Origin of the sequence: Streptomyces sp. DSM 41931, from assembly GCF_050271085.1 — a bacterium.
GTDB classification, from domain to species: Bacteria; Actinomycetota; Actinomycetes; order Streptomycetales; family Streptomycetaceae; genus Streptomyces; species Streptomyces albogriseolus.
On record NZ_CP189902.1, the window covers coordinates 2,962,481 to 3,017,478 of the forward strand.

The 54,998-nt window shown below is 73.2% G+C and carries 51 protein-coding genes and 1 pseudogene (2 of these 52 running past the window's edge); 24 read left to right on the top strand and 28 right to left on the bottom strand.

What is annotated here, in order from left to right:
- Positions 1–94, top strand: the 3' end of a protein-coding gene (locus ACP7TJ_RS13615) for a hypothetical protein (protein WP_093769268.1). It extends 371 nt beyond the left edge of the window; the window shows 94 of its 465 coding nt (coding positions 372–465); its start codon lies off the left edge, out of view; it ends in the stop codon at positions 92–94.
- Positions 95–409: 315 nt separating this feature from the next.
- Here ACP7TJ_RS13615 and ACP7TJ_RS13620 read toward each other — a convergent pair.
- Together ACP7TJ_RS13620 and ACP7TJ_RS13625 are read right to left on the bottom strand one after the other, a co-directional pair.
- A pseudogene (locus tag ACP7TJ_RS13620) lies at positions 410–544 on the bottom strand (YciI family protein); the annotation flags it as partial.
- Positions 545–568: 24 nt separating this feature from the next.
- Positions 569–946 carry a hypothetical protein gene (locus ACP7TJ_RS13625; protein WP_228920706.1) on the bottom strand — a complete coding sequence of 126 codons (378 nt, stop codon included), beginning with the start codon at positions 944–946 and terminating at the stop codon, positions 569–571.
- 139 nt (positions 947–1,085) lie between these two features.
- Here ACP7TJ_RS13625 and ACP7TJ_RS13630 point away from each other — a divergent pair, with 139 nt between their 5' ends.
- From ACP7TJ_RS13630 to ACP7TJ_RS13645, 4 genes are all read left to right on the top strand, one after another.
- The gene (locus ACP7TJ_RS13630; RefSeq protein ID WP_387791574.1) at positions 1,086–1,481 is read left to right on the top strand and encodes a MerR family transcriptional regulator; all 396 of its coding nucleotides are present in this window, start codon (positions 1,086–1,088) and stop codon (positions 1,479–1,481) included.
- Positions 1,482–1,587: 106 nt separating this feature from the next.
- Complete coding sequence (locus ACP7TJ_RS13635; protein WP_425949478.1) at positions 1,588–2,511, top strand: NADP-dependent oxidoreductase; 924 nt, start codon at positions 1,588–1,590, stop codon at positions 2,509–2,511.
- A 133-nt stretch (positions 2,512–2,644) separates the two neighbouring features.
- Complete coding sequence (locus ACP7TJ_RS13640) at positions 2,645–2,917, top strand: hypothetical protein (protein ID WP_427763306.1); 273 nt, start codon at positions 2,645–2,647, stop codon at positions 2,915–2,917.
- Positions 2,914–3,102: a hypothetical protein gene (locus ACP7TJ_RS13645; RefSeq protein WP_427763308.1), complete on the top strand. Its 189-nt coding sequence runs from the start codon at positions 2,914–2,916 to the stop codon at positions 3,100–3,102. Before ACP7TJ_RS13640 ends, ACP7TJ_RS13645 begins: the two co-directional genes overlap by 4 nt.
- A 189-nt stretch (positions 3,103–3,291) precedes the next feature.
- Here ACP7TJ_RS13645 and ACP7TJ_RS13650 read toward each other — a convergent pair whose 3' ends face one another.
- The 7 genes from ACP7TJ_RS13650 to ACP7TJ_RS13680 all read right to left on the bottom strand — a co-directional run bounded on the left by ACP7TJ_RS13650 (position 3,292) and on the right by ACP7TJ_RS13680 (position 8,189).
- Positions 3,292–3,900, bottom strand: coding sequence for a superoxide dismutase (locus tag ACP7TJ_RS13650; RefSeq protein WP_093768908.1), 609 nt, complete (start codon positions 3,898–3,900; stop codon positions 3,292–3,294).
- Positions 3,901–4,136: 236 nt separating this feature from the next.
- Positions 4,137–4,970: a cytochrome c oxidase assembly protein gene (locus ACP7TJ_RS13655; protein WP_427763310.1), complete on the bottom strand. Its 834-nt coding sequence runs from the start codon at positions 4,968–4,970 to the stop codon at positions 4,137–4,139.
- Positions 4,970–5,530: a DUF2243 domain-containing protein gene (locus tag ACP7TJ_RS13660; protein ID WP_266546888.1), complete on the bottom strand. Its 561-nt coding sequence runs from the start codon at positions 5,528–5,530 to the stop codon at positions 4,970–4,972. Before ACP7TJ_RS13660 ends, ACP7TJ_RS13655 begins: the two co-directional genes overlap by 1 nt.
- A gap of 182 nt (positions 5,531–5,712) precedes the next feature.
- Positions 5,713–6,159, bottom strand: coding sequence for an SRPBCC family protein (locus ACP7TJ_RS13665; protein WP_093768911.1), 447 nt, complete (start codon positions 6,157–6,159; stop codon positions 5,713–5,715).
- A gap of 176 nt (positions 6,160–6,335) precedes the next feature.
- The gene (locus ACP7TJ_RS13670; RefSeq protein ID WP_427763312.1) at positions 6,336–7,007 is read right to left on the bottom strand and encodes an enoyl-CoA hydratase-related protein; all 672 of its coding nucleotides are present in this window, start codon (positions 7,005–7,007) and stop codon (positions 6,336–6,338) included.
- Positions 7,008–7,090: 83 nt separating this feature from the next.
- Complete coding sequence (locus ACP7TJ_RS13675) at positions 7,091–7,450, bottom strand: hypothetical protein (protein WP_093768913.1); 360 nt, start codon at positions 7,448–7,450, stop codon at positions 7,091–7,093.
- Between the two features lie 124 nt (positions 7,451–7,574).
- Positions 7,575–8,189, bottom strand: a complete 615-nt coding sequence (locus ACP7TJ_RS13680; RefSeq protein ID WP_427763314.1) for a DUF4352 domain-containing protein — start codon at positions 8,187–8,189, stop codon at positions 7,575–7,577.
- 136 nt (positions 8,190–8,325) lie between these two features.
- On the opposite strand from ACP7TJ_RS13680, the gene ACP7TJ_RS13685 reads away from it, so the two are divergent.
- The 3 genes from ACP7TJ_RS13685 to ACP7TJ_RS13695 all read left to right on the top strand — a co-directional run bounded on the left by ACP7TJ_RS13685 (position 8,326) and on the right by ACP7TJ_RS13695 (position 10,582).
- The gene (locus tag ACP7TJ_RS13685; protein ID WP_093768915.1) at positions 8,326–9,012 is read left to right on the top strand and encodes a nucleotidyl transferase AbiEii/AbiGii toxin family protein; all 687 of its coding nucleotides are present in this window, start codon (positions 8,326–8,328) and stop codon (positions 9,010–9,012) included.
- A gap of 83 nt (positions 9,013–9,095) precedes the next feature.
- Entirely contained in the window at positions 9,096–9,605 is a 510-nt protein-coding gene (locus ACP7TJ_RS13690) for a glutathione peroxidase (RefSeq protein ID WP_093768916.1), read from the top strand.
- An 86-nt stretch (positions 9,606–9,691) separates the two neighbouring features.
- Positions 9,692–10,582 carry a MerR family transcriptional regulator gene (locus ACP7TJ_RS13695; RefSeq protein ID WP_427763316.1) on the top strand — a complete coding sequence of 297 codons (891 nt, stop codon included), beginning with the start codon at positions 9,692–9,694 and terminating at the stop codon, positions 10,580–10,582.
- 282 nt (positions 10,583–10,864) lie between these two features.
- Here the strand turns inward: ACP7TJ_RS13695 and ACP7TJ_RS13700 are convergent, their stop codons facing one another.
- From ACP7TJ_RS13700 to ACP7TJ_RS13710, 3 genes are all read right to left on the bottom strand, one after another.
- Positions 10,865–11,056, bottom strand: coding sequence for a DUF397 domain-containing protein (locus ACP7TJ_RS13700; protein ID WP_167743395.1), 192 nt, complete (start codon positions 11,054–11,056; stop codon positions 10,865–10,867).
- A gap of 225 nt (positions 11,057–11,281) precedes the next feature.
- A complete protein-coding gene (locus tag ACP7TJ_RS13705) occupies positions 11,282–12,139 on the bottom strand; it encodes a helix-turn-helix domain-containing protein (protein WP_093768919.1) in 858 nt (285 codons plus the stop codon).
- Between the two features lie 284 nt (positions 12,140–12,423).
- Complete coding sequence (locus ACP7TJ_RS13710; RefSeq protein ID WP_193459163.1) at positions 12,424–13,173, bottom strand: GOLPH3/VPS74 family protein; 750 nt, start codon at positions 13,171–13,173, stop codon at positions 12,424–12,426.
- Between the two features lie 231 nt (positions 13,174–13,404).
- Between ACP7TJ_RS13710 and ACP7TJ_RS13715 the strand changes: the two genes are divergently transcribed.
- The 3 genes from ACP7TJ_RS13715 to ACP7TJ_RS13725 all read left to right on the top strand — a co-directional run bounded on the left by ACP7TJ_RS13715 (position 13,405) and on the right by ACP7TJ_RS13725 (position 19,752).
- Entirely contained in the window at positions 13,405–15,933 is a 2,529-nt protein-coding gene (locus tag ACP7TJ_RS13715) for a D-alanyl-D-alanine carboxypeptidase (protein ID WP_427763319.1), read from the top strand.
- A 134-nt stretch (positions 15,934–16,067) separates the two neighbouring features.
- Positions 16,068–17,951: an MFS transporter gene (locus tag ACP7TJ_RS13720; RefSeq protein ID WP_176710917.1), complete on the top strand. Its 1,884-nt coding sequence runs from the start codon at positions 16,068–16,070 to the stop codon at positions 17,949–17,951.
- Between the two features lie 241 nt (positions 17,952–18,192).
- Positions 18,193–19,752: a sodium:solute symporter family protein gene (locus ACP7TJ_RS13725; protein WP_427763321.1), complete on the top strand. Its 1,560-nt coding sequence runs from the start codon at positions 18,193–18,195 to the stop codon at positions 19,750–19,752.
- Between the two features lie 101 nt (positions 19,753–19,853).
- On the opposite strand, the gene ACP7TJ_RS13730 is transcribed toward ACP7TJ_RS13725, so the two are convergent.
- The 5 genes from ACP7TJ_RS13730 to ACP7TJ_RS13750 form a co-directional block, all read right to left on the bottom strand.
- Positions 19,854–20,972, bottom strand: coding sequence for an ADP-ribosylglycohydrolase family protein (locus ACP7TJ_RS13730; RefSeq protein WP_167743400.1), 1,119 nt, complete (start codon positions 20,970–20,972; stop codon positions 19,854–19,856).
- Positions 20,973–21,106: 134 nt separating this feature from the next.
- The gene (locus ACP7TJ_RS13735; protein WP_427763323.1) at positions 21,107–23,626 is read right to left on the bottom strand and encodes a tetratricopeptide repeat protein; all 2,520 of its coding nucleotides are present in this window, start codon (positions 23,624–23,626) and stop codon (positions 21,107–21,109) included.
- Between the two features lie 17 nt (positions 23,627–23,643).
- Positions 23,644–24,213 carry a L,D-transpeptidase gene (locus tag ACP7TJ_RS13740; RefSeq protein WP_167743401.1) on the bottom strand — a complete coding sequence of 190 codons (570 nt, stop codon included), beginning with the start codon at positions 24,211–24,213 and terminating at the stop codon, positions 23,644–23,646.
- A gap of 69 nt (positions 24,214–24,282) precedes the next feature.
- On the bottom strand, positions 24,283–26,871 hold the full coding sequence (locus tag ACP7TJ_RS13745) for a bifunctional FO biosynthesis protein CofGH (RefSeq protein ID WP_401407967.1): 2,589 nt from the start codon (positions 26,869–26,871) through the stop codon (positions 24,283–24,285).
- 24 nt (positions 26,872–26,895) lie between these two features.
- Positions 26,896–27,756: an LLM class F420-dependent oxidoreductase gene (locus ACP7TJ_RS13750; protein WP_266398115.1), complete on the bottom strand. Its 861-nt coding sequence runs from the start codon at positions 27,754–27,756 to the stop codon at positions 26,896–26,898.
- 220 nt (positions 27,757–27,976) lie between these two features.
- Between ACP7TJ_RS13750 and ACP7TJ_RS13755 the strand changes: the two genes are divergently transcribed.
- The 4 genes from ACP7TJ_RS13755 (at position 27,977) to ACP7TJ_RS13770 (ending at position 33,374) form a co-directional block, all read left to right on the top strand.
- Positions 27,977–29,485, top strand: coding sequence for a CehA/McbA family metallohydrolase (locus tag ACP7TJ_RS13755; RefSeq protein WP_427763326.1), 1,509 nt, complete (start codon positions 27,977–27,979; stop codon positions 29,483–29,485).
- A 13-nt stretch (positions 29,486–29,498) separates the two neighbouring features.
- A complete protein-coding gene (locus ACP7TJ_RS13760) occupies positions 29,499–29,894 on the top strand; it encodes a nitroreductase/quinone reductase family protein (RefSeq protein ID WP_093768929.1) in 396 nt (131 codons plus the stop codon).
- 125 nt (positions 29,895–30,019) lie between these two features.
- Complete coding sequence (locus ACP7TJ_RS13765) at positions 30,020–32,977, top strand: AfsR/SARP family transcriptional regulator (RefSeq protein WP_427763329.1); 2,958 nt, start codon at positions 30,020–30,022, stop codon at positions 32,975–32,977.
- A 208-nt stretch (positions 32,978–33,185) separates the two neighbouring features.
- Positions 33,186–33,374: a sigma-like protein gene (locus tag ACP7TJ_RS13770; RefSeq protein ID WP_086701378.1), complete on the top strand. Its 189-nt coding sequence runs from the start codon at positions 33,186–33,188 to the stop codon at positions 33,372–33,374.
- A gap of 127 nt (positions 33,375–33,501) precedes the next feature.
- Here ACP7TJ_RS13770 and ACP7TJ_RS13775 read toward each other — a convergent pair whose 3' ends face one another.
- The 3 genes from ACP7TJ_RS13775 to ACP7TJ_RS13785 all read right to left on the bottom strand — a co-directional run bounded on the left by ACP7TJ_RS13775 (position 33,502) and on the right by ACP7TJ_RS13785 (position 37,530).
- The gene (locus ACP7TJ_RS13775; RefSeq protein ID WP_427763331.1) at positions 33,502–34,026 is read right to left on the bottom strand and encodes a hypothetical protein; all 525 of its coding nucleotides are present in this window, start codon (positions 34,024–34,026) and stop codon (positions 33,502–33,504) included.
- Positions 34,027–34,218: 192 nt separating this feature from the next.
- Positions 34,219–36,585: a PQQ-binding-like beta-propeller repeat protein gene (locus ACP7TJ_RS13780; protein WP_367471525.1), complete on the bottom strand. Its 2,367-nt coding sequence runs from the start codon at positions 36,583–36,585 to the stop codon at positions 34,219–34,221.
- Between the two features lie 222 nt (positions 36,586–36,807).
- The gene (locus ACP7TJ_RS13785; RefSeq protein WP_427763333.1) at positions 36,808–37,530 is read right to left on the bottom strand and encodes a VOC family protein; all 723 of its coding nucleotides are present in this window, start codon (positions 37,528–37,530) and stop codon (positions 36,808–36,810) included.
- A 134-nt stretch (positions 37,531–37,664) separates the two neighbouring features.
- On the opposite strand from ACP7TJ_RS13785, the gene ACP7TJ_RS13790 reads away from it, so the two are divergent.
- The 4 genes from ACP7TJ_RS13790 to ACP7TJ_RS13805 all read left to right on the top strand — a co-directional run bounded on the left by ACP7TJ_RS13790 (position 37,665) and on the right by ACP7TJ_RS13805 (position 40,953).
- Positions 37,665–38,300, top strand: coding sequence for a TetR family transcriptional regulator (locus ACP7TJ_RS13790; RefSeq protein WP_193459214.1), 636 nt, complete (start codon positions 37,665–37,667; stop codon positions 38,298–38,300).
- Positions 38,301–38,515: 215 nt separating this feature from the next.
- Positions 38,516–38,941, top strand: coding sequence for a pyridoxamine 5'-phosphate oxidase family protein (locus tag ACP7TJ_RS13795; protein ID WP_167743407.1), 426 nt, complete (start codon positions 38,516–38,518; stop codon positions 38,939–38,941).
- Positions 38,942–38,977: 36 nt separating this feature from the next.
- Positions 38,978–39,643 carry a pyridoxine/pyridoxamine 5'-phosphate oxidase gene (locus ACP7TJ_RS13800; protein WP_193459155.1) on the top strand — a complete coding sequence of 222 codons (666 nt, stop codon included), beginning with the start codon at positions 38,978–38,980 and terminating at the stop codon, positions 39,641–39,643.
- 110 nt (positions 39,644–39,753) lie between these two features.
- Positions 39,754–40,953: a flavin-containing monooxygenase gene (locus ACP7TJ_RS13805; RefSeq protein WP_427763336.1), complete on the top strand. Its 1,200-nt coding sequence runs from the start codon at positions 39,754–39,756 to the stop codon at positions 40,951–40,953.
- Between the two features lie 26 nt (positions 40,954–40,979).
- Here the strand turns inward: ACP7TJ_RS13805 and ACP7TJ_RS13810 are convergent, their stop codons facing one another.
- Positions 40,980–42,287, bottom strand: coding sequence for an MFS transporter (locus ACP7TJ_RS13810; protein ID WP_193459154.1), 1,308 nt, complete (start codon positions 42,285–42,287; stop codon positions 40,980–40,982).
- 72 nt (positions 42,288–42,359) lie between these two features.
- Between ACP7TJ_RS13810 and ACP7TJ_RS13815 the strand changes: the two genes are divergently transcribed.
- Positions 42,360–43,403 (top strand): GlxA family transcriptional regulator, encoded by a 1,044-nt coding sequence (locus ACP7TJ_RS13815; protein ID WP_367548149.1) that lies wholly within the window; start codon positions 42,360–42,362, stop codon positions 43,401–43,403.
- Between the two features lie 421 nt (positions 43,404–43,824).
- Here ACP7TJ_RS13815 and ACP7TJ_RS13820 read toward each other — a convergent pair whose 3' ends face one another.
- The 3 genes from ACP7TJ_RS13820 to ACP7TJ_RS13830 all read right to left on the bottom strand — a co-directional run bounded on the left by ACP7TJ_RS13820 (position 43,825) and on the right by ACP7TJ_RS13830 (position 45,845).
- A complete protein-coding gene (locus ACP7TJ_RS13820) occupies positions 43,825–44,292 on the bottom strand; it encodes an ATP-binding protein (protein ID WP_176710922.1) in 468 nt (155 codons plus the stop codon).
- A gap of 483 nt (positions 44,293–44,775) precedes the next feature.
- On the bottom strand, positions 44,776–45,288 hold the full coding sequence (locus ACP7TJ_RS13825; protein ID WP_093768941.1) for an EF-hand domain-containing protein: 513 nt from the start codon (positions 45,286–45,288) through the stop codon (positions 44,776–44,778).
- Positions 45,289–45,464: 176 nt separating this feature from the next.
- The gene (locus ACP7TJ_RS13830; protein ID WP_093768942.1) at positions 45,465–45,845 is read right to left on the bottom strand and encodes an STAS domain-containing protein; all 381 of its coding nucleotides are present in this window, start codon (positions 45,843–45,845) and stop codon (positions 45,465–45,467) included.
- 361 nt (positions 45,846–46,206) lie between these two features.
- Here ACP7TJ_RS13830 and ACP7TJ_RS13835 point away from each other — a divergent pair, with 361 nt between their 5' ends.
- Together ACP7TJ_RS13835 and ACP7TJ_RS13840 are read left to right on the top strand one after the other, a co-directional pair.
- Positions 46,207–46,788 carry a sigma-70 family RNA polymerase sigma factor gene (locus ACP7TJ_RS13835; RefSeq protein ID WP_427763341.1) on the top strand — a complete coding sequence of 194 codons (582 nt, stop codon included), beginning with the start codon at positions 46,207–46,209 and terminating at the stop codon, positions 46,786–46,788.
- A complete protein-coding gene (locus ACP7TJ_RS13840) occupies positions 46,785–47,963 on the top strand; it encodes a maleylpyruvate isomerase N-terminal domain-containing protein (protein ID WP_387584510.1) in 1,179 nt (392 codons plus the stop codon). The genes ACP7TJ_RS13835 and ACP7TJ_RS13840 overlap by 4 nt, the downstream gene beginning before the upstream one ends.
- A gap of 164 nt (positions 47,964–48,127) precedes the next feature.
- Here the strand turns inward: ACP7TJ_RS13840 and purU are convergent, their stop codons facing one another.
- The gene (purU, locus tag ACP7TJ_RS13845) at positions 48,128–49,009 is read right to left on the bottom strand and encodes a formyltetrahydrofolate deformylase (RefSeq protein ID WP_093768945.1); all 882 of its coding nucleotides are present in this window, start codon (positions 49,007–49,009) and stop codon (positions 48,128–48,130) included.
- A 47-nt stretch (positions 49,010–49,056) separates the two neighbouring features.
- Positions 49,057–49,503, bottom strand: a complete 447-nt coding sequence (locus ACP7TJ_RS13850; protein WP_093768946.1) for an SCO4402 family protein — start codon at positions 49,501–49,503, stop codon at positions 49,057–49,059.
- Positions 49,504–49,675: 172 nt separating this feature from the next.
- Here ACP7TJ_RS13850 and ACP7TJ_RS13855 point away from each other — a divergent pair, with 172 nt between their 5' ends.
- Positions 49,676–50,983 (top strand): ABC transporter substrate-binding protein, encoded by a 1,308-nt coding sequence (locus ACP7TJ_RS13855; RefSeq protein WP_093768947.1) that lies wholly within the window; start codon positions 49,676–49,678, stop codon positions 50,981–50,983.
- Between the two features lie 6 nt (positions 50,984–50,989).
- Here the strand turns inward: ACP7TJ_RS13855 and ACP7TJ_RS13860 are convergent, their stop codons facing one another.
- Positions 50,990–52,705, bottom strand: a complete 1,716-nt coding sequence (locus ACP7TJ_RS13860) for a hypothetical protein (RefSeq protein WP_427763344.1) — start codon at positions 52,703–52,705, stop codon at positions 50,990–50,992.
- Between the two features lie 197 nt (positions 52,706–52,902).
- Positions 52,903–54,288, bottom strand: a complete 1,386-nt coding sequence (locus tag ACP7TJ_RS13865) for a transcriptional regulator (protein WP_093768949.1) — start codon at positions 54,286–54,288, stop codon at positions 52,903–52,905.
- Positions 54,289–54,595: 307 nt separating this feature from the next.
- On the opposite strand from ACP7TJ_RS13865, the gene ACP7TJ_RS13870 reads away from it, so the two are divergent.
- Positions 54,596–54,998, top strand: the 5' portion of a protein-coding gene (locus ACP7TJ_RS13870) for a bifunctional DNA primase/polymerase (RefSeq protein ID WP_189911041.1). Its footprint extends 260 nt past the window's final position; 403 of the gene's 663 nt are visible here — the first part of the coding sequence; the start codon lies at positions 54,596–54,598; its stop codon lies beyond the right edge, outside the window.

Consider the following 54,998-nt stretch of genomic DNA (forward strand, 5'->3'; position numbering starts at 1 on the left):
CAAGACAGACAGCAGAACGGAACTTGACGATGCCAGGGTACGGACCCGTGACGACATCAGCCGACTCGTCGGAGTAGCCAGGCAGCACCTGTGAAGTACTTGCATTCGCGCCGGTTCGTTGATCCCCACACCGACAGTGACCGCACCACAAGCGCACCAGATCGAGCGGGGAACAGCGGGGAATCACGGTGAAAGCAGTTGAGCCCCCCCGGGACCACGAACCGGACGTTCAAGCAGGTCGGCGCCCACAACAGGTCCTCGATGCACGCAGCTTCCCAAGCTGAGGGCTCGGGCTTTGGTCACGGGCCGGCCGTTCGACGGCAACGGCAGCGTGGCTGAGGCCGGTGGGGGTGCAGCGAGGTATACGCGCGCCTGGTCGGTCAGCTGACTCGTGGTCGTAGCTGACTGTCGTCGGCTGAGGTTCAGACGGAAGCGGCCCGTACGCGATCAGCTCGTCCCGGTCGGCCGGCACGGTGAGGTCGACGGCCTGCCCGGAGCCGAGGCCGAGCACCAGGTAGCAGTTGCCGCCGGTCCGGCCGCCGGGGGGCGAGATAACCCCTCACCCTGATCAGGGTCGTCCGGTGCCGGTATCAGCCTTGTGGAGCATCTGGGCCAACAGCAGGGCGCCTCCGGTCGCTGCCCCTACCGCTCCCGCCGCCAGGAAACCGCGAGAGGAACGCCAGGACAGCACCGACCACCGCGACTGCGCGGAAAACAACGATCCTGTACTCAGCCACGACCCGGTTGAGATCAGCGACAGGGCGGAACCGATCGAGCCGACCGACAGGGCGCTTCCGATCGAGCCCACGGACAAGGCCGAACCGACGGACCCCACGGACAGCACAGATCCCACTGAACCGATCGACAACACGGAGTCCTGTGACCACAAGGACAGCACTGAACCAGAGGAGGCGCGTCGGACTGACCGTACGGACGGTTTTGTCATGGGGCCATCCTGCCCGCTAATCGCTCTGTCGTGGGCGGTTGTGGGCACGTCGGCGGAGCAGCCGCTCCTGGCCTCGCGGCCGATGGGCGTCTTGCAGGACGACGCAGACGAACGTGCTCAGTTGCGTAGGCTCTCAAGGATGCGGATAGGCGAGTTGTCCAAGCGCACGGGCGTGAGTCCGCGCTCACTCCGGTACTACGAAGAGCAGGGCCTGCTGACCAGCTCACGCTCCGACGCGGGGCAGCGTCACTATCCCGATACCGCGGTCCAGCGCGTGTTCCTCATCCGACAGTTGTTCGACGCGGGTATGTCCAGCAGGGTGATCGCGACCGTGCTGCCGTGTGTGGACGTCCCGGGTGACCTGGGCGTCGCCGAGGAGACGTTCACGGCGATGATGCGCGAGCGCGACCGGATCGACGCCGACATCGCGCACCTGATCGAGGCCCGGGATGCGCTCGACGTGCTGATCAGGGCCAACAGCCGCCACCGGGCGGAGCTGTCCACGGCCCCGGAACCGGTGGCACCGTCGACCTGATGCTGTGATCTACGTCTCAGCCGGTTGCCCCTCACATCAATGTCAGAGGTGAGGATGGCGACAAGGACCGGAATCACCGGGTCGGTCATACGAGAGGCGGCGGACGATGGGGCAGGCGTGGGGTTTCGGCAGGTATGGCGGGCCCGAGGTGCAGGAGTTCTTCGATCGTCCCGATCCTGTCCCCGGTCGCGGTGAGGTGCTGATCCGGGTCGACGTCGCCGGGGTGAATCCCCTCGACCACCTTCTGCGCTCGGGTCTGGTCGACGGGCTCGACGGCGGACGTCCGTTTCCCCGCGTGCTGGGCATGGAGGCAGCCGGAACCGTTCTCGCCCGAGGCGAGGACGTCAACGGGCTGGAGGTGGGTGACGCGGTCTTCGGCTTCGCACTCACCGGTGGCGGCACCTACGCCGAGACGACGGTGCTGTCCGCGCCGAACACCGCGCGCATCCCGGAGGGTCTGTCCGCCACCGTCGCGGCAACGCTGCCAGTGGCCGGGACGACCGCGGTGGACGTGCTCGACCAGCTCAGCCTCCCGGCAGGTGCCACGGTCCTGGTCAACGGAGTCGGGGGCGGGGTCGGCCTCGCCGTCGCCCGGCTGGCTGTCGGGCGCGAGCTGCGTGTGATCGGCACCGGCAGTACCGCCAAACGCGAGCACGCCGAGGCCATCGGGGTGCGGTTCATCGACTACACCGCCGAGGACGTCGCCGCCGCGGCACGCGAGCTGGTTCCGGACGGCTTCGACGGGATCGTCGACCTGGCCGGAGGCGCCTCGCTGCGGACGGTCGCTCCGCTGGCCCAGGATCCCCGCAACGTCATCGCCGTGGGTGATATGTCCGTGACCGATCTCGGCGGGCGTTTCGTCGAGCGTCGCGTCGACCGCGAGAACCTGGAGCGGTCGGCCCGGCTGGCCCTCGACGGACTCCTCGCACCCGTCATCACCGCGACCCATCCGCTCTCCGACGCCCCGGCCGCCCTCGCCACCGTCGAGAACGGTCACGCCTCGGGCAAGGTCGTCATCAAGGTGGCATGAGAAGTGCCCGGCCGTCCGACGCTGTCGACCGCCACTGCGGACTGATAGGAACACCCGCCCCATGAGTGACCATTCGCTCTCGCCTGCTTGGCTGACCTCGTGGGCGAGCAGGGTCTCGGAGACTCTGAAGACAATGACAGACGAGTTCGAGCGCCGGCACGGCTTCCCCCCAGGAGCCAATGAGGTCCGGCCGGCCGACCACGACGACCAGGCCGCGGCTCGCACGCTTGCCCAAGTCGGCATCGTCCCTGCCGACCTGGTCACCTTCTACGGCACCATCGGCGACGTCACGTGGGCGGACGTCGGCAACGGCTACTTCGTCGACCCGGCGGGTGATGTCCTTCTACGGTTCAACAGTACGGCACTGTCGATCTCGGCGCGGACAGGAAGGTCGGCGGCCTGGTGATCGGCTCGAACGGCGGCGGCCTGTCCTATGTCGCCGGCCCTGGCGGAGTGATCCACCGGACGCGAACGGCGTCGCTGGACGAACCGGAGCTCGACCGGGTGGCTGATGATCTGCGGCAGTTTCTCGAGCTGCTGGAGCGGTCCCTGAATCGGTTCGTGGCCAACGGCGAGCCGGGATGCCTGTAGGGCCAGAAGCCGAGCTGCGGGCCGGCCCTTCGTCGCATCCTCCTCGTGGGCCACGGCTAACATGCGGGTCGCGGCGGGCGGGATGAGCAGTAAGGCTCGCGGCAAGGGCGGGGTGGAGTGTCGGTGATGCCTCAACACCCCACCCCGGCCTCAGACTCCCGCAGACCTGATCAGGGCTGATGACGCCCGTCAGGCGCCGGCGACCGCGGCGTAGCGGGCCGCGACGTCTTCCCAGTTGACCAGGTCCCAGAGCTTGGTGACGTAGTCCGGTCGGACGTTCTTGTACTGCAGGTAGTAGGCGTGCTCCCAGGCGTCGAAGACGAGCAGCGGGGTGCTGCCCTGGCCGACGTTGCCGTGGTGGTCGTAGACCTGCTCCACGATCAGGCGCTTGCCCAGGGGTTCCCACGCGAGCACGCCCCAGCCCGAGCCCTGCACGGACGTGGTGGCCACGGTGAGCTGCTTCTTGAAGGCCTCGAAGCCGCCCAGGTGCTCGTCGATGGCGGTCGCCAGCGCTCCGTCGGGGCGGTCGCCGCCGTCTGGGGAGAGGTTCTGCCAGAAGATCGAGTGCAGGACGTGCCCGGAGAGATTGAAGGCGTAGGTCTTCTCCAGGCCGACGAGGCTGGTGGGCGTGACCTGGTCCTTGTCGCGGAGCTCCGCGATCTGCTCCAGCGTGTCGTTGGCTCCCTTGACGTAGGCGGCGTGGTGCTTGGCGTGGTGCAGCTCCAGGATCTCCGGTGTGATGGCCGGCGCGAGCGCTGAGTAGTCGTAGGGCAGATCGGGAAGCGCGTAGGTGCCCATCTGGCACGTCTCCTTCCATGGGTTGATCGTCCAGGCACAGCCTACGGCGTTATTGCGACTTACTTGCAACAGCGTAACTGTTGCATCAGCATGGGTCGTGGCGGGGTCGGCCCGTCAGCTTCCGGTGGTTCGACACCCGCTGCGGGTGCGGTCCATCCGGGAAGGTGATCGTCTTCTCAACCGGCGTCCGCCGGATCTGGCCGGCCCCGCTCGCCTCCCTTCAGCGGGCGGCGCGCTCAGGCGGGGGCGGCGCCTCGGGCAGGTGAGGCGTCCGGTGACGGGCGGGTGCGGGGCTGCGGGCGCCAGGTCGCGACGAGGGCGGCGGCGAGGAGCAGTTCGGCGATGTCACCGCCGTAGTACATGATCTCCGCACCGCCCTGGACCTCGGGGATGGGGGCGTGGATGTGGGTCCAGAAGCCGCCGTACATCAACTGCGAGACCACCGCGTGGGCGGCGATGGCCAGGCCGAGCCAGACCAGGCGGGCGCGGACGCCGGGCCGGGCCGGCGCGGGGTCGACCCCGGCGATCACGTAGGCGAAGAGGCACCCCGACAGCAGGAAGTGCAGGTGCAGCAGCCAGTGCCCGGCCGGGTGGGCACTGGCGGCGTTGTAGAGCGGGGTGAAGTAGAGGACCGCGAGGCTGCCGGTGGACAGCAGCAGGGCGACGGCGGGGTGGGCCACCAGCCTCGCGGGGGTGCTGTGGACGACGGCGGTGAGGCGGCGGGCGCGGGCGGCGGGCAGGGTGCGCAGCAGCAGGGTGACGGGGGCGCCGAGCACCAGGGCGAGCGGGGCGTACATGCCGATCAGCAGGTGCTGCACCATGTGCCCGCGGAAATCGGCGTGCGCGAAGGGTGCGACCGGCGGCAGGAGTGCTGCCGCCAGCAGGGTCAGACCGGTGAGGAAACTCGCGGTGCGCCAGTGGGTCCAGCCTCGTACCGGATTCCGGTGCCGTGCCCGCTGGGCGAGGCGCAGATATGTGAGCGCGCACACCAGCGCGGCGAGCGCGGGCACCAGTGTCTCCAGCACACTGCTGCCGAATTCCTGGCCGGGAACGGGATGCTCGTGCCCCATCAGGCGGTCCGCCGCGCCTGCCGGCCGGCGGGTGCCTCGGGGTCGAAGGGCTGCCCGCCGCGCTGGAGCAGCCAGCCGCCGGCCACCAGCAGCGCGCCGAGCAGCAGGAAGCCCAGGTCCCACCAGATCTGACCGTCACCGGCGTAGACGTGGTGGATACCCAGGATGTGGTGGTCCAGGACGCCCTCGACGAGGTTGAACAGCCCCCAGCCGACCAGGACCCAGCCCCACAGCGCCCGGGAGGTCCACACGCGGCGCCGGTGATGGGTGACCCGGGAGTACAGGATCGCGAGCCCGGTCAGGACGGCGAGCCAGCACACCACGTGGAAGACGCCGTCCCACACGGTGTTCATCTCCAGACCCGAGACCGTGTCGGGGTTGTAGTACTTCAGTCCGATACGGTCGTCGTTGGTGCTGGTGAGCATGTGGTGCCACTGGAGGAGCTGGTGCAGGAGAATCCCGTCGGCGAATCCGCCGAGCCCCACCCCCAGCACGATCCCCGGCAACTGGAGTCCCGCCGGAGCCGCGTCCGCCCTGGCCTCGCTTGCGGTGGTCGCCATCGCCCTGCCCCTGTCCCGTCGGCATCGGTGTCCGCGTCCTTCGGCTGTGCGGGTCTCCCGCCGGGGAGGCCTTACTCAGGTGCGGCACAGCCCGTTCCTCGTCACGGTCTACCAGCCCACCGGCCGCGCTGCGGCCCCACTTTCGGCCGTTCGGCGACCCGTCCCGGTGTCCGCATGGCGCCTCAAACGGCCGCGGTGTGCTCGCGGACCGCGATCCGGGCGAGCTTCGTCAGCATCATGCCGTTGCGGACCCTGACGACGTAGTCGACGGGGAGCCCGTGCATCCGTGTGCCGGGGCCCCGGAGGGGGTGCCAGTCGAGGGTGAAGAGGGTGTGCTCGCCCCAGGGAAGCAACGTCATGGCGATGCGAGCCGCGCCGAACGGCCCCGCCTTCGCTTCCAGTTGCAGGCGGCGTCGCGGTTCGGAGATACGGACGACGCAGGTGTCGTCGAGGGTCAGCCGACCGGCGCCGACGCGGACATTCAGCCGGGCGCCGACCTCGGGCCACTGCGGGTCCACGGCGAGGACCTGCTGCGTTCCTGTCACCCACTCCCCGTACCGGTGGCCGTCGGACAGCAGGCTCCAGACCTCGGACGGCGAGCTCTGGATCAGGCAGCGGTTCCGGGCCATCATCACGCTCCTGGGAGAGGGGCAGCACGGAGGCGGCCCCGGTCATGGCGTCTCGGTCCAGCTTCCGGCGGATCGCACCGCGTGCCCAGTCCGGGAGATCCAGGCGGGTGAGTCGGCGGCATGGGTCGGCGCCCGCATCTCGCGGGGAGCAGAGGACAGGGGGGAAGGGGACGGCGTCAGCCCAGCGGGTTCGTCGTGTCCCTCAGGGTCGTCAGGACCTCCGTGTACAGACGGGACTTGATGGTGCCCAGGGTGTTGCCGGCCTTGCCGGCCAAGGACGCGGCCAGGTCCAGAGCCGTGGAGCGGACCGCGTCCTCCGGGACCGCTCGGTCGACGATCGACGCGGCGGCCGCGTCCGTGCCCCCGTAGCGGCGGGCCGTCGTCATCGCCTCGTGGGCCGTCTGCGGGGTCAGGCGGGCGCGGATGAGCGCCGACATGCCCGGGGTGAACGGGATGTCGATGTCCGCCTCCGGGAGGCACCAGAAGCCGCGGTCCGCGCGCATCACGCGGAAGTCGTGGGCCAGGGAGAGCATCGCCCCGGCCGCGAACGTGTGGCCCTGGAGCGCGGCCACCGTCATCACCGGCAGCGACAGCATCCGCGCGAACAGCTCGTGCACGGAGACCACGTAGTCGTGGTAGTGGTCCGCGTTGGCGAACAGCCACTCCAGGTCGAGGCCGTTGGACCAGAACTTGCCCGTCGCCGCCGTCACCAGGGCGCGCGGGCCCTCCGCCTTCTCCACCTCGTCGAGCGCGGCCCCGACCGCGGCGATCCAGTCGGGGTGGAAGCGGTTCTCGCCGTCTCCCAGGTCGAGGACGAAGACGTTCTCGTGGCGGTCCAGCGTGGGCATGGCGGCGCTCCGTTCACCTGTGGCCTACTGGTCGGTAACTTAAGGCCATCAGATGAACGGCGCAAGAGCCGCGGGACGCGCGCTCACTGGTCGGAGTAGCTGAAGTCCCCCACGGTCCAGGCGCTGACGTCCTCGATCGCCACCCGGTACATCCCGCCCGTCTCCGGGACCCCGACCGTGCCCTGGATGATCCGGGCGACGTGGAAGTGCAGGTGGGTGGGCGGGCCGTCGTTCTTCACGGGGGCGTCGAAGACGGGGGCGAACTCACCGAGCCGCTCGGAGGCGTTCAGCACCTCCGCGACCCTCTTCCGCCACACCGCTTCGGGAGCCAGCCGGCCGGTGATGACGGCACCACCGGTGACCACGGTCAGAGACATCTGACTGCTCTGCCCCGATTCGACGCGGGCGGCGATGTCTACGATCAGCTCGTCGGGCTTCACCATGGGCCGGATTCTATGCGGGGCGCTCCCCGGCGCGCCGCCCGCTGTCCGGGACACGACCACGGCACGCCTCTGACCTGCGGACTCACCGGACCGGCACGTCTCCGTACGCCCGGAACGTGACGCCTCAGGACACGTTCACCCGGACCGGGTCGCCCAGGAGGCCGTCGGTGTAGGTCACGTACTTCGGTGTGAAGGTGCCCTTGCCGGTGACGGTGCCGGAGATGTTCTCTCCCGGGGCGAGGTCCACGGTGTCGATCTGCTGCTCGTCCGCGCCGAGTTCGACCGTGTGCTTGGTGCCGTCGGTGTCGGTGATCGTGAAGTAGAGGGGGTTGACGCTCACGTCGTCGTCGCCGTCGTTGACGACGGTGACCCGCACACTGGTGTAGTCGCTGCCGTCGGCCAGGATGCTCTTGCTGAACTCCGCGCGTTCCGCGGTGAGCTTCACCGGGCCGCCGCCCTGCTCGGGCTCCTTCTTCTTCGGACCGTCCTCCTCCGCCCCGGCGGACGCGGAGGCGGTGGCGGAGGAGTCGGCCGCCGTGTTCCCGCCGTCGTCGGAGTCGCCGCCGCTCGCCGACAGCGCGGCGATCACGACGACGAGGCCGAGGATGCCCGCGCAGCCGAAGCCCGCGAACTTGGCGAAGCGGCCGCGCTTCGAGGGCGGCGGGGGCGGGGTGCCGGGGAAGCCGTACCCCGGCGGCTGCGGATACGGCTGCTGGTTCGGGTCGTTCGGCTGGGTCATGGTGCGGGGCCTCCCTTGAGCGGTCCGGTCGTTCCTGTCGTGCGCGTAGGTGACCCGCGAGGTATGCGACTCGTTGCCCCGTACCGGACGGATTCACCCGATCGTGGTGGAGCGTCCCCACCGCGATAATCGAGGCATGACCTCACCTCCCCTCGGCGTGGACGCCGTGCACGAGCGGCTGGCGGGCGATCTGCTCGCCGTCGGGGCGCCGTACGGCCTGGTGCTGGCCGGCGGCGAGGCCGTGCGGGCGCACGGGCTGGTGGACGGCCGGGTGAGCGAGGGCGTGGATCTGGCCACCGAGCACCCCGCGGGCATGGCCGAGATCGCCGGGGCGGTGCGGGCGGGGCTGGAGGAGCGCGGGTGGCCCGTGGAGGCGCCGGCGGTCGATCCGCTGGCGGCGCGGCTGGTCGTCGGGGACGAGGCGTCCGGGGGCCGGTGGCGCGTCGATCTCCGCAAGGAGGTGCTGTGGCGGCCGCCGGTGACCACCGGGGCCGGTCCGGCGCTGTCGCTGGAGGACCTGGTCGGTACGCGGGTGCGGGCGCTGGCGGACCGGGGGCTGCCGCGTGACCTGGTGGACGTGCACGCGGCCGCGGACCGGTGGAGTCCGGCCGAGCTGGAGGAGCTGGGGCGCCGGCACGCGCCCGACACCTTCGACCTGGCCGAGCTGCAGTCCCGGCTGACCGGCACGGAGTGGCTCGACGACCGTGAGTTCCGCGCGCAGGGGCTGGACGCGCCCGCGGTCGAGGAGCTGCGGCGGTGGGCGCTGGCCTGGGCGGACGACATCGCGGAGCGGCTGGCGGAGGGCGAGGACCCCGACGAATAGGGCGCAGGGGGGCCTCGGATCGGCGGCGGGTTCTCGTCAGGGCGGTCAGGAGGGTGTCAGGGGGCGGGGCTAGGGTCGGCACCATGACGACTACCGAGAACACCAGCGCCTCGCCGCTCGACGTCGAGATCGGCGCCCTCACCGGCGGTCCGGCCGACCTGTCCCAGTACGCGGGCCGTGCCGTGCTCGTCGTGAACGTGGCCTCCAAGTGCGGGCTGACCCCGCAGTACGAGGGTCTGGAGCGGCTGCACGAGCGGTACGCGGAGCGCGGGTTCACCGTGCTGGGCGTGCCCTGCAACCAGTTCCTCGGGCAGGAGCCGGGATCCGCGGAGGAGATCGCCGAGTTCTGCTCGGCGACGTACGGGGTGACGTTCCCGATGACCGAGAAGGTCGAGGTGAACGGGGACGGCCGGCACCCGCTGTACGAGCGGCTGGTGGGCTTCGCCGACGCCGAGGGGCACAGCGGGGACATCCGCTGGAACTTCGAGAAGTTCCTCGTCGGCCGGGACGGCGCCGTCGTGGCCCGCTTCTCGCCGCAGACCGAGCCGGAGTCGGCGGAGGTCGTGACGGCCGTGGAGAAGGCCCTCGGCTGACCTCCGGCCCACCCGCGGGCCGTGCCGTTGACCTTGCCCTTGGGGCAAGGGCGAGGGTCTGCGTCACCGGGCGGAGGGACCGCCCGGTGACGGAGAATGTCGACGTGGACGAGGAGCTGCTCTCCATCGGGGCGTTCGCGGCCCGGAGCCGCCTGTCGGCGAAGGCCCTGCGGTTGTACGACCGGCTGGGGCTGCTGGCGCCGGCGCGGGTCGACGCGGACACCGGCTACCGGTACTACCGGACAGGCCAGGTCGAACAGGCCCGGCTGGTGGCGCTGTTGCGGCAGCTGGACATGCCGCTGGCGCGGATCGCCGAGGTGGTGGACGCGGGCGACGGGGCGGCGCAGGCGCGCCGGCTGGACGCGTACTGGGCCGACGTCGAGGCGCGGCACGCCTCGCAGCGGACGCTCGCCGACTATCTCCGTGGACGGTTGTCGGGGAGGAGCCTCGAGATGTACGGGAAGTTCACGGTGGAGACGGTGGACCTGCCGGAGCAGGTGGTGATCACCGAGTCGCGGCACATCCTGGCGGACGAGCTGCCGGCGTGGATCGGCGCGTCGCTGGGACGGCTGGAGGCGGGCGCCCGCGCCTGCGGTGGGGTAGCCGGGTCGCCGTTCGTCGTGTACCACTCCGAGGTGTCGGTGGAGAGCGACGGGCCCGCGGAGGCGTGCGTGCCGGTCGCCGACGGGGCGGCGGCCCGCGCCTGGGCCGCGGAGCGGGGCCGGGCGCGGGGGACGGTGGTGCGGGTGGAGCCGGCGATGCGGCTGGCCCGGACCAGGATCACCAAGGCGCAGGTCGCGCACCCGCAGATCCTGGCCGCCTTCGAGGCGGTGGAGGCGTGGATGCGGGAGCAGGGGCTGACGTACGCGGGGCCCTGCCGTGAGATCTACTTCGCGGACTGGGACGCGGCGGGCCCGCAGGACCCGGTGTGCGACGTCGCTTTCCCCGTCGCGGAGGTGAGGGCGACCGCGGGCTGAGCGGCGGACTCGGTGGTGTGCGGCCGGTCGCGGGGGGTTCCTGCGGCCGGCCGTGCCCTCGTCCGGCGGGAGGCGGGCGGTTCCGGCGGGTCGTGCCGGTGAGGGGGCGGTGCGTGCCGTCCTGAGCGGGTGCGCCGGGCCGCCTCCGGCCGGGGGACGTGAGAGCCGGGGACGTGAGAGCCGGGCCGTGAGAGCCCGCGGGCGCGAGCCGGCCCTCTCGGCAAGGACGGCGGACTCGTCGAGAGGGCCTGTCGGTGGTGCTGCCGCCTGCGCCGGAGGGCGCTAGGACGTGACCGAGGCCACGAAGGCATTCCACGCGTCGGCCGGGAACGCCAGCTTCGGACCCTCGGGGATCTTGGTGTCCCCGAGCTCCAGCGCCTCCTCGGTGGTCGACCTGACCATCACGCACGCGCCGTTGTTGTTGGTGTAGGAGGACGTCGTCCACGTGTCCGTGGCGCCCAGACGAATTGCCATGTTCGCTCCGTAGCCAGATGCTGAGTTGCTGTCACCGGCCTGCGCATTCCGGCGTGGACCGCAGAACGGATTGCGCCAACCGTCGGTGCTGGTTGGCGTGATCGACGCTACTCGTCACCCTCGGCGTCCGGAGGTGTCGTTCACTCGACCGGATGGCTTATTCCGGCCGGGGCTTCCAGTCGTCCGGGTCGCCGGTGTATCATCCCCCGCTTCTGTAAGGGGAGTTCAGCGTGCGTAGTCCTTCGCGAGCCGCTCCACCAGCCGCCGCGACTGCTCCACGTTCAGCGACTGCGCCCTCAGGTGCTCGTACATCACCGTGTACTTCTGCACGTCGTGCGGCTTCTCCAGGTACAGGTCGCTGGTGACGCCCTCGATGTAGACCACGCTGGAGTCGGCCGCGTCGGCGAACTCCAGGATGGAGTACTGGCCGTTGATGCCCGCGTGCGCGCCGACCTCGAACGGCAGCACCTGCACGGTGATGTGCGGCAGCTGGCTCAGCTCCAGGACGTGCTCGAGCTGTTCGCGCATCACCTGCCGGCTGCCGACGACCCGGTGCAGCGCGGCCTCGTCGAGCACCACCCACAGCCGCAGCGGGTCCTGTTCGGCGGTGATCCGGCTCTGCCGGCGCAGCCGCACCTCCACCCGCTTGTCGTTCTCCTGCTCGCTGGACTCCGGCGAACCGCCCTGCACGATCGCCTCGGCGTACGCGCGGGTCTGCAGCAGGCCGGTGATGATCTGCGGCTCGTACACCCGCAGCGACTCCGCGTCCGTCTCCAGACCGATGTAGACGCTGTACGGGATGTCGCCGAACGCGTGCCACCAGCCCTGCTGGCGGGAGTCCTTGGCCATCTGCATCAGCGAGTCGACGATCCGCTGGTCCTCGACCTCGTACACCCCGCACAGGTCGCGCACGTCGCGCTGGCTGATGCTGCGGCGGCCGTTCTCCAGCCGGCTGATCTTCGACTGCGACACCAGCAGGCGCTCCGCGACCTCCTCGGCCGTCATGCCCTTCAGCTCACGGAGCCGGCGCAGCTCCTGGCCGAGCCGGCGCCGCCGGACGGTGGGATTGACATTGGACGCCACGGGACGTGCACCTCCGGCTGCGTGCCTCGTACTCGCACTGTGTACGGGGACCTCGTACGTGTCACTTCATGTGTCTGCTCGATGAGCAGACTGCCACCACCGTGCGTACTACCGCTGGGAAATGGTGGATATACGACCGGCGCGCCCGCGGGCATGCCGAGCGGGGCGGAGAGAGCCCGTGTGTTCTCTCCGCCCCGCTCGGACAGCGGCTCCCGTGACCGGGTCTGCGGTGCCGTGGATCCGGTGGTGGTGCCGTGCCCTGCCGAGCCTGGGGGACGTACGGCTCAGTGGACGGCGGCGCGCGCCATGGAACCGCGGCGTGGCTGCGCCGGAACGCCGCGGGCGGGCTCCGGTGCGCCCCTGCCGGGGGCCTGCCGGCCCGCCGGTGCGGAGCTGCGGCGCGGCTGGGCCGCGGCGCCGTTCTGGACGTCCATCACCGCGTGCGCGACGAGTCCGCCCATCGGGTCGTGCCGGATCAGGTCCCGCAACCGGGAGCGCGAGGAGCGACCCTCGTTCCCCGGGTACAGGTGCTTGCCGAGGCCGACCGCGTGCGCCAGCGCGGCGAGCGCCGCGGTCCGCGGGTCCGGCGGGACGCCGGTGCGGATCGCGGAGTCCAGCCGGGCCCTGATCTCCCGGCTGATCTCGGTGTCCGTCGCCTGGTACCGGGTCGTCGGCAAGACCCCGCACATCTGGCCGGCCACGGCGTGCACCATGCCGCACCGCTCCAGATGCGAGAGGTAGGTCTGGCGGAGCCCGAGTCGGGGCCCGCCGATCCAGTGGACGGCCCGCACGGGAGCGCCACGCCTTCGCAGCAACTCCAGTGCGCAGTCCAGTGTTGGGTCTCCAGTCGGCCGTGGCACCACCACGGCGATACGATCCCCGTCTGGGGCTATCCGTCCGGCCAGCGCCAGCTCCACTAGCTGTGCTCCGGCCAGACCGAGGTCGAGCGACTGCGGCTGTGCAGTGGTACCCGTGGCCGGGTCCAGTGCCAGCAGCAGAAGCTCCTCCGGAAGTGTTCTGCGGCTCCTGCCCATCCATGCCTCCCCGCGTGGATGAATGACAGGGTGACCCCTCTCACATTGGTCTGTCGAGGGTGCGTGACCGGTTCGTAGTGGAACCAGTAGGTATGTCGTTCTCGTCTACCGCGTGGGGCGAGCCCGCACACAGGACACTGGTACATGGTTCGGACAGCGCTTCGGAGCGCTGTCACGGGCGGGCGGTTCACGGTTCGGTTGGTCGGTTGGCGCACGCGGGGCGTGCGGCACATGGAGGAGGCATCGGTGGCGGGCGAGTCCCCCGACAGGTCGAAGCAGCGCGAGTCGTCGGCAGAACAGACGTCGGGGAGCGCCGGGCCGGTTCCCGAGAGGCAGGATCCCCGCCTCGCGGTGGCCCGTGAGACGGGCGGCTCGGAGAGCCGGAAGACCGACACGGCCACGCGTGTGCTGTCGGTACGGGAGGCTTCGGCCTCCGCACCGGAGGAGACGCCGGCCTCGGATGACGCCGACGCCGACGTCGATGCCGAGAGCCGTGACGACGGCGCGGAGGGCGGTGAGGGGCGCCTGCGGGAGGCCGTCGCGGCCTGGGTGCGCACGGCGGAGCCGAAGGACGAGGAGAAGTCCTCGCAGGGCGAGGACGCCTCCGGCGCCGACGCGGACGTCAAGCCCGCCGCGAGCGACGAGAACGAGGGCGAGAGCCCTCGTGAGGCCGATGCCGACGCCGACGACGGCGAGGACGACGGCCCGTCAGGCGACGCGGCCGAGGACGCCGCGCCGTCCGCCGATGCCGCCTCGGACGAGAACCAGGGCGACGCCCCGAAGGGCGAGACCCCCAGCGGCAAGGACGCCGCCGACGAAGCCGGCGAGGCCGAGGCCACCGACGGCGAGGCGACCGCGCTCAAGGACGACGACGAAGCGAGCGACGGCAAGGCGGCCGCGGCCAAGGCCGACGACGGCAAGGGCGACGGCAAGACCGGCGACGACGAGGGCAGCGACAAGGCCGCTGACGGCAAGGCAGCCACGCCCCAGGACGACGACGCCGCCGCCGACAGCAACGCAGCCGCAGCCAAGGACCACGGCGAAGCGAGCGACGGCAAGGACGACGGCAAGACCGGCGACGACAAGGCCGCTGACGGCAAGGCAGCCACGACCGAGGACGAAGGCGAAGCCGACGACGGCAAGGGCACCGGCAAGGCTGACGGCAAGGCCGCCGACCCCGAGGGCGGCCAAGACCGTGGCGGCGACGACGCCCCCGTCGATCAGCCCACCGCCGTGTTCCGGACGCCGCGGCCCGCCGAGCCGGGCGTCGACCAGCCGACCACCATGCTGAAGCTGGGCGACGCGGCCGCCCGCGAGCGCGGCGGTGCCGCCGAGGCCGAGCGGACCAGCAAGTTCGTCGCGCTGAAGGACGACCCCGCCATAAGGAGGACCCCCCGTCAGGGCGGCCCCGCCGCGGCGGAGTCGACGACGTTCCTTCCGCAGGTCGGCCCGGAGCGGACGACGCAGCAGCCGTTGCCGCCGAAGCCGCCGCTGGACCTGCTGGCCGAGCTGACCAACACCCCGCCGCCCCCGCAGACCCCGCTGCGGACGGCCGTGCGGCGGATCAAGATCTGGACGCCGCTGGTCCTCCTGCTGGTGATCGTCTTCGCGGTCGTGCAGAACGTCCGGCCGCTGCCGACGCCCACGCTGGTGCTGACCGCCCAGGACAGCTACACCTTCGAGGGCGGCAAGCCGCAGATCCCGTGGCCGGACAGCGGCCAGGCCGCGCTGGACGTCGACGGCATCGGCACCTTCGGCTCCTCCGGCGAGCAGAAGCCCGTGCCGATCGCCAGTGTCGCCAAGGTGATGACCGCGTACGTGATCCTGCGCGACCACCCGCTGAAGAGCGGCGCCGAGGGTCCGAAGATCCCGGTCGACGCGCTCGCCGAGCAGCAGTCCGACGCCGGGCAGGAGTCGACCGTCAACGTCACCGAGGGCGACGCGATCAGCGAGCGGGAGGCGATCGAGGCGATTCTCATCGCGTCCGCGAACAACGTGGCGCGGCTGCTGGCCCGCTGGGACGCGGGGTCGGAGGAGGCGTTCGTCGACAAGATGAACAAGGCCGCCGAGGACCTCGGGATGTCGGACACGACGTACACCGACCCGTCGGGTCTGAACGACACCACCGTGAGCACCGCCGTGGACCAGGTGAAGCTGGCCCGGGCCGCGATGGAACAGCCCGTGTTCCGCGAGGTCGCCGCGATGATGGAGTACGTCGACTACAAGGGCGAGAAGCACGGCAACTGGAACCGTCTGGTCGGCCGGGACGACGTGGTCGGCATCAAGACCGGCACCACCACCTCCGCGCTCGGCAACCTGTCCTTCGCGGCGAAGAAGGACGTCGACGGCGAGGTGTACCGGATCGTCGGCGCGGTGCTGCGCCAGCCCGAGGGCGGCGAGGACAACACCATCCTGTCGGGCGCCCTGGACGCCGGGCACCAGCTCATCCTGGCCGGCCAGGACGCGCTGCGGGCGGAGACCATCCTGAAGAAGGGCGCCGTCGTCGGGTACGCGGACGACGGTCTCGGCGGTCACACCCCGGTCGTCGTCACCGAGGACGTCAAGGCCGTCGGCTGGGCGGGGCTCGAGGTGAAGCTGACGTTCGCCGGGACGGAGCTGCCGCACACCGCGAAGGCCGGGACCGAGGTCGGCACGCTCACCGTGGGTGACGGCAAGAACGGCGCCGTCAAGGTGCCGGTCGCGCTGAAGGACGACCTCGTGGAGCCCGGCTTCACGGACAAGCTGACCCGCGTCGCCTGATCCGGCGGCGGATCGACGACGGCCGCGCCCCGCGGACCGCCGCCCACCCGGGCGGACGGTCCGCGGGGTGCGTGCTAGCGTCACGAAACGGGCAGGAAACGGGCGAGGAACGGGATCACGGGGAGTGCCGACAGGTGGCGACAGCGGAGCCGACACACGCCGACGACGCGAACCCGGGCCCGGGATCCGGCCCGCGAATACCCGCATCCGGAGCGGAGCGCGCCGCCAAGGCGCCGGACGGGGGCGCCCCTCAGGGTGACACCCCTCGGGGTGACCGCCCGGGCCGGACGAGAACCGCCGTCCTCGCCGTGCGCGCCCGCATGCTGCGCCACCCGGTGCTGTCCGTCACCGCGCTGTCCGGGCTGCTGCACGTCGTCTGGTTCTTCACCTTCGCGAACAGCGGCGGCGACCTCGCCGCGCAGGACGCGTGGGCGGAGTTCGTGGGCCGGCACCCCGACTCCGCGTACAACCTCGCCTGGTACGGCGGGATGCACCCGGTGTCGTACAGCGTGGTGTCGCCGTACCTGATGTCGCTGCTCGGCGTGCGGACCACGATGATGATCGCCGGCACGGTGTCGGCGGGTCTGCTCACACTGGTGCTGATGCGCAGCCGGTCCGTGCGCAACCCCCTGTGGGCGGCGCTCGCGGGTGTGTTCGCGCTGCTGTGCAACGCCGCCTCCGGCCGGGTGACGTACGGGCTGGGCACGATGTTCGGGCTCGGCGCCGTCGCGGTCGTCTTCTGCTGGCCGTACCGGTGGCGGTACAAGCGCTGGGCGAAGGCGCTGTGCGCGGCCCCGCTGGCGGCGCTCGCGACGATGGCCTCGCCGGTCGCCGGCCTGTTCGTGGGCCTGGTGGCGGTGGCGCTGTTCCTGCAGAAGCGCCGGCCGGGCGCGTGGGCGCTGGGGCTCGCGCCCAGCGCGGTGGTCGCGGTGTCGGCGTGGCTGTTCCCGTTCTCCGGCACGCAGCCGATGGGCTTCGGCTCGGTGGTGCTGCCGCTGGCGTACTCGGTGCTGGTGTACGTCCTGGTGCCGAAGGACTGGAAGACGGTCCGGATCACGGCGGCGGTGTACGGGCTCGGGGTGGTGCTGGTCTGGCTGATCAGCTCGCAGATCGGGTCCAACATGACCCGGCTGGCGATGCTGTTCGGCGGTGTGGTGCTGGTGGCGGCGCTGCCGTTCGCCGCGCCCCGGACCCTCAAGTGGTACGCGCTGGTCGTCGCCGTGGTCGGCTTCACCTGCTGGATCGGCGTGAAGTCGGTGAACGACGTGGTGAACACGACGCCCGCCGCGTCCTGGGCGCGCGAGCTGGCGCCGCTGGTGAACGAGCTCCAGGAGGTCGGCGCCGAGCAGGGCCGGGTGGAGGTCGTCCCGGCCCGCTCGCACCGCGAGGCGTCGGCGCTGGCGCCGTACGTGAACCTGGCGCGCGGCTGGAACCGGCAGGCGGACATGGAGCGCAACCCGCTCTTCTACGACGACACCCTCAACGCGGCGAACTACCGCGAGTGGCTGAAGCGCTGGGGCGTGCACTACGTGGTGCTGCCGAAGGACGAGCCGGACGGCGACGGCGGGCAGCGGGAGCGGGAGCTGGTGCAGGGCGGGCTGCCGTATCTGAAGCAGGTCTGGGGCGACGCCAACTGGCAGCTGTTCGAGGTGCAGGCGCCGACCCCGCTCGCGGAGCCGAATACGGTCGTGGAGCGCGCCGAGCAGGGCGAGTGGACGCTGCGGGTGGAGAAGCCGGGCCGGATCCTGATCCGGGTGCCGTACTCGCCGTGGCTGGGCCTGGTCGACGCCGAGGGCAAGGCGCTGGACCCGCCGCAGGAGACGGAGGAGTCCGAGAACCGCCCGGAGGGCGAGCCGAAGACGTACGAGAACGTGCACGGCTGTCTGATGGAGACGGAGGAGGACGCCAACGGCGACCAGTGGACGGTGCTGCTGGCGCCCGAGGCGGGGACGTACCGGCTGGCGGCCCCGTACAAGTGGGGTGAGCGGGGCACGCCCTGCCCCGAAGAGCTGCGCTGAGACAGGCCCCGGGGAGAGGTTCCCCGGGGCTTCTTCATGTCCCCATTGCGTTCAGTGTGCTGAACGCCGGTCAGCCTGACGAACATTTTTACCTGGTCTTGGCCTGTAGTTTTCTTGTCGTGCTCCCGCCACAGCGCCCACGATGAGCGGGCACTTCGCACCCTTCCCTGCTTCTGCCCCGCTCAGGCGAAGTGCCAACCAGCTGAGCGGTGTTCACAAGGCGGACCCTGGAAGGGGGGACATGAACGGTCTCGACTGGGCGGTGCTCATCGGCTACTTCGCCGTGATGGTCGCCATCGGTGTCTGGTCGCACAAGCGGGTGGACAACGTCAGCGACTTCTTCACGGCCGGCGGCAAGATGCCCTGGTGGCTCTCCGGGATCTCCCACCACATGTCGGGCTACAGCGCGGTGATGTTCACCGGGTACGCCGGCATCGCCTACACCTACGGCGTCACCTCGTTCGTCACCTGGTCCTTCCCCATCGCCCTCGGCATCGCCATCGGCTCCAGGCTGTTCGCCCCGCGGATCAACCGGCTGCGCTCCCGGCTCCACGTGGCCTCGCCGCTGGAGTACCTCAAGAACCGCTACGACCTGCGCACCCAGCAGGCGCTGGCCTGGTCAGGGATGCTGCTCAAGATCGTGGACGTCGGCGCGAAGTGGGCGGCCATCGCCACCCTGCTGTCGGTGTTCACCGGGGTCTCCCTGAACCAGGGCATCCTCATCACCGGCGCGGTCACCGCCGTCTACTGCACCATCGGCGGGCTGTGGGCGGACGCGCTGACGGAACTCGGACAGTTCGTCATCCAGCTGCTGGCCGGCATCACGATGTTCGTCGCGGTGGTGCTGGAGCTCGGCGACCACGGCGGCTTCCTCGGCGCATGGGACCAGCCGGAGCTCCAAGGGCACGGGAAGCCGCTGGTCGGGCCGTACGGCACGGTGTTCCTGCTGGCGTTCCTCTTCATCAAGCTGTTCGAGTACAACGGCGGGATGCTCAACCAGGCCCAGCGGTACATGGCCACCTCCGACGCGCGTGAGGCGGCACGGTCCGCGCGGCTGTCGGCGGTGCTGTGGCTCGTCTGGCCGCTGGTGCTGTTCTTCCCGATGTGGATGTCGCCGCTGCTCGTGGAGTCGCAGAAGGCCGACGGGTCCGACTCCTACGCCCTGATGACCGAGCAGCTGCTGCCGCACGGACTGCTGGGGCTGGTCATCGTCGGCTTCTTCTCCCACACGATGGCCATGTGCTCCTCGGACGCCAACGCGATCGCGGCGGTGTTCACCCGGGACGTGGCGCCGGTGCTGTCCGCCCGGGCGCGCGCCTGGGGCGAACGGTCCGGGCTGGTCGCGGCGCGGGTCACGACCGTGGTGTTCCTGGGGCTGTCCATGGCCGTGGCCACGCAGGTCGACTCGCCGACGTTCAAGGACATCATCACCGTGGTGATCAAGTGGGTGGCCGGGCTGATGGGGCCGATCGCCATTCCGATGATGCTGGGGCTGCTGCGGCCGTTCCGGCGCTCCGGGCCCACCGCCGCGCTGGTCAGCTGGGGGACGGGGCTGGTGGCGTTCTGGCTGGTGAACTACCCGGTCCACTGGTCGGTGGAGGGTGGGGTGCCGCTGGAGTACCAGGTGTCCATTCCGCTGGCCGTGTCGCTGGTGCTGTATGTCGTGGTCGGGTGGGTGAAGCCGGAGGACACGGAGGAGAGGGTCGCGATCATCGAGCGGGTGAACTCCGACGGGGACGGGGAGGCGGTGGCTGTTCCCGCGCCTGCGGGGGAGGTTGCCGGGGCTCCGGTGAAGGACTAGGGGTTCTTTCGCCCCCTCCGCCCCTTCCCGTCCCGTCCCTCGGGGGCTTCGCCCCCGGACCCCCTTTGCGCAGTTCCCCGCGCCCCTGAGGGGCGTGATCCCTAGGCGCCTCTTGGGTAGCGGGTCAGCCAGGCCGGGGACGCGGAGGCGGGGGTGTGGAGGGCGGGGCCCTGGGTCATTTCCATCGCGAAGTCGTCGGCCAGTTCCAGGACCGTGGGACGGCCCTCCAGTTCGGCCAGCCAGGCCGGCGGGAGGGCCGTCTCGCCGTGCAGGGCGCCCAGCAGGCCGCCGGTCAGCGCGCCGGCCGCGGCGCTGGGGCCGCTGTGGTTCACGGCGAGGCACAGCCCGTGCCGTACGTCCTCCCCCACCAGCGCGCAGTACACGGCGGCGGACAGCAGGCCCTCGGCGGTGGCGGCGCCGACCAGTTCCGTGACGCGCTCCGCGCCGGGCATCCCCTGCCGTACCGCGCCCAGGGCGCGCTGGAGGGCGTCCGTCACCGGCTGGTGGCCGGGCCGGGCGGCCAGCAGGGCGAGGGTGCGCTGCACCGCCGTGTCCAGGCTGTCGCCCCGGGCCAGCGCGTGCACCAGCACCGCGTACGCGCCCGCCGCGAGGAAGGCGACCGGGTGGCCGTGGGTCTGCGCCGCGCACTCCACGGCGAGCTGCGCCACCAGCTGCGGGTCCCAGCCGACCAGCAGCCCGAACGGCGCCGACCGGGCCGCCGCCTCCGGGCCGGCCTCGCCGGGGTTCTTGGGCGCGTCCAGCGTGCCCATCGTCGCGTCCCCCAGGCCGAGGAGCAGAGGGCGGGCCGGGTCGCGGCGGGCGTACAGCCACTCCTCCCGGGCCAGCCAGCCGTCCTCCTTGCGCCGCTCGTCCGGGCCCCAGTCGCGCTGCGTGGTGGCCCAGCGCAGATACGCCCGGTGCAGGTCGGTCGGCGGGTGCCACGCGCCGGTGTCGCGCCGCACCTGGGCGCGGATCAGGCCGTCCACGGTGAAGAGGGTGAGCTGGGTGTGGTGGGTGACGGCGCCGCGCCGGCCGTAGGCGGGGGCGAGGTCGGTCAGGCCCTCCGCGCCGTGGGTCCGGCGGATGGCGTCGACGTCCAGGCCGTCCACGGGCGCGCCCAGCGCGTCGCCCACGGCCACCCCGAGCAGCGTTCCGCGCACCCGGCTGCGGAAATCCTGCTGCTCACGGCGCCCCCACACGGGCCCGGCAGTACCAGCCACCAAGACCTCCCCGGGACCGTCCGCATGTACGACGCCCTGCACTGTAATCGAACGGGGACGGTCGGCTGCGAGGCCGGATCGCCCTCCGGTTCGCTGTGCGGAGTGCGACCCGAACGGTCGGGAGTCGCCCGGTTTCAGCCGTCGCGGTGCTGTACGACCGCATCGCGCCGCTCGCGCGCCCAGGCGTACGACGGGTTCAGCTCCAGGGCGCGGTCCAGGTCGGCGAGGGCCTCGTCGAGATGGCCCAGGCGGTGATGGGCCACGCCCCGGCTCGCGTACGCCGACGCGTACCCGGGGTCGAGGGCGAGGGCCCGGTCGTAGGCGGCCAGGGCCTCCCGGTCGCGGTCGGCGGCGCGGAGGGCGTCCCCGCGTTCGCAGTGCGCCCACGCGGAGTCGGGTTCGGCGGCGACGGCGCGGTCGAGGGCGGCGAGGCGGCCCTCCGGGTCGCCCAGCTCCCGGGCCACCCGGGCGCGGCGGACCAGCGCCCAGGTGTAGTCGGGCCTCAGGGCGAGGGCGTGGTCCAGGGCGGTACGGGCTCCCTCCGGGTGGCCGAGGGTGAGGCGGGCGGCGCCGAGGGAGGCCCAGGCGTAGGCGTCGGCGGGGTCGAGGGCGGTGGCCTGCTCCAGGTCGGCGACGGCCTCCGCGTGGAGTCCGAGGGCCCGCAGGTACTCGCCGCGCAGGGCGAGCGTGCGGGCGTCGTCGGGGGTGAGGGCGAGGGCCCCGCTCAGTTCGGTGACGGCAAAGGCGTGGTCCCCCCGCGCGGCGTGCGCGAGGGCGCGGTCGCGGTGGATGCGGGCGAGGAGGGGGGCGGGGAGGGTGACGTCCGCGGGAGTCGTCAGGCGGGCCTGCTCCTGTGACATCCAGTCGACGTCCGCCGGCGCCCCGGCCAGGTCGAGGTCCCACAGCATGGGGTCGGCCCCCACGGGGTCGCCGGGGAAGTCGGGGGGGCCGGCCGGCACGCCGCCGCCGGGTGTGGTCGACGGCTCGTCGCCGCCGCGCCGGACGGGCAGCCGGCCCGGGACGGGAAGCGGGGTGTGCCCCGCCCAGTCCAGCAGGGTGTCGAGAACCGCCCGCGTCCCGCCGGAGGCGAGCGCGGCCGACAGCCGGTCGCCCCAGGCGCTCACGCCCGGCGCGCCCGCGTCCCGCCCCGCGTCCTCCAGCACCCGGACCCAGCGGGCGGCGAGCGCCTCCCCCTGGTCGCACGCATCCACCAGGTCCCGCAGGGTGTCGGAGACCGCCGTGGGGCCGGCGGCGCACAGACGGTGGTACAGCTCCCCGAGGCGCAGCTCGCACCAGGTCTCGTCGAGCCACAGCGTGCCGGTGTCCCGGCCGCTCTCCGTCTGTTCGCGCCACCGGCGGAAGGCCTGCGCGAGCCTGCCGTGGCCGTCGGCCCAGCCGCGCGGGGAGCGGCCGCGCTGGAGCCGCAGCATGGGGGCGCGCACGATGTCGTGGTAGCGGATCCGGCCGCCGAGCCGGTCGGCGAACGGCAGGGTCTCCACCCAGGCGTAGAGCTCCTCGGCGCGGTCGCGGTCGCAGTCGGCGGCGACCGCGAAGACGTCCGCGTCCAGCAGCCGGGGCAGCGCGCCCGCGAGGGCGGCGAACCGGCGGCCGGGGTCCTGCTCCCACTTCAGGAAACGTTCGACGGCGGTGGCGCTGGGGTCGGTGACGTCCTCGGGTCCTGCGGGGCGGGTGCCGGCGATCGTGGAGAGCAGCACCGGGAGGCCGCCGGTGAGGCGGAGCGCCTCGGCGACGACGGGTTCGGCGGTGACGCCCCGCTCGGCGAGCAGTCCGCGTGCTTCCGCCTCGGTGAACGGCTGGAGCGGCAGGGAGGTCATGAAGTCGGCGAACGTGCCCCAGCGGGCCGGGTCGGCGGGGTGCTGTCCCGCGGTGACGACGACGACCGTGTCGGGCAGGGCTCCGTAACGGTCGGTGGTGAGCAGGTCGTGCAGCCAGGCGTCGAGGAAGGGGCCGGTGCGCTCGTAGGTGTCGAGGAGGAGGACGATCCAGGGGACGTCGGAGGCGACCGCGTCCAGTTCGTCGGTGAGGACGGGGGTGAGGACGCTCGCCGGATCGAGGACCAGGCGGACGTCCTCGTGGCTGCGGAAGCGGGCGGCGAGGACCGAGCGCAGCCGGTCGGCTCCGTGGGCGAGCTGCGCGGGGTCGAGGACGGCCGTGAACGGGGCGACGCCGGGGACGAGTCCGAGTCCGGCGAGTCCGGCGCGGGCGAGCGCCATGCCGCCCGTGGAGGGGGCGCCGTCCGGGGCGGGGTCGAGGGCGGCGAGGGCGGCGGTCTCCGCCTCGTGGCGGCGCTCGCGGTGCGTCGCGAGCATCCGCTCCAGGTCCTTCAACCGGTGGCCCCGTAAGGCGAACTGACGGCACACCGATTCCAGCACCTCGGGGACGGAGCCGGAGGTCTCGTTGACGTACGCCGTCAACGCGCCCTGTTCACGCGCCAGATGCTCGAACTCCTTGACCAGGCGCGTCTTTCCGACGCCCGCGGTGCCGTGCACATGGAACAGGAAGCGGTGCCGTCCGTCCTCGGGTGCGGTGTCGAAGTTGCCCCGGAACAGCTCCCGTTCGGCACTGCGCGCGACGAGCCCGGCCCGCGTCCGCCGCCGCACCAGCTCCTGGAGCGAAACCCGCCCGCGCGCCATGTGTATGCCTTTCCCGGCTACTTCACCACGTGGACCGTGGTGCCCGCCGTGCCGAAGGTCCAGAGGGCCTTGCCGTCCTGTTTGGCGACGCGGATGCCGCCGGTCTGGGCGCCGGGGTCGGCGGGCGGGGGTGAGGAGCCGTCGACCGCGTTGGAGAAGGCGACGAAGACGCCGGACTTCTGGGCGAAGTACATGATGTGCTCCACCGGTACGCCGTCGCTGCCGGTGGTGGCCTCGTTGCGGGCGCCGATCGCGTAGGAGCCGGGGTCCGGGGAGACCGTGCCGGGCCACACCGGGAAGGAGCGGCGGGCGGCGTCGCTGGCGTCGACCAGCCAGACGCGCTTCTGGCCGAGGGAGTAGACGATGCGGCGGCCGGTGCCGGAGTCGGCGGGGACGGCCGGCGTCGACGGCTTCTCCGGCGGGGCGGCGGACGGCTTCGGGTCCGCCGTCGCCGTGGCCTTCGGCGGCGTGGTGGCGGCGACGGGCTTGGTGCCCTGGTCCGCCTGGACGCCCAGGACCGCCACCACGGCTATCGCCCCCGTGGTCAGCCCGGTCACCCAGGCCCACGAAGGAAGACGGGCAGACACCGGTACGCACTCCTCAGCTACCGAAAGCGGGTCGGATCATCCTACTGCCAGCAGGGGGCGGGCCCTGAGTCAGTCGAGGACCGGCAGCAGCTCCGGCAGATGGCCGTCCGAGGCCTCCGCCGCGCGGCGGCGCTCCTCGGGGACCTCGCCGTACAGGGTCGTGCGCGGCTTCGCCGGGCGGCCGGCCGCCTCCGCCACCGCGATCAGGTCCTTGACCGACTTGTAGGAGCCGTAGGAGGAGCCCGCCATACGGGAGATGGTCTCCTCCATCAGCGTCCCGCCGAGGTCGTTCGCGCCGGAGCGCAGCATCTCCGCCGCACCCTCCGCGCCCAGTTTGACCCAGCTCGTCTGGATGTGGGGGATCCAGGGGTGGAGCAGCAGGCGGGCCATCGCCGTGACCGCGCGGTTGTCGCGGACGGTCGGGCCCGGGCGGGCGATGCCGGCCAGGTAGACGGGGGCGTTGGTGTGCACGAAGGGCAGCGTCACGAACTCGGTGAAGCCGCCGGTCCGCTGCTGGACGCCGGCCAGGGTCCGCAGGTGGCCGAGCCAGTGGCGGGGCTGGTCGACATGGCCGTACATCATCGTGGACGAGGAGCGGATGCCCAGGTCGTGGGCCGTCTCGACGACCTCGATCCAGGTCGCCGCCGGCAGCTTGCCCTTGGTGAGGATCCAGCGGACCTCGTCGTCGAGGATCTCGGCGGCCGTGCCCGGGATGGTGTCCAGGCCGGCTTCCTTGGCGGCGGTCAGCCACTCGCGGATGGACAGGCCCGTACGCGTCGCGCCGTTGACCACCTCCATCGGGGAGAAGGCGTGGACGTGCATCCCGGGGACGCGTTCCTTCACGGCCCGCGCGATGTCGAAGTAGGCGGTGCCGGGCAGGTCCGGGTGGATGCCGCCCTGCATGCAGACCTCCACCGCGCCGACGTCCCACGCCTGCTGGGCGCGGTCGGCGACCTGCTCCAGCGACAGCGTGTACGCGTCGGCGTCGGTGCGGCGCTGGGCGAAGGCGCAGAAGCGGCAGCCGGTGTAACAGACGTTGGTGAAGTTGATGTTGCGCGTGACGATGTACGTCACGTCGTCGCCGACCGCCGACTTGCGCACGTCGTCCGCGACCCGGCACAGCGCGTCCAGGGCGGGACCGTCGGCGTGCAGCAGGGCCAGCGCCTCGGCGTCGGTGAGCTTCGTCGGGTCGTCGGCGGCCGTGCGCAGCGCCTCGCGCACGTCGGTGTCGATCCGCTCGGGGACCATGCCGGGTGCGGCGGCCTCGCGCAGGGCGTCCCAGTCGCCGTACACCTCGTCGAAGTCCTCGCGGCGGTCGCCGGTGCGGCCCTCGGTGTCGATGGTGCGGTGCAGATCGGTGCGGCCGGTGGCGGTGAACGCCTCGTCCGGCTCCTGCCAGGGCAGCCCCTCGGGCAGCGCGTCCGGGAGGGCGAGGCCGGTGGCCGGGTCGGCGAGCGCGGCGACGTGCGGGCGCAGCCGCGGGTCCAGCCAGGGCTCGCCGCGCCGCACGAACTCCGGGTAGACGCAGAGGCGTTCGCGCAGTTCGAAGCCGGCCGCGCGGGACTGCTCGGCCAGTTCCTCGATCTGCGGCCAGGGCCGCTCGGGGTTGACGTGGTCGATGGTGAGCGGGGAGACGCCGCCCCAGTCGTCGATGCCGGCCGCGATCAGCCGCCCGTACTCGGCGTCGACCAGGTTCGGCGGGGCCTGGAGGCAGGCGGCGGGGCCGAGGACGAGGCGGGCGACGGCGACCGTGGCGACCAGTTCGTCCAGCTCCGCGTCCGGCATGCCGCGCATCGCGGTGTCCGGCTTGGCGCGGAAGTTCTGGATGATCAGTTCCTGGATGCCGTGGTGGGCGCGGGAGATCTTCCGCAGGGCGAACAGCGACTCCGCGCGCTCCTCGTACGTCTCGCCGATGCCGATGAGGATGCCGGAGGTGAAGGGGACCGAGGAGCGGCCCGCGTCCTCGAGGACCCTCAGCCGCACCGCCGGTTCCTTGTCCGGGGAGCCGTGGTGGGGGCCGCCGGGCTCGGACCACAGGCGGGTCGCGGTGGTCTCCAGCATCATGCCCATGGACGGGGCGACCGGCTTCAGACGCTGGAAGTCCGTCCAGGTCAGGACGCCGGGGTTGAGGTGCGGGAGGAGTCCCGTCTCCTCCAGGATGCGGATCGAGATGGCGCGGACATAGGCGATCGTGTCGTCGTAGCCGTGCGCGTCGAGCCACTCGCGGGCCTCGGGCCAGCGGTCCTCGGGCTTGTCGCCGAGGGTGATGAGGGCTTCCTTGCAGCCGAGCGCGGCGCCCTTGCGGGCGATGTCCAGCACCTCGTCCGGCGACATGAACATCCCGTGCCCGGCGCGGCGCAGCTTGCCGGGCACGGTGACGAACGTGCAGTAGTGGCACGTGTCCCGGCAGAGCCGTGTCAGTGGAATGAACACGCTCTTGGAGTACGTGATGACGCCGGGCCGCCCCGCCGCCTCCAGGCCCGCGTCGCGGACCCGGGCGGCCGAGGCGGAGAGGTCCGTCAGATGCTCACCGCGGGCCTGGAGCAGGACCGCGGCCTCGGAGACGTCCAGGGAGACGCCGTCGCGGGCGCGCCTGAGCGCGCGGCGCAGGGAGTTCTCGGTCGGGCCGCCGGTTCCGGACGTCGCGGAAGTCGTCATGCTGTGAGCATACGTTCGGCGTGATCAGGACCCCTGTCCGTCCACGAACGGCTGGAGGGCGTCCAGCGCGCGCAGCACCTCCGTCTCCCCCGCCGGCGGCAGCTGCGCCACGACCTCCTCGACGCCCAGCTCGGCGAAGTGCTCCAGCTTGCCCGCGCTGGGACGGACCGCGTACGGGACGACCTGGAGGGCGGCCGGGTCGCGGCCGGCGTCGGCCCAGGCGGAGCGCAGCGCGGGCAGCGCCTCGGTCAGGCCGCGCCCGCCGATCGGCAGCCAGCCGTCGGCGTAGGCGCAGATGTCGGCGAACAGCTTCGGTCCGGCCGCCCCGCCGACCAGGGTGCGCGGGCCGCTCACCGGGCCGCGCGGCTTCTGCACCGGCTTGGGGTACGCGGTGCTCGCCCGGACGCTTCCGAACTCGCCCTCGTAGGCGGTGGGTTCGTCGGCCCACAGGGCGCGCATCAGGCCGATCCGGTCGCGTACGAGCGCGCGCCGGGTGCGCCACTCCACGCCGTGGTCGGCGGCCTCCTCCACGTTCCAGCCGAAGCCGACGCCCAGCGTGAACCGGCCGCCCGAGAGGTGGTCCAGGGTCGCGATCTGCTTGGCCAGGTCGATCGGGTCGTGCTGTGCGGCGAGCGTGATGCCGGTGCCGAGCCCGAGCAGCCCGGTGACGGCCGCGGCCTGGCCGAGCGCGACGAAGGGGTCAAGGGTGCGGCCGTACTCGCGGGGCAGCTCGCCGCCCGCCGGGTAGGGGCTGGTGCGCTCGACGGGGATGTGCGTGTGCTCGGGCAGGTACAGCCCGGCGAAGCCCCGCTGTTCCAGCTCCCGGGCCAGCCGGACCGGGGTGATCGTCTCGTCGGTGAGGAAGATCGTGACGGCGATGCGCATGGGCGGCCTTTCGTACGCGGACGACGCCCCATGCATACCCGCCCGCTGCCCCCCTGTCCATACCGACCGGTCGGCATTGCGCCCGCCCTGGCCACGGACCCGATCCGAAATCCGTCGATTCCCTTCCCTTCCACGGCAGTTCACTGCTCAATACAAAGGTTGCACCGCACCACCCCTGCGTCACCCAGCCCTGTCCTCACCGACACCCGGGAGCAGCAGCATGTGCGAGGAGCATCAGGCCGGCGTCGGACGGCGCGCCGTCTTCCTGACCGGCGCCGCCGCCGCGGTTACGTTGGGGAGCGTGAGCTTCGCCTCCGCGGCCGAGGGCCGCAGCCGGACCAGGACCGTGCGGGGCACCCTGGAGCCCGGCGCCCCCGACTTCGTGTACGTCCCCGTCGAAGTGCCGCACGGCGTACGCGAGATCAGGGTCGCCTACACCTACGACAGACCCCAGGTCCCGGCCGGCACCGCGGGCAACGCCCTGGACATCGGCGTCTTCGACGAGCGCGGCACCGGCCTCGGCGGCGAGGGCTTCCGCGGCTGGTCCGGCGGAGCGCGCACCGAGTTCTTCCTGCGCGCCGACGAGGCCACCCCCGGCTATCTCCCCGGCCCGGTGCGCGCGGGCACCTGGCACATCGCGCTGGGCCCCTACACGGTCGCCCCGCAGGGCCTCTCGTACGAGATCACGGTGACGCTGACGTTCGGCGAGCAGGGCCGGACGCCCCGGCCGGTGTATCCGCCGGAGCGGGCGAAGGGGCGGGGGCGGGACTGGTACCGGGGCGACTGCCATCTGCACTCCTGGCACTCCGACGGCCGCCGCACCCCCGAGGAGATCGCCGCGCTCGCCCGCGCCGCCGGACTGGACTTCGTCAACTCCAGCGACCACAACACCCACTCCGCGCACGCCCACTGGGCCGAGGCGGCGGGCGACGACCTGCTGGTGCTGCTCGGCGAGGAGGTCACCACCCGCAACGGGCACGTGGTGGCGCTCGGCACCGACCCCGGCACCTTCGTCGACTGGCGCTACCGGGCCCGCGACAACCGCTTCGGCCGGTTCGCCCGGCAGATCCGCCGGTCCGGCGGCCTGGTCGTCCCCGCCCATCCGCACGCCACCTGCATCGGCTGCAACTGGAAGTTCGGCTTCGGCGAGGCCGACGCGGTCGAGGTGTGGAACGGCCCCTGGACGCCCGACGACGAGGTGGCGCTGGCCGACTGGGACGGCATGCTGGTCGCGTCCGTGCGGGACGGCCGCGACTGGATTCCGGCCATGGGCAGCAGCGACGCGCACCGCGACCCGGACACCGTCGGCCTGCCGCAGACCGTCGTCCTCGCCGACGACCTCTCCCGCCGCGCCGTCCTGGACGGCATCCGGGCCGGCCGCTGCTACGTCGCCGAGTCCGCGGCCGTCTCCCTCGCCCTCTCCGCGTCCGGCCCGCGCGGCGAACACGCGGGGATCGGCGAGCGGCTGCGGGTGGCGGACGACTCCCCCGTCACCGTCCGCGTCGAGGTGACCGGCGCCCCCGGCTGCACCGTCCGCCTCGTCACCGACCAGGGCGTGCTGCACACCTCCGCGCCGCTGCCGGCGAGCGGGGAAGGGGCCGTGGAGTGGCGGACCACCCCGGCGTACGCCGCGTACGTGCGGGCGGAGGTGCGGCACGCGGCCGTCGCCGGGCCGCTGCCCGGAAGCCTGGCCGCTTTCACCAACCCCGTCTTCCTGGGACGCCGGTAGGCTCTGCGCCACGATGACTTCTCGCGCCGAACGCAAGTACCGCGTCGCCACGGCACTCCAGCGCCGCGTCGGGAACCCCCTGCTGCGCCGGATGCCGTTCCAGACCCTGCTGGAGACCACCGGCCGCGTGTCGGGCCTGCCCCGCACCACCCCGGTGGGCGGGCGGCGCGTCGGCGACGCCTTCTGGCTGGTGTCGGAGTTCGGCGAACGCTCCCAGTACGTGCGGAACATCAAGGCGGACCCCCGGGTGCGGGTGCGCGTCCGGGGCCGCTGGCACACCGGCACCGCCCACCTGATGCCCGACGACGACCCGGTTGCCCGGCTGCGCTCCCTCCCCCGCTTCAACAGCGCCGCCGTCCGTGCGATCGGGGCCGAACTGCTCACGGTACGGGTGGATCTGGACGGATGAGGTCGCACATGTGAGGAGTCCGTGGCGGCCCGTCGCTCCCCGTGTGATCGGTGTCTCGCACGGCTGACTCCTGCGTCAGGAGAAGGCAAACTGGCGTAGTTGCTCGGAATGCATAGGGGGACTGCATGGACGGTGTGCCGCGAGGACCCGAGCGGCGGGGTCCCGGCTCCTCCCCGGAGCCGGTGGCGCTGCGGTTCGGCGTGCTGGGTCCGGTGCGCGCCTGGCGTGGCGATGTCCCGGTCGCCACGGGCAGTCCGCAGCAACGCGCCCTGCTGGCCGCACTGTTGCTGCGCGAGGGCCGCACCGCGACGGCCGCCGAGCTGATCGACGCCCTGTGGGGCGAGGAGCCGCCCTCGCAGGCGCTGGCCGCGGTGCGCACGTATGCGTCCCGGCTGCGGAAGGTGCTGGATGCCGGCGTTCTGGCCAGCGAGTCCGGCGGGTACGCCGTGCGCGGGCTCGGCGAGGGCGCGCTGGACCTCGCGGCCGCGCAGGAGCTGGCGGCGGAGGCGGAGAAGGCCCGCAACACCGGTGACCTGTACCGCGCCCGCGACCTGCTCGGCCAGGCGCTGGCGCTGTGGGACGGCGAGACGCTGGCCGGGGTGCCAGGACCGTACGCGGAGGCGCAGCGGGTGCGCCTGGAGGAGTGGCGGCTGCAACTCCTGGAGACGCGGCTGGACATGGACCTGGAGCAGGGCTGTCACGCGGAGGCCGTCTCCGAGCTGACCGCGCTGACCGCCGCGCACCCGCTGCGGGAGCGGCTGCGCGAGCTGCTGATGCTGGCGCTGTACCGCAGCGGCCGCCAGGCGGAGGCGCTCGCGGTGTACGCCGACACCCGCCGGCTGCTCGCCGACGAGCTGGGCGTCGACCCGCGCCCGCGCCTGAGCGAGTTGCAGCAGCGCATCCTGGAGGCCGACCCGGCCCTCGTCGAACCGCCCGCCAGGCAGCCCGCGTCGGAGCCCGCGCCCGTGCGCCCGGCCCAGCTTCCCGCGACCGTGCCGGACTTCACCGGCCGCGCGGCGTTCGTGCGGGAGCTGGGCGAGGTCCTCGCGTCGGCCACCGGCGGCCAGGGGCAGGTGATGGCGGTGTCCGCCCTCGCCGGCATCGGCGGCGTCGGCAAGACCACCCTCGCCGTGCATGTGGCGCACACCGCCCGGGACGCCTTCCCGGACGGCCAGCTCTACGTCGACCTCCAGGGTGCCGGAGCCCGCGCCGCGGAGCCGGAGACGGTCCTCGGTTCCTTCCTGCGCGCCCTCGGCACCCCCGACTCGGCGATCCCGGACTCCCTGGAGGAGCGGGCGGCCCTGTACCGCTCGGTGCTGGACGGCCGCCGGGTGCTGGTGCTGCTGGACAACGCGCGCGACGCGGCGCAGGTACGGCCGCTGCTGCCGGGCACGGCGGGCTGCGCGGCGCTGGTGACGTCCCGGGTGCGGATGGTGGGCCTGGCCGGGGCGCACCTGGTCGATCTGGACGTGATGGCGCCGGAGGAGGCACTGGCGCTCTTCACGAAGATCGTCGGCGAGGAGCGGGTGCGCTCCGAGCGGGAGGCCGCCCTGGACGTGGTGGCCGCCTGCGGCTTCCTGCCGCTGGCCATCCGCATCGCCGCCTCCCGGCTGGCCGCCCGCCGCACCTGGACGGTGTCGTTCCTCGCGGCGAAGCTCGCCGACGAGCGCCGCCGCCTGGACGAGCTGCAGGCGGGCGACCTGGCGGTCGCGGCCACCTTCGAGCTGGGCTACGGCGCGCTGGACGCGGCGCAGGCGCGCGCGTTCCGGCTGCTGGGCCTGGCCGACGGCCCCGACATCTCGCTGGCCGCCGCCTCCGCCCTGCTGGACCTGGCGGCGGACGCGACGGAGGACCTGCTGGAGTCCCTGGTCGACACGTCCCTGCTGGAGTCGGCGGCCCCCGGCCGCTACCGCTTCCACGATCTCGTACGGCTCTACGCGCGTGCGTGCGCCGAGCGGGACGAGCAGCCGCCCGCCGAGCGGGAGGCCGCCCGGTCGCGGCTGCTGGACTACTACCTGGCGACGGCGGTGCGCGTGTACGGCATCGAGCGGCCGGGCGACCGGACCGTGGCCCATCTGGAGAAGGGCCGCTTCGAGGGCGAGGAGTTCGGCGGCGCGGCGAAGGCGCTGGACTGGCTGCACAGCGAGGCCGGGCCGCTGCTGGCCTGCGTGCAGCAGTCGCTGGACGCGGCCATGGTGCGCCGGGCCGTGGACCTGCTGGTCGCCGCCATCGACCTCGCAGAGTCCGGGGTGGACTCGCGCCAGTACCGCAAGACCGCGCGGGCCGCGTGCGAGGCGGCGGCCGCTCTCGGGGACGCCCGCGCCGAGGTGCGGGCCCGTGTCACCGTCGCCCAGGTGCTCAGCCAGGCGGGCCGGTTCGAGGCCGCCGAGGAGGAGACGCGGCGGGCGGACGCGCTGCTGCGGGAGGCGGACGACCCGTGGGCGAACGGCACCGCCCCGAACCAGCTCGGCATCATCGCCCTGTGCACCGCCCGGTACGCGGACGCCGAGGGGTACTTCCTCCGCGCGATCGACGCCTTCCGCGCCGACGGCAACCGGCCCGGTGAGGCCAGCGCGGTCTGCAACCTCTCCCGCACCCTCGCCTCCATGGGCCGCAGCGGCGAGGCCGTCGAACTCGCCCGGCGCGGCGTCGAGATCTACGACGAACTGGGGATGTCGGTGCGGCTGGCGAACGCCCGGTACGCGTCCGGGATCGTGCTCAGCCAGGCGGGGCGCTCCTCGGAGGCGCTGGCCCAGCTCGACGAGGCGCTGTGCATCTTCGCGGAGAACCGTCAGTCGCTGTGGGAGGGCACGACCCACTACCGCATCGCCGAGGTGCACCTGCGGGCCGGACGCCCGGCGCGGGCCGCCCGGCACGCCGAACAGGCCCTGGCGATGGGCTGCATCGGCGGCGACTGGATGCGGGCCAACGCCCTCACCCTGCTCGGCCGGGCGCTGGACACCCTGGACCACGGCGACCGGGCGCGCGCCTGCTGGCGCGAGGCGCTGACCCTGTACGACGAGTCGGGCTCCGCCGAGGCCGCCCAGGTGCGCCGGCTGCTCGCCCCGCTGTCGGTGGCCTGAGGCGGCCAGCCGGAGGCGTTCATCGAACGTTTATGGCGGGCTGCCACTCTTGTGGAACGGATGCGTCGCGTCGGGGGGCAGGCGGATCCGAGGGGCTCATCTCTGCTCTGAGACCCGCTGGAGCGCCCGTTCGGCGACCTTCGGGGGAGTCGCCGAACGGGTCGTTCAACCGCACGTCCCAGTCCACCTGTTGGGGGTTGTACACGTCATGACGGAAGCCACGAACGAGCCGGAGTTCACGACGCAGGACCAGCACGCGCCGACGCCGCCGAGCAAGGACGACCCGGAGGTCACCACGCTCGACCAGCACGCGCCGGCCCCGCCGAGCATCGGCGAGGTCACCACGCTGGACCAGCACGCCCCGGCGCCGCCCGCCCTGGACCGGGACGGCCGCTGAGCCTTCTTCCCGCACGGGGACCGGCCGCGGCGGCACGGAGGGGGAGCCGCCGCGGCCGAATCGTCGAGAGGGGCCGTTTCCGGTGTCGTACGACACCGGAAACGGCCCCTCTCACGTGGGGGCGCGGTCAGGCCGCCGGGGCGTAGGAGTCCAGCTCGCACTCGTCGATCAGCGGGACGCTCGCCTCGTCGTCCACCGGCACCCTGGCCGGGGTGGTCCCGCCCGCCGGGACGGTGACCTCCTCGGTGCGGCGGACCAGTTCCTCGCCTGCGGCGTCCCTGAAGACCACCGTCACCGAGAAGGTGCCGTCCACCGTGTCGGTGTTGGCGACCTCGACGGTGGCGTACGGCGTCTCCTCGGACACGCAGTCGACCAGCGTCACCGTGGCGGCGTCCGGGGACATCGACGCCTCCGAGCCGCCGGAGCCGCCGGACCCGCTGCCGTAGTCGTCGTCGTAGTCGTCATCGTCGTCGTCGCGGTGCGAACCGCCGCTCGACGAGTCGTGGTTCTGGCTGGAGCTGCTGCATCCGCCGCCGCCCCCGCCGTCGCCGCTGCTGCCTCCGTGTCCGCGGCCGGTGGAGAAACCGGTGAGCGCGAGGACGACGAGCGTCGAGACAGCCGTGAGCTTGAGTGTCTTCCCCCGAGAAGTCATGACCGTCAGGCTAGCGATCTTTGTGTCACGGCCATGTCACTACCTGGCGACCGTCCCGTACGCGGCGTAGCGTCGGCCCCGAGGGCGGCGGACACCGCCGCCCCCCAGTGGCGGCCGCCGTCCGCGCCCCTTCCGTGCCGCCGGCACGACGGCCGTCCCGCAGGGCGTCGGGGACGCCGGCGACGGCGCGTCTCACGCCGTCCGCGCCGTGCCCGTGCCCTTCTCCGCGTCCAGCGCGTACACACAGCGGTCCTTGCTGCACGCGTACACCACGCCGTCGCGCACCACCGGCGAGCCGGTGATCTCGCCGCCGGTCGCGAGCTTCCAGCGCAGCCGCCCGTCGTCGGCCTTCAGCGTGTACAACAGGTGGTCGCTGGAGCCGAAGTGGATCCGCCCCTCGGCGACCGCGGGCGCGCCCACGATGTCGCCGCCGGACTGGAAGCGCCACTTGGGCGTGCCGGTGACCGCGTCCAGCGTGTAGAGGCCCTTGCCGCTGCCCACGTGGACATGGCCCGCGGCGACCAGCACCGGCTCGACCGAGGAGCGGGCCTCGGTGGCGATGCGCCAGCGGTCGCGGCCGTCGGTGGCGTCCAGGGCGTACACCGTGCCGAGGTAGTCGGCGAGGTACACCCCGCCGCCGGTGACCGCGGGGCCGGGCACGAAGGCGGGCGGGCACAGGAAGACGGCCGGGGCCTCGAAGTGCCAGCGGACGTGCCCTGAGGCGGCCTCCAGGGCGAGCACCCGGGTGCCGGCGCAGACGTAGACGTAGCCGTCGGGCGCGGAGGTGAGGCGGACCGGGACGCCGCCGCAGGAGGCCGCGTCGCCGATCGGGTACGACCAGCGTTCCTCGCCGGTGCGGGCGTCCAGGGCGCGCAGCCGGGCGTCCTGCCAGACGTAGGCGGTGCCGTCGAAGAGGGCGGGCCCGGCCTCCGGGGACTCGAAGTCGGTCTGGCAGCCGGTGAGTTCCCACAGCTTCTGCCCGGTGGAGGCCTCCCGGCCCTGGACGCCGCCGCCGCGCGTGCCGGTGAGGACGGTGCCGCGGTCGGCCTTGAGGGAGTACACCCAGGCGTCCGTGTTCAGCCGCCACAGGTCGCCGCCCTCGCGGGCGTCGAGCGCGTAGAGGGTGGGTCCGTCGGAGGCGTGGATGCGGCCGTCGGCGACGGCCATCGACCAGGCGACGTCGCGCGTCTTGAAGCGGCGCCGGCCGGTGGCCACGTCCAGGGCGTGCACCTCGAAGGAGGTGACGTACACCAGGTCGCCGGCCACGGCGGGCGTGCCCCACACGTCGTTGGACATGCGGAACCGCCACGGGCGCCAGCCGCCGGGCTGCTCCGGCGGCGCGGCGGGCGCCGGGGGCGCGGACACGGCGGCGGGCTCGGCGCCGTTGACGCCGGGGCGGGGCTTGGTCCAGGTCGCGGCCAGGGCGACGGCGGGCGGGGGCGCCTGCACGGCGGCCGCGCGCGTGTCGGCGACGCGCGGGCCGGGACCGATGGGCACCGCGGCGCCCGCCAGCCGGACGGGCCCGGTGCCGGGCGCCCCTACGGGGGCCGCCTGGGACGGGGGCGGCGGGACGACCGGGTCGTGCGGCGGCGGAGGCGGTACGTGGGGACGCGCGCCCGCGCCGCCGCCGCTGCGGCCGCTGTTCTGCGGCGGTCTGGCGGGGCGGCCGCCGCGGCGCGCCTCGATCAGGCTCACCGCCCGCTCGGGCAGCCAGGCGGACGCCGTGCCGCTGTCGTCGGAGCCGGAGCCGAACAGGTGCGGGGCGAGCTGCGCCTGGAGGTCGGCGGGGTTGGGCCGGGCCGTGGGGTCCATCTGCATGCACGCCTCGATGAGCGGGCGCAGCTCGTCCGGCAGACCCTCGAGGTCCGGGCCCTCGCGCAGCAGCATGAAGACCGTCTCGACGGGGTTGGCGCCATGGAACGGGGGGTGGCCAGTGGCGGCGAAGACCAGCATGGAGCCGAGGGAGAACACGTCGCTCGCGCCGGTGACGCTGCGGGAGTCCTTGGCCTGCTCCGGGGACATGTAGGCGGGGGTGCCGACGGCGACGTTGGTCATCGTCAGCCGGGTGTTGGACACCCCGGAGGCGATGCCGAAGTCGATCACCCGGGGGCCGTCCTCGACGACCAGCACGTTGGACGGCTTGAGGTCGCGGTGGACCAGGCCCGCGCCGTGGATCGACTGGAGCGCCTCGGCGACGCCCGCGGCGAGCCAGCGCACCGCCTGCGCGGGCAGCGGCCCGCACTCGTTCACTATCTCCTCGAGCGAGGGGGCGGGGACGTACGCGGTGGCCAGCCACGGCACGGCGGCGCGCGGGTCGGCGTCCACGACGGCCGCCGTGTAGAAACCGGAGACCGCTCGGGCCGCCTCCACCTCGCGCGTGAACCGCACCCGGAAGAGCTGGTCCTCGGCCAGCTCGGTCCGGACCGTCTTGATCGCCACCCGCCGGCCGGACGCCGAGCGCGCGAGATAGACCAGCCCCATGCCGCCGGCTCCCAGCCGTCCCAGCACCTCGAACGGCCCGATGCGCCGCGGATCGTGCTGCGTCAGCTGATCCACCACTTGCCTGCCACCTCCCCGTACGCGTCGCGCCACCACCTGTGCGCGACCGTAGTGCAGCGTCTCACCACCGCACCGCCGTGGCGGCACGCACCCCGATTCTTCCTGTCCGGGCCCCCTGGTGCGAACCGGCAGACAAATCGGGTGTCCAGGTTTACATATGACTCGAATGGACGGTCGGACGGTGCACGGGAGACGGACCGCGGCGGCGCACCGAGCGTACGGTCAGCGGCGCAGCAGCGCGAAGGACGCCCCCTGATTGTCGGTGACGACGGCCACCGTCCCGTACGAGGTGCTGAAGGGCGGCACCTGGACCCGGCCGCCGAGCCGGGTCACCTCCTCCATGGCGGGCTCCAGCTCCGTCACGGCGAAGTGGACGAGGAGGTGCGGCGGCATCTCGGGGGCGAAGACCTCGGTGACGGACGCGCGCCCGAAGTCGGGGTCGGCCCCCTCGCCGAACAGGGCGTCGTGGAAGAGGTCGCCGTAGAAGGCGTTGGCCGTCTCCGTGTCCCGTGCGTAGAGCTGGACCCAGGCGAAGGCGCCCGGCTCGTGGCGGCGTCCGAAGCCCGCCGCGGTCCCGGGCTGCCACAGCGAGAACACCGCGCCCTCGGGGTCGGTGACGAGCGCGGTGCGGCCGAGGTCGCCGAACGGCGCGGGGGGCGCGACCACCTGTCCGCCGGCCGCGCGGATGCGCGCGCACAGGCGGTCGGCGTCCGGGGTGCAGAAGGACACCGTCCACACCGTCGGCAGCCGTCCGTCCGTCTTGTGCGCGAGGGAGGCGACGGGGTCGCCGACCTTCAGCGCCCGGACCGTCCCGGTGGGCTGGTCCTCGAAGGTCCAGCCGAAGAGCTCACCGTAGAACCGCTTGCCCGCCTCCACGTCGGGCAGCTGCGCGTCCACCCAGCAGGGGGTGCCCTCCGTGTACTGCGATGCCCTGTTTTCGGCCATGTCGACAACCTAGCCGCGCCGCCCGCGCCCCGCCGACGAGGCACACCAGGGTTCTTCGGGCCCCGCACCCCATTTGCAGTCGGCCGAATCGCGCTCCTGAACCCCGTCGGTAAGCTGACGGCATGACAGGACAAGTGCGTACCGTCGACGGCCGGGTGGCCGGCCGGCGTGGGCAGGAGACCCGGCAGAAGCTGCTCGACTGCCTCAGCGAGATGCTCAGCTCGTCCCCGTACCGGGATGTCAAGGTCATCGACGTCGCCCGCCGCGCGGGGACCTCGCCGGCCACCTTCTACCAGTACTTCCCGGACGTCGAGGGCGCCGTCCTGGAGCTCGCCGAGACCATGGCGGCGGAGAGCGGCTCCCTGACCGAACTGGTCCGGGGACGCTCCTGGAGCGGGCGGGCCGGCTGGCAGACGGCGCAGGAACTGGTGGACGGCTTCCTGGAGTTCTGGCGGCACAACGACGCGATCCTGCGCGTGGTGGATCTCGGTGCCGCCGAAGGGGAAAAACGTTTCTCCAAGATCCGGCTGAAGGTCCTCAACGCCGTGGAGACCTCCCTCGCCGAGGCGGTCTCCGAGCTCCAGGCGAAGGGGCGGATCGACAAGGACGTCAATCCCGGCGCGATCGCCGGGTCCCTGGTCGCCATGCTGGCGGCCGTGGCCTCGCACCAGAAAGGTTTCTCCTCCTGGGGCGTCAAGCAGGCCGAGATCAAGCCGAACCTGGCGCTGCTGCTGCACCTGGGGGTCACCGGGCGCAAGCCGACCAAGTAACCGCGCACGGCCCCGCACCCCCGCGCGACCTCGCACTTCCTGTCATCCGGGCGGCGGTTCACTCCGGTGGACCGCCGCCTGTCGCGTCCCCGGGGCGGTCCGGTTCCGATGGTGGGGGCGCGACGCGCGGAACACGTCCGGCACGGCCGGCGTTGTACCGCCCGGCCGCAGGCCCGAGTGCCCGCCCCGACGCCGACGACGCTGGAGGAACCGCCATGGCCCTGCCCCGAGAAGAGCGCGAACAGTTCCTGTCCGAACCGCGCGTGGCCGCGTTCGCGGTGGACGCGGGCGACGGCCGCGCCCCGCTGACCGTGCCGATCTGGTACCAGTACGCGCCCGGCGGGGACGTGTGGATCCTCACCGGCCTGCACTCCCGCAAGAACCGGCTGCTCCAGGCGGCGGGACGCTTCTCCCTCCTGGTGGAGCGCGTCGAGCCGACCATCCGCTACGTCTCCGTCGAGGGCCCGGTCGTCGACACCTCCCCCGCCACGGTCGAGAGGCTGCGGGAGATCTCGACGCGCTACCTGCCGGCCGAGAAGGTCGAGGGGTACGTGGACTTCGCGTGGAAGAACCACGGCGAGCAGGTCGTCGTACGGATGCGCCCGGAGCGGTGGGTGTCGTCGGACCTCGGATCGATCTGAGACGGCCGCCTCCTGCCGGGGGCCGACAATCACCTCATGGAACCCGACCTCCACGAACTGCTGCGGTCCCTGCGGGTGTGGGACCCGGCCGTCACCGACCTGCGCGCCTTCGACCCGGAGCGGGCCCCCGCCGAGCCGCTGCCGCTGTTCGCGCGGTGGCTGGCGGACGCCGCGGCGGCGGGGCAGCACGAGCCGCACAGCATGTCCCTGGCGACGGCGGACGCGGACGGCCTGCCGGACGTACGGATCGTGACGCTGCACGGGGCGGACGAGAGGGGCTGGTCGTTCGCCACGCACGCGCACAGCCGCAAGGGCGGTCACCTCGCCGCCCGCCCGTACGCGGCCCTCGCCTTCTACTGGCCGGTGCTGGGCCGCCAGGTGCGGGTACGGGGCCCCGTCACGGCCGCACCGCCGGAGGAGGCCCAGGCGGACCTGCACGCCCGCACCACGGGCGCGCTGGCCGCGGCCCTGACCGGCCGCCAGAGCGCGGTGCTCCCCTCCACGGAGGACCTCACCCGCGCCTCCGAGGCCGCCTGGGACCGGGCCCGCCGCGCCCCCGCCACCCCGGCCCCGTCCTGGACCCTCTACCACCTGGCCCCTGACGAGACGGAGTTCTTCCAGGGCGACCCCCACCGCCGCCATGTGCGGCTGCGGTACCGCAGGGAGGGGGAGGGGTGGGTGAGGGAGCTGCTGTGGCCGTGAGGGGGCGGGAGCATGCAAGCCCGATCGCGGTGAAATCATGTGATCATTCCGCAACCATTTCCGGTCTTGACCGAGACCCATCAACCACCTGCCGGATTACGCTCGCGGTCATGGCCGACTCCACCACGTCCGCGCAGCCCACCGCGCCCCACCGGGCGGACCGCCCCGTCTACGTCGTCGGCGGCGGCCCCGGCGGGCTGTCCGTCGCGTACGCCCTGCGCGCCCGCGGCGTGCGGGCCGTCGTGCTGGAGCGCTCCGAGCGGATCGGCGACTCCTGGCGCCGCCACTACGACCGGCTGCACCTGCACACCACCCGGCGCCGGTCCGCCCTGCCCGGCCTGCCGATGCCCCGCCGCTTCGGACGCTGGCCGTCGCGCGACGACGTGGTCCGCTACCTGGAGAAGTACGCCGAGCACCACCGCCTGGAGATCGTCACCGGCGTCGAGGTGTCCCGCGTCGAGCGCACCCCCGACGGCACCGGCTGGCTGCTGCGCGCCACCGGCGGACGTGAGCTGACCGGCGCGGCGGTCGTCGTCGCCACCGGCTTCAACCACACCCCGCGCATCCCCGACTGGCCCGGACGGGACGCGTACACCGGCGAGTTGCTGCACGCCTCGCGGTACCGCGACGCCAAGCCGTTCGCCGGGCGGGACGTGCTGGTGGTGGGCGTCGGCAACACGGGCGCCGAGATCGCCGTGGACCTGGTGGAGGGCGGCGCCTCCCGGGTGCGGCTGGCGGTGCGCACCCCGCCGCACATCGTGCGCCGCTCGACGGCCGGCTGGCCCGCGCAGTACTCCGGGATCCTGGTGCGCCGGCTGCCGGTGCCGCTGGTGGACCGGATCAGCCGCCTCCAGGCGCGGATCGCGGTGCCGGACCTGTCCGAGCACGGCCTGCCCCGCCCGGAGACCGGGCTCTACAGCCGCGTCCTGGAGGGCGCGATCCCCGTGCAGGACGTCGGTCTGATCGACGCGGTGCGCAAGGGCGCGGTGGAGGTGGTCGCCGCCGTGAAGGGCTTCGAGGAGAACGAGGTGCTGCTGGCCGACGGCGGGCGCGTCGCCCCGGACGCGGTGATCGCGGCCACCGGGTACGAGCGCGGTCTCGAGGGCCTGGTCGGCGGCCTCGGGGTGCTGGACGAGCGGGGCAGACCCGTGGTCCACGGCGCCCGCACCCCGGCCGGCGCCCCGGACCTGTACTTCACCGGCTTCACCAACCCGATCAGCGGCAACCTCCGGGAGATGGCGCTGGACGCCCAGCGCATCGCCCGCGCGGTCGCCCGCGGCGGAAAGGCGTCCCGGCTGCCGGGCGCCTGACCCGCGCGGGCGGTACGGGGCGCTGCTCAGCCCGCCGGCAGGACCGCCGGCCGCTTGCGGATCACCAGCGCCATCAGCGCCGCCGCCGCGCACAGCGCGCCCGACGCGAGCCACATCACGTCGTACGAGCCGAACGCGTCCCGCGCCAGGCCGCCGGCGAAGGCCACCACGGCCGCGCCCACCTGGTGCGACGCCAGCACCCAGCCGAACACGATGGGGCTGTCGTCGCCGTAGTGCTCCCGGCACAGCGCGAGCGTGGGCGGCACGGTGGCGACCCAGTCGAGGCCGTAGAAGACGATGAACAGCAGCATCGGCGGGTGCACGGAGGGCGCGAGCAGCAGGGGCAGGAAGAGCAGGGAGACGCCCCGCAGCGCGTAGTAGACGGCGAGCAGCCTGCGGGCGTCGAAGCGGTCGGTGAACCAGCCGGAGGCCACCGTGCCGACCACGTCGAAGACGCCGATGACGGCCAGCAGGGACGCGGCGGTGGTGATCGGCATGCCGTGGTCGTGCGAGGCGGGCACGAAGTGGGTCTGGATCAGTCCGTTGGTGGAGGCGCCGCAGATCGCGAACGTGCCGGCGAGCAGCCAGAACGGGCCGGTGCGGGCGGCGGAGGCGAGCACGGCCAGCGTGCGCCGGGCGGCCCCGGGCACGGGCGCCGGCTTGGGCACGAACTCCTTGGCCCCGTACGGCTTCTGGCCGACGTCGGCGGGGTGGTCGTGCAGCAGCAGCCAGACGAACGGCACCACCGCGAGCGCGGCGAGCGCCACCGTCACGGCCGCGGGACGCCAGGAGTACCGGTCGACGATCCACGACAGCAGCGGCAGGAAGATCAGCTGCCCGGAGGCGGACGCGGCGGTGAGGATGCCGCTGACCAGGCCGCGCCGCTCGGTGAACCAGCGGTTGGTGACGGTGGCGGCGAAGGCCAGCGCCATGGAGCCGGAGCCGAGGCCCACCAGCAGGCCCCAGCAGAGGATCAGCTGCCAGGCGGCGGTCATCCACACGGTGGCGCCGGAGCCGGCCGCGATCACGGTCAGCGCGACCGCGACGACCCGGCGGATGCCGTAGCGGTCCATGAGCGCCGCCGCGAACGGGGCGGTGAGGCCGTACAGCGCCAGGTTGACGGAGACCGCGGCGCCGATGGTGCCGCGCGACCAGCCGAACTCCTCGTTCAGCGGGTCGATGAACAGCCCCGGCACGGCGCGGAAGGCGGCGGCGCCGATGATCGTCACGAAGGTGACGGCGGCGACGAACCAGGCGCGGTGCACCCGGCGGCGGGTCGGCGTGCGGCCGCTCGCGGGCGGCCCGACGGCGGCGGTCTTGCTGGTCGTGGTCACGCCGTACAGCTTCGGGGAAGCATGTCCCCTTCAACGAGTGGCCCGAGGGACAGCATTCGCTAGGATCGGGCCATGCTGTCGGACCCGGCCGAGCCGCTCCACTCCCCCGCCGGTCACCGGCCCCACCGCGTGGTCGTCCTCGCCCTCGACGGGCTGCTGCCGTTCGAGCTGGGCATCCCGCACCGCGTGTTCGGCCGCCCCCGGGACGAGCGGGGGCGCCCGCTGTACGAGGTGGTCACCTGCTCGGTCCGGCCGCCGGGACCGGTGGAGACGGACGCCGACTTCACCGTCCACGTGCCCAACGGCCCGGAGGCCCTGGCCACCGCCGACACGGTGATGATCCCGGCCTGCTATGAGCTGGGCCCGGTCTTCGAGCGGGGCGAGCTGACGGACGAACTGGCGGACGCGCTCGGCCGCATCCCGCCGGCGGCCCGCATCGCCTCCATCTGCACGGGGGTGTACGTCCTCGCCGCCGCCGGCCGGCTCGACGGGCGCCGCGCCACCACGCACTGGGCGGACGCGGAGCGGCTGCAGCGGTTGTTCCCGAAGATCGACGTCGACCCGGACGTGCTGTTCGTCGACGACGGCGACATCCTCACCTCGGCGGGTGTGGCGGCCGGGATCGACCTGTGTCTGCACATGGTGCGGCGCGACCACGGCGCCGCCGTCGCCAACGACGTGGCCCGGCGCACGGTGGTGCCGCCGCACCGGGACGGCGGCCAGGCGCAGTACATCCAGCGTCCGGTGCCGGATCCGCAGCAGGCGTCCACGAGCGGCGCCCGCGCCTGGGCGCTGGGCCGGCTGCACGAGCCGATCCAGCTGCGCGACATGGCGGAGCGGGAGTCGATGTCGGTGCGCACCTTCACCCGCCGCTTCCGGGAGGAGACCGGGGTCAGTCCGGGCCAGTGGCTCACCCGTCAACGGGTCGAGCGGGCACGGTACTTGCTGGAGGCCACCGAGCTGACCGTGGACCAGGTGGCGCGGGACGCGGGCTTCGGCACGGCCCAGTCCATGCGGGCCCGGCTCCAGGCGGCCCTCGGCGTGACCCCCACGGCCTACCGGCGCACCTTCCGCGCGGCCTCGGAACGCGGGGAGGGGGCGGCGGTCGCGGGCTGAGCGCCCCTCCCCCGCGTCCGTTTGTCCACAGGCTGTGGACAAACGGACGCCCCGCGGCGGTGCGGCGCCGCCCGCCCCGGGCACGGCAGCCCCGCACCGCCCTTCGGCTCCGGCGGCCCCGCCAGGTCCCCCGCCCCCGGGAGGCACGCGCCGGATCACGACCCACACTCGCCGAGGACCCCCGTCGCGGTGCCCTCGCCGTCCCCTCGCGGCGAATCGCTGACGTCCAGCGTGATCACCCGGTCACGCCACGTCAACACCGTTTCGGAGCGCTGTGCGGAGTTTGCGGCGTTTGCCTGTTTCATCGGCTCGGCGCACGGGAGCACACCCGGCGCACCGGATCACGCACGGCACCGGAGTGCCGTCCCGCCGTGCACCTGTGCCTCCCCGAAGACGCGGCAACCGTCGGACCGCGGAGCGCTCAGACCGCCTCGTACGCCAGCCCGTCGTACGGCACCGCGCCGCCGCCGCAGGAGGCGCGGGCGGCGTCGGACGCCGCGCCGCAGCGGTCGAGTTCGCACCAGATGCGCTTGCCGGCGCCCTCGGTGCTCCAGCCCCAGCGGTCGGCCAGCCCGTCGACGAGGGCGAGTCCGCGTCCGCCGGTCGCCTCGTCGCCGGCGCAACGCGGCACCGGCGCGCGGCCGCTGCGGTCGGCGACCTCCAGACGGACGGTGACCTCCTCGGCCGCGTCCGCGCCGGGCAGCGACAGTCGCAGGACGGCCGGACAGCCGGTGTGCACCACGGCGTTGGTGACCAGCTCGGAGACGAGCAGGATCAGCGTCTCGGCCAGCGGTTCGTCGGCCCCTATGCCGGACCCGGCCAGCCGTGAGCGGGCCCAGCGCCGGGCCCGCCCCACCTCAGCGGGGTCGGGCCGGATCTCCAGCTGCACTTGAAGCACCTGCACCGCTCACACCATCCGAACCGGCGGACACTTGGACTCGCGCCTCACGAGGGCCACGATCCTAGCCATTTTTCGCATGGCCAGAACAACGGCCGGGACCGGGATCACGGACCGTGACTCCCTTGTAGGACAGCTTGGTTGACGTACAGTCACCTCAACAAGCGCTTCGGGCATATTCCAGCGCGAAGGAGTACCCGTACGGCATACTGTGCGACGCTCGCCGCGCGGACTCGAACGCAGCGTGGGGAACGGCCGGTTGGCCCCACGAGCAGCCGCAGGCACGGCCCCTCGGGCATCCGCCCCGAGGGCGGCCCGGCCACGGTGCGCGCTCACGACGACTCGCATCCCGCACAACGTACCGGGCCGCGCCCCGACTCCGGGCCGTGACGAAGGAACTCGTCCGGCCCGAAGCCTTCCGGACGCTCCGTGATCAGGAAAATGCCACGATCGGTGACACGGACGTCCGGCGCGTCACTCGGGGACGGTGAAGTAGCGGGCGAACGCGGAGACGATCTCCTCCTCGCCGATCCGTCCGTCCCCGTCGGTGTCCAGCTGTGCGGCGGCCTCCGCGGCGACGTCCCCCTCGATGCCCAGCACCTGGAGCACGCGCGCGGTGTTCTCCACGCCGACCGCGCCGTCCCCGGTGGTGTCGGCGACGGCGAGCGCCGCGTGCAGGAAGGGCCGGGCGATCTCGGCGAAGCGCTCCGGGTTGTCCCGCAGCCGCTTGAGCGCGCCGGTCACGAACTCCTCGCGGGTGATGCGCTGGTCGCCGTCCCGGTCGGCGATGCCGGCCATGCCCTGCCAGAACGCCTCGGCGCCGACGTACAGGGCCTGGCCCCGGTCGGAGCGGGCCGCCGTGCCGAACTCGGCGAGCAGCGCCTTGGCCGCCGCCATGAAGTCCTCGCGGTCGATGTAGCCGTTGCCGTCCTGGTCGAAGCCGGCGAAGCGGGCCGCGATCCTGCGCTCGTACTCGCTGGTGACCATGTCTTGTTCAGGCCGCCTTAGGTCGGAGGGGTCGTCTCGCTGGGAGCGTACGGGGTGAGAGGGCGCGGGGGAGCCGGAAAGCACCGCTTGGACCAGGACCGGGGGAACACCGGGACACACGTGTGACACGTGTGAGGGGGACCACGCGCGGGCCGCGGGGTGAGAAGGGCGGCGGCTCAGGCCGGGAGCGGGCGGGCGTCCTCGTCGACGGCGGACGGCACGTCCGGGTGGATCTCGAACAGACGGCGCACCCCGAGCGCGCCGAGCACCTTGTTGACGTGGCTGCCGTCGGCGGCGCCCCGCGCGGGCAGGATCAGCCGGAGCCGGCCCTGGCAGGAGCGCAGCAGCCGGCGGGAGGCGATGAGCACGCCCACCCCGCTGGAGTCGCAGAACCACACCTCGGAGAGATCGAGGACGAGCCGGTGCCGCCCCTCGGCCACGACGTCGTGCACCCGCTGCCGCAGCACCGGGGACGTCACCAGGTCCAGCTCGCCGCAGACCCGGAGGACGGCCCATTCGCCGTTCTCCTGGTCGGTCACTTTGAAGCTCACCACCACGCCCCTCGGTCGCCGAAACGGAAGCAACGCCTACGCTTCCCTGCTGCGCGGCTGCCCACCGGCCGTGCCCTGAAACGCAGCCCCGGAAACGGTTACCGAACAGGAAGGGCTTGTTTCGGTCGCAATCGATCCGATTCGATCGGTTCCGATCGACGCGTCATGGGGCAGACATGATCCGCACGCCGTGCGACCTGCGCGGGCGACCCTCTACCACGGAAGGCGCCGCGAGGGGCGCACATTGCCACAAAGGGGCGTGCACGCGCGTCCATGGCGACTACATTCGTGGCGTCGCCGGTCACACGCCGGCCCCGGGCACCGACCACCCCGGGGCCCGGGGGACGAACAGGGGGTGAGGGGCCGCATGCAGAAAAAGACCGTACCGCCCCGCTGGGACCGCACGATGCAGCAGCGGCTCGCCCGCGGGGAGGCGGCCGCCCTCGGCGAGCTCTACGACCGCTTCGCCTCCCTGGTGCACGGCCTCGCCCACCGCGTCCTCGGTGACGAACACGCGGCCGACACCGTCACCCGTGACGTCTTCGCCCACGTCTGGCAGCACCCCGGCGCCTACGACCCCCGGCAGGGCCCCCTGCGCAGCTGGCTCGCCGCCCTGACCAACCGGCTGGCCGTGGAGCGGCTGCGCACCACCGGGACCGCCGCGCTCGCCCGGGGCGGCCCCGGCACCACCGAGGACCTGGAGCGCACGGTCCGGCACGCCACGGTGGCCGCCCGCGCCGACTACATCGTCCAGTCCATGCCCGCCCCCCTGCGGGCCGCGCTGGAACTGGCCTACTTCCAGCGCCGGGACTACCGGCAGACCGCCGCCGACCTCGGCGTCACCGACGAGGAGGCCCGCCGCCGGCTGCGCCTCGGCCTCCAGCTGCTGGCCACCGCCCAGGACGCGGGGACGCCGGGAGCACCGCCCCGGATCGGAGGTGCCGCGTGAGCGGGCGCCGCCCCGGGCCGTACGACGACCGCACCCCCCTGGGCGCCGGGCCGGACGAGCTGCCCCCGGGGCCGGAGCACCAGGTGCTGAAGTCGCTGCTGGGCGCCTGGGCGCTGGCCGCCTGCGCGCCCGCCGAGGCCGACGCCGTCGAGGAACACCTCGGTGACTGCGGCCCCTGCGCGGACGAGGCGCTGCGGCTGCGCGAGGCCGTCGGCCTCCTCCAGCGCCCCGAGAGCCTCGACCTGAAGCCCGTACTGCGCACCCGTGTCCTGGAGAGCTGCCTGGAGCGGCGCCCTCCGCGCATCCCGGTCCCCGAGTGGGCCGCCGCCTACGACGCCGAGACCGCCCGGCTCGACGCGCTGCTCCAGGACTTCGGAGACAACGAGTGGCACGCGCCGGTGCGGCTGCGCTGGTACGAGGGCGACGAGGTGAGCAGCCGCCGCACCACCGTCGCCGGGGTCATCGCCCATCTGATGACCGTCGACGGGCTGGTCGCGGTCGCCCTCGGCCTCCAGGACCCGCTCGGCGACGTCCGGCCCGAGCGCCCCACCCCGTCCGGCCGCACGGAGGCGTACTGGCGGGCCGCCCGCTTCCCGCCCACCCGGGCCGTCCGCGGCCCCTGGCGCGAGCAGAGCCACCGGCTGGTCCGCACGGTCTCCTTCACCGGCGGCGACACCGGCCGCACGACCGTCCCCTACGGCGACTTCGCGCTGCCGCTGCACGACGCCATGCTGGACCGGGCCTTCGAATGCTGGGTGCACGCGGAGGACATCGCCGAGGCGGTGGACTACCCCTACGACCCGCCCGCCGGACGCCATCTGCACGACATGGTGGATCTCGCGGCCCGGCTGCTGCCCCTGGTCCTGGAGGACCGCCGCCACCACGGGCTGGCCGCCCCCGTGGAGCGCCGGCTGGTGGCGGCCGGGGAACCGGGGCGCAGCCTGCGGCTGGAGATCGAGGGGTCCGGCGGCGGGGAGTGGCTGATCCCGCTGGACTCGCCGGCGGCGAAGGGGTCCGCCGAGCACGAGGTGGCTCATGTCGCCCTGGACGGGGCGGAGTTCTGCCGGCTGGCGGCGGGGCATGTGCCGCCGCCCGAGGCTGCCGCCGGGCAGGAGGGCGACCGCGAGGCGATCAGGGATGTGCTGTTCGCTGCCGCGAGCTTGAGCAGGATGTAAGGGCGCCTTGTGCTTCGTCGGCGGCTGCGGGCCGTCCTGGGCCGTTCGCGCAGTTCCCCGCGCCCCTTCGGGGCACGTTCACCGCAGCGCCTCAAGGGGCGCGGGGAACTGCGCGAGGAACCACGACGCACCCGCAGCCGCCGACGGCGAGAAGGGACCGCCTCTCAGGCGAACACGACCGTACGGCGACCGTTCAGCAGAATCCTCCGCTCCGCATGCCACTTCACCGCCCGCGCCAGCGCCTGGCACTCCACATCCCGCCCGACGGCGACCAACTGGTCGGGCGTGACGTCGTGCGACACCCGCTCGACCTCCTGCTCGATGATCGGCCCCTCGTCGAGATCCGCGGTGACGTAATGAGCGGTCGCACCGATCAGCTTCACACCCCGCGCATGCGCCTGGTGATACGGCTTCGCGCCCTTGAAGCTCGGCAGGAAGGAGTGGTGGATGTTGATGATCCGCCCCGACAGCTGCTTGCACAGATCGTCCGAGAGCACCTGCATGTAGCGGGCGAGGACCACGAGTTCGACCTCCTCCTCGCCCACGATCTCCAGCAGCCGCGCCTCGGCCTCCGGCTTGGTGTCCCTGGTCACCGGAATGTGGTGGAAGGGGATGTTGTAGGAGGCCACCAGCTCGGCGAAGTCGGTGTGGTTGGACACCACCCCGGCGATCTCCACGGGCAGCGCGCCGGTCCGCGCCCGGAACAGCAGGTCGTTCAGGCAGTGCCCGAACTTGCTGACCATCAGCAGGATGCGCATCTTCTCGTCGGCCCGGTTGATCTGCCAGTCCATCTGGAAGGAGTCGCCGATCGCCGCGAAGCTCGCCCGCAGCTTGTCCACCGTGACCGGGGCCTCGGCGGAGAAGTGGACGCGCATGAAGAACAGACCCGTGTCGTGGTCGCCGAACTGCTGGCTGTCCTCGATGTTGCAGCCGGTCATGAACAGGTAGCTGGACACGGCGTGCACGATGCCCTGCTTGTCGGGGCAGGACAGGGTGAGGACGTACTGGTCGGCAGGTGCCGCGGCTCGGGTGGACTGCTCGCTCATGGGGGAAAGGGTCGCACACCCGGACCGGCGCCCGGCCGGTCGTCCCGCTAGGCGGAACGGGTCATGATGCGCAGCGCCTCGAGCGTGCGGGGCGCCGCGTCCGGGTCGTCGCCGTCGCTCGCCGCCATCCGTACGTGCGCGTCGCGCGCGGCGCGCACCGCCTCGGGCCAGCCCTCGTGCTCCAGGTACGCGGCGACCGGGGCGTCCGGCCCGACCTGGTGCATGATCCGCAGCACGCGCAGCACGGCGGTGTCGACGAGCGCGGCCTCCTGCGAGTCGCGGAAGATCGTGCCGACGTACTTCTCCGCGGACCAGTTGTCCAGCCAGGTGTCCTCGACCAGCCGGTACACGGCGTCGGTGACGTCCCCGTAGCCGGGCACACCGGCCAGCCAGACGTCCCGCTGGAAGCCGGGGTCGGAGAGCATGTGCAGCGCGGAGCGCACATTGCTGCGCCAGCGCCACCACGGCATGTCGTTGAGTGGCATGCCGCCCATGGTGGAGGAGCGACGGCCGCGACGGGAAGAGTTCTCCGAACCTTGCACGGTCGTCGATCGTACGTTTCCGCTCCGAACGCGCCGGACGGGCCCCCGCAATTCACCTCCGCGTCACCTCCCGTCGACCGAGCGTCACGGCACGGTTCGCCATGTGAGGGAATGGTGCGGGGACATGACCGGCAGGCGACGCATCCGCAGCACCGTCCTCCCCCGCTCCCTCGTCCGGCCCGCCCGCGCCGGCGCCCTGGCCGCAGGCGCGCTGACGGCCTGCGCCGCGCTGCTCGCCGGCTGCGGGGTCGTCCCCGGAGTCACGGGGGGCCCGGGGGACGACACGATCACCGTGATGACCTGGGCGCCCGAGAACACCGGCGCGACCAACAAACCCGGCATGCCGGCGTTCGCCGAGGCCTACGGCCGCTGGGTGAACGCCCACGGCGGCATCAACGGCCGCCCGCTGAAGGTGCTGACCTGCAACGAACGCGACGACGCGGTGGCCGCGGCGCGCTGCGCCCGGCGCGCGGTCGCGGAGAACGCCGTCGCCGTGGTCGGCTCCTACAGCCAGCACGGCGACGCCTTCCTGCCCACGCTGGAGACCGCCGGCATCCCGTACATCGGCGGCTACGGCCTCACCCACGACGAGTTCACCAGTCCGCTGTCCTACCCGGTCAACGGCGGACAGCCCGCGCTGCTCGCCGGGCTCGGCCGCACCCTCGCCGACGCGTGCGGTCCGGTCGCCCTGGTCCGGCCCGACACCATCGCGGGCGACCAGCTCCCGCCGCTGCTGGACTCCGGCCTCGCGGCGGGCGGCCACGACCCGGCCGGTGACCTGCGCGCCGCCGAGGCCGCGACCTCCTACGGCGACGCCGCCGAGCGTGCGCTGGAGCACGCCGCCACCGGCACCGGGGAGAAGGGCTGCGTGGTGCCCGCGCTCGGCGACCGCACCGGCACCTTCATGGACTCCTTCCGCCGCGCCCGCGCCCAGCACCCCGAGGTGCGCACCGCGACCGTGCTCGGCAGCGTCGACCAGACGGTGCTGGACGCCTCCGGCGGGGCGTCGGGACCGTACGAGGGGGCGTACGTCACCGGCTGGTACCCGGAGGCGGGGGACGCGCGCTGGGACCCGATGAAGGAGGTCATCCGGGCGGAGGCCTTCGGCGACAACCGCATCGACCCGGGGGACGCCGGCGTGCAGACCACGTGGATCGCCTACACCGTGCTCCGCCAGGCGGTGGAGTCCCTCGGGGACGGCGAGGTCACCGCGGACACCGTGAGCGCCGCACTGGACGGCGGCCTGAAGGTCACCACGGGCGACCTCACCCCCACCCTCCGCTGGAAGTTCCAGGACACCCTGGCCTCCATCGGCCTCCCCCGCCTGGTCAACGCGAACGTCACGCTCCAGCAGGTGCGCAACGGCCGCCTCACCACAGCGGCGGACGGCTTCACGGACGTGACGTCCACGCTGAAGGAAGCAGCGCTCTAGGACGCCCTACAGCTGCGTGGGAGCCCGCTCGGTCAGCCCGTACTCGCGGGCGATCGCGTTCCACAGCTCCGAAGCCTTCTTCTTCTGCTCGGTGGCCGTCCCGCTCTCCCGGTTCCCCGCGGCGGTCTGCTCGGTGACGCGGGCCTGCCCCTTCTTGCACCCCTTCTTGCCCTGGGTCTGGTCCGCCCACCGCGCGTAGTGGTCGTCGGCCGCGGCGGACGCCTTCCACGCCTTCCGCAGCGCCTCGCTCAGCGCCTCGTGCTGGGGCAGCTTGTCCACGGAGAGCTGGGACAGGTCGGTCACGAGCTGCTTCCGCTGCTTCGCGGCCTCCCGCAGATCGGACGCGGCCTGGCCGAGGTCACGGCACGCCTTCACGTCCTCCACCGCGTTGATCACGCTGCTGCGGCTGTCGCCGCTGTGCGCGAGCAGCTTGTCCAGCTCGACGGCCTGCTCCCGGGCCGGGTCGACGCTCGGCGACGGCGAGGCCTCGGTGCTCGCGGGCGCGGTGGCGGAGACGGGCTGGTTGGCGCTGCCGTCGTCGTCCTTGCTGCCGCTGCCGAGCAGGGCGCCCGCGCCGACGCCGACGACGGCGAGGCCGACGCCGACCGCGGCGATCAGCGGCCAGCGCGGGCCGCCGTTGCCCCCGCCGCCGCGTCCACCGCGTCCGCCGCCGTGGCCCGAGGCGGGCGGCGCGGGCGGTCCGGGCGGGGTGCGGTCGGCCCGGGCGGGTCGGCCGTAGTCCATGCGCGGCATCTGCTGGGTGGCGCCGGCCGCGCCGTCGTCGCTGCGGAAGAGGTTGTCGAACTCGGCGGGCGGCTGCCGGCCCGCGTCGCCCTGCGCGGCGCCGTACGGCGGGGGCCCCTGGTCGGTGATCGGGGCGATGAACTGGGTGGGCTCGGCGTCCGGCCCGGCCGGCTGCTGGGCGATGCCGAGGTTGCGGGTGGACTCCGCGTCGTGCGCGGCGGGCATCTCGGGCGGCAGCGCGCCCGGGGCGACCGGGGGTATGTACTGGGTCGCGCCCTCGTCGGCGCCTCCGGCCGGGACCGGCGGGATGACCTGCGTGGCGCCCTCGTCCGCGCCGGGCGCGGGGGGCGGCGGGGCGGCGTGGGCGGGCGGGTAGCCGTACCCGCCGCCGGGGGCTCCGTAGCCGGAACCGTGCTGCGGGGGCAGCGGGCCGCCCGCGGTGTGCCCGCCGTACGCGGCGGCGCCTCCGGCGGCCTGGCCGTACCCGTCCGTGGCGTACCCGCCGCCCTGCCCGTAGGTGTCGTGCCCGCCGGCCAGGTGGCCGCCCTGGGACGGAGCCCCCTCGGGCGGCAGCGGCCCGGGCCCCTGCACGCCCTGCGGCTGCCCGCCGTGCTGCTGGTGGCCGTGCTGCGGCTGCCCGCCGTACTGACCGTGCTGCGGGCCGCCCTGCCCCTGGCCCCCCGTGTCCCACGCGGACGCGGCCGGCTGCTGCCACTGCCCGTCGTTCGCGGACGGCCACTCCTGGCCCGGGGGCGGGGAGGCGGCCTGCTGGTCGGGGCCCCAGGGGTTCCCCCAGGTCTGGCCGCCGGGCGGCGCCGACGCGGGGTATCCGCCGGCGGGCGGGCCGTCCGTACCGCCGGGCGCGACCGGACCGGACGTCATGCCCGGCAGCAGGGGCTCACCACCGTCCGAGGGCAGCACGATGCCTTCGCGCGCTTGGCGCGCCGAGGGCTCCTCGCCCTGTCCACTCTGCGTCACCGGGACTCCTACCCATGGGGGACCTTGTGAATCGGGCTCACGCTACCGGGTCCCCGGAGCCCGGTGCCACGCAGCACGGGACCCGGCCTCCTGCCCTGTGAGCGCGGTAACAAATCCCGGTCACGGCAGGCCGTTGACGTCCCTCTCCTTCCCTTGCGTCCCGTCCCGGTCCCGTCGAACGCGCGGTGTCGCGTACGTCACGCCGCCGTCTGCAACTCCATCCGCGCCCCGAACTCCCTTACCACCGGCTCCTCCCGGTACGGCTCGAGCCGCTGCTGAAGGTCCTCCAGGTACTCCGCGCCCCGGTTGGAGCGCAGCCCGCCCAGGAGTTCGGCGGCCTTCAGGCCTGTGGCGCAGGCCTGTTCGATCTCGCGCTGCTGCACCTGGGCGGTGGCGAGCAGCACATGGCCGATCGCCCGGCGCCGTGCGCGGGTGGGCGGGTGGCCGTCCAGCGACTCCCGCGCGTACCGCGCGGCGGCCTCCGCCTGGCCGAGGTCGCGGTGGCAGTGCGCCAACTCGTCCGCGAGGTACGCCGCGTCGAAGTGCGCGATCCACGGCGGGTCGTCGCCCGAGCCCGGGTCGGCGGCCTCCAGGGCGCTCACCGCGCGGCCCGCTGCGGCGTGCGCGGCCGGGGCGTCGCCCATCAGCGCGTGCCCGCGGGCCTCGGCCGCGAGGAACATCGCCTCCGCGCGCGGTGTCACGCGCCCCCGTGCGCCTTCCTGGGCCGCGCGCGCCAACTGGGCGATCTCACGCGGGTTTCCGAGCTGCGCGGCGAGGTGGCTCATGGACGCGGCGAGCACGTACCCGCCGTAGCCGCGGTCCCCGGCGGCCTGCGCGAGCCGCAGCGCCTGGATGTAGTAGCGCTGGGCCAGGCCCGGCTGGCCGGTGTCGACGGCCATGTACCCGGCCAGTTCGGTGAGTCGGGCGACGGCGGCGAACAGGTCGCGCCCCACCGCCTCGCGGTACGACCCCGCCAGCATCCCGGAGACCACGCTGTTGAGGTAGTGCACCACGACCGGGCGGACGTGCCCGCTGCCGTACTGGTGGTCCAGCGCGACCAGCGCCTCCGTCATGGAGCGCACCGCCGCCACGTCCGACTGGCCCACGCGCGGGCCGGTGGTGCGCGCGACCTGCCCGTCGGGAGCCGAGATCAGCCAGTCCCGGCTGGGCTCGACCAGCGCGGAGGCGGCGACGGACGACCCGGACAGGAAGTCCCGCCGCCCCACGTCGCTGCGCCACAGCTCGCAGACCTGCTCGATCGCTCCCAGTACCGTCGGCGAGAACTGGAGGCCGACCCCGGACGCGAGGTTCTTGCCGTTGGCCATGCCGATCTCGTCGATCGTGACCGTGCGGCCCAGCTTGCGGCCCAGCGCCTCGGCGATGACGGCCGGCGCCCGGCCGCGCGGCTGCTGTCCGCGCAGCCAGCGGGCCACCGACGTCTTGTCGTAGCGCAAGTCGAGGCCGTGCTCCGCGCCGCACATGTTGACCCTGCGGGCCAGTCCGGCGTTGGAGCATCCGGCTTCCTGGATGAGCGCCTGCAGCCGTTCGTTCGGCTGCCGGGCGACGAGCGGCCTTGCGGCCATGGCGTACCCCCTGAGGCTGCGGTGCCTGCCCACGCACCGGGTTGACGGTTTCCGCGGCCGTACGTCTCACGTCGTCCCGGCGAGACATCCGGCCGGGAGGATCAATGCCCCGTCGACATACCGACAATGCGGGACATGTGAGAATTGCCGGGGTATCGACGGTTGCCGACCCCCCTCGTGGTTACCCCGATGCGGTGGCGGATCCCCCCGCGCGCCCCCATGGATGCACCCATGCGCCCCGGAGACGGGTCCGATGCCCCTCCCCCGCGCATCCGGCAGGGCGTAACCCCTGGTGACGGGTGAAGTTGTGTTCATCGTGGAAGAGACGATCGCGGGCGCCGACGCCGTACAGATCCCGAAGCAGCGCGGGGAATCGCTGCTGGACACCGCCGTGCGCTGTGCCGAGGAGCGCCACTGGGACGTGGTGCCGGGCACCTGGACCGAGGTCGTCGACGGCGTCCACGTCTGCTCGTGCGGTGACGCGGCGTGCTCCGCCCCCGGCGCGCACCCGGCGGAGCCCGGCTGGGCGGACCTGGCGACCGGGAGCGCCAGTGCCGCGCGGCGGATGTGGCAGCAGCGGCCCGGCGCCTCGGTCCTGCTGCCCACGGGGCGGGCCTTCGACGCGATCTCCGTGCCGGAGACGGCCGGTCTGCTGGCGCTGGCGCGGATGGAGCGGATGGGGCTCACGCCCGGCCCGGTGACCCTGACGC

What these genes read in the sequence shown, in the direction of transcription:
- ACP7TJ_RS13650 (WP_093768908.1), bottom strand. Translation starts at nt 3,900, where the DNA reads ATGGGCACCTACGCGCTTCCCGATCTGCCCTACGACTACTCAGCGCTC.
- ACP7TJ_RS13825 (WP_093768941.1), bottom strand. Translation starts at nt 45,288, where the DNA reads ATGGTCACCAGCGAGTACGAGCGCAGGATCGCGGCCCGCTTCGCCGGC.
- ACP7TJ_RS13835 (WP_427763341.1), top strand. Translation starts at nt 46,207, where the DNA reads ATGCAGAAAAAGACCGTACCGCCCCGCTGGGACCGCACGATGCAGCAG.
- ACP7TJ_RS13855 (WP_093768947.1), top strand. Translation starts at nt 49,676, where the DNA reads ATGACCGGCAGGCGACGCATCCGCAGCACCGTCCTCCCCCGCTCCCTC.
- ACP7TJ_RS13785 (WP_427763333.1), bottom strand. Translation starts at nt 37,530, where the DNA reads ATGGCCGAAAACAGGGCATCGCAGTACACGGAGGGCACCCCCTGCTGG.
- ACP7TJ_RS13710 (WP_193459163.1), bottom strand. Translation starts at nt 13,173, where the DNA reads ATGGGCAGGAGCCGCAGAACACTTCCGGAGGAGCTTCTGCTGCTGGCA.
- ACP7TJ_RS13795 (WP_167743407.1), top strand. Translation starts at nt 38,516, where the DNA reads ATGGCCCTGCCCCGAGAAGAGCGCGAACAGTTCCTGTCCGAACCGCGC.
- ACP7TJ_RS13760 (WP_093768929.1), top strand. Translation starts at nt 29,499, where the DNA reads ATGACTTCTCGCGCCGAACGCAAGTACCGCGTCGCCACGGCACTCCAG.
- ACP7TJ_RS13715 (WP_427763319.1), top strand. Translation starts at nt 13,405, where the DNA reads ATGGAGGAGGCATCGGTGGCGGGCGAGTCCCCCGACAGGTCGAAGCAG.
- ACP7TJ_RS13745 (WP_401407967.1), bottom strand. Translation starts at nt 26,871, where the DNA reads ATGACGACTTCCGCGACGTCCGGAACCGGCGGCCCGACCGAGAACTCC.
- ACP7TJ_RS13815 (WP_367548149.1), top strand. Translation starts at nt 42,360, where the DNA reads ATGCTGTCGGACCCGGCCGAGCCGCTCCACTCCCCCGCCGGTCACCGG.
- ACP7TJ_RS13770 (WP_086701378.1), top strand. Translation starts at nt 33,186, where the DNA reads ATGACGGAAGCCACGAACGAGCCGGAGTTCACGACGCAGGACCAGCAC.
- ACP7TJ_RS13680 (WP_427763314.1), bottom strand. Translation starts at nt 8,189, where the DNA reads ATGACCCAGCCGAACGACCCGAACCAGCAGCCGTATCCGCAGCCGCCG.
- ACP7TJ_RS13850 (WP_093768946.1), bottom strand. Translation starts at nt 49,503, where the DNA reads ATGGGCGGCATGCCACTCAACGACATGCCGTGGTGGCGCTGGCGCAGC.
- purU (WP_093768945.1), bottom strand. Translation starts at nt 49,009, where the DNA reads ATGAGCGAGCAGTCCACCCGAGCCGCGGCACCTGCCGACCAGTACGTC.
- ACP7TJ_RS13865 (WP_093768949.1), bottom strand. Translation starts at nt 54,288, where the DNA reads ATGGCCGCAAGGCCGCTCGTCGCCCGGCAGCCGAACGAACGGCTGCAG.
- ACP7TJ_RS13800 (WP_193459155.1), top strand. Translation starts at nt 38,978, where the DNA reads ATGGAACCCGACCTCCACGAACTGCTGCGGTCCCTGCGGGTGTGGGAC.
- ACP7TJ_RS13635 (WP_425949478.1), top strand. Translation starts at nt 1,588, where the DNA reads ATGGGGCAGGCGTGGGGTTTCGGCAGGTATGGCGGGCCCGAGGTGCAG.
- ACP7TJ_RS13690 (WP_093768916.1), top strand. Translation starts at nt 9,096, where the DNA reads ATGACGACTACCGAGAACACCAGCGCCTCGCCGCTCGACGTCGAGATC.
- ACP7TJ_RS13775 (WP_427763331.1), bottom strand. Translation starts at nt 34,026, where the DNA reads ATGACTTCTCGGGGGAAGACACTCAAGCTCACGGCTGTCTCGACGCTC.
- ACP7TJ_RS13665 (WP_093768911.1), bottom strand. Translation starts at nt 6,159, where the DNA reads ATGGCCCGGAACCGCTGCCTGATCCAGAGCTCGCCGTCCGAGGTCTGG.
- ACP7TJ_RS13655 (WP_427763310.1), bottom strand. Translation starts at nt 4,970, where the DNA reads ATGGGGCACGAGCATCCCGTTCCCGGCCAGGAATTCGGCAGCAGTGTG.
- ACP7TJ_RS13700 (WP_167743395.1), bottom strand. Translation starts at nt 11,056, where the DNA reads ATGGCAATTCGTCTGGGCGCCACGGACACGTGGACGACGTCCTCCTAC.
- ACP7TJ_RS13735 (WP_427763323.1), bottom strand. Translation starts at nt 23,626, where the DNA reads ATGGCGCGCGGGCGGGTTTCGCTCCAGGAGCTGGTGCGGCGGCGGACG.
- ACP7TJ_RS13630 (WP_387791574.1), top strand. Translation starts at nt 1,086, where the DNA reads ATGCGGATAGGCGAGTTGTCCAAGCGCACGGGCGTGAGTCCGCGCTCA.
- ACP7TJ_RS13640 (WP_427763306.1), top strand. Translation starts at nt 2,645, where the DNA reads ATGACAGACGAGTTCGAGCGCCGGCACGGCTTCCCCCCAGGAGCCAAT.
- ACP7TJ_RS13660 (WP_266546888.1), bottom strand. Translation starts at nt 5,530, where the DNA reads ATGGCGACCACCGCAAGCGAGGCCAGGGCGGACGCGGCTCCGGCGGGA.
- ACP7TJ_RS13675 (WP_093768913.1), bottom strand. Translation starts at nt 7,450, where the DNA reads ATGGTGAAGCCCGACGAGCTGATCGTAGACATCGCCGCCCGCGTCGAA.
- ACP7TJ_RS13765 (WP_427763329.1), top strand. Translation starts at nt 30,020, where the DNA reads ATGGACGGTGTGCCGCGAGGACCCGAGCGGCGGGGTCCCGGCTCCTCC.
- ACP7TJ_RS13755 (WP_427763326.1), top strand. Translation starts at nt 27,977, where the DNA reads ATGTGCGAGGAGCATCAGGCCGGCGTCGGACGGCGCGCCGTCTTCCTG.
- ACP7TJ_RS13805 (WP_427763336.1), top strand. Translation starts at nt 39,754, where the DNA reads ATGGCCGACTCCACCACGTCCGCGCAGCCCACCGCGCCCCACCGGGCG.
- ACP7TJ_RS13750 (WP_266398115.1), bottom strand. Translation starts at nt 27,756, where the DNA reads ATGCGCATCGCCGTCACGATCTTCCTCACCGACGAGACGATCACCCCG.
- ACP7TJ_RS13625 (WP_228920706.1), bottom strand. Translation starts at nt 946, where the DNA reads ATGACAAAACCGTCCGTACGGTCAGTCCGACGCGCCTCCTCTGGTTCA.
- ACP7TJ_RS13670 (WP_427763312.1), bottom strand. Translation starts at nt 7,007, where the DNA reads ATGCCCACGCTGGACCGCCACGAGAACGTCTTCGTCCTCGACCTGGGA.
- ACP7TJ_RS13685 (WP_093768915.1), top strand. Translation starts at nt 8,326, where the DNA reads ATGACCTCACCTCCCCTCGGCGTGGACGCCGTGCACGAGCGGCTGGCG.
- ACP7TJ_RS13725 (WP_427763321.1), top strand. Translation starts at nt 18,193, where the DNA reads ATGAACGGTCTCGACTGGGCGGTGCTCATCGGCTACTTCGCCGTGATG.